The organism is Kitasatospora sp. NPDC088391 (assembly GCF_044753345.1).
In the GTDB taxonomy this organism is placed as follows: Bacteria; Actinomycetota; Actinomycetes; order Streptomycetales; family Streptomycetaceae; genus Kitasatospora.
On the sequence record NZ_JBIVNB010000020.1, the window covers coordinates 1 to 57671 of the forward strand.

A 57671-nucleotide genomic window follows, 5' to 3' on the forward strand; every position below is an offset into this window, starting at 1 on the left:
GCTGTTGAGTTCTCAAGGAACGGACGCTTCCTTCGGACCGCATTCCTGCGGACCCTCCGGGCGCTTCGTTCTTTCGTGTTTCAAGCTTATCAGATGTTTTCCGCTCCGTTTTCCGGAGTTTTTGTTTGCCATCTGATTTGGCTTTTGCCTTTCGGCGCCCCCGAACTCTATCAGAGTTTCTCGGCCTGTTTTCCCCGCCCCGATTCGAACGAATTCGATTTCCGGAGCGAAGCCGCACGACCGTGGGGCAACTCGGAGAACGTTACGCACCGAGCTGCCCCAGGTCAAATCGGGTGTGCGGTCCGTCAGACCTCGACGACGACCGGGAGGATCATCGGGCGGCGACGGTAGTTGTCCGCGACCCACTTGCCGACGGTGCGGCGGACCAGCTGCTGCACCTGGCGGACGTCCAGGACGCCTTCGCCGGCGGAACGGCTGAGGGCTTCGGCCAGCTTTCCGGCGATGGACGCGAAGGCCGCGTCGTCGATGCCGGAGCCGCGGGCCTGGAAGGTCGGGCCGTTGACGATCTTGCCGTTGGTGGAGTCGACCACCACGAAGACCGAGATGAAGCCCTCTTCGCCGAGGATGCGGCGGTCCTTGAGCGAGGACTCGGTGATGTCGCCGACCGAGGAGCCGTCCACGTAGACGTAGCCGGCCTGGACCTTGCCGACGATCCGGGCGACGCCCTTCTCCAGGTCGACGCAGACGCCGTCCTCGGCGATGACCACGCGGTTGCGCGGGATGCCGGTGGCGATGCCGAGGTCGGCGGCGGCCCGCAGGTGGCGCCATTCGCCGTGGACCGGCATCAGGTTCTTCGGCTTGCAGATGTTGAAGAAGTACAGCAGTTCGCCGGCCGAGGCGTGGCCGGAGACGTGCACCTTGGCGTTGCCCTTGTGGACGACCTTGGCGCCCCAGCGGGTGAGGCCGTTGATGACGCGGTAGACGGCGTTCTCGTTGCCGGGGATCAGCGAGGAGGCGAGGACGACGGTGTCGCCCTCGACGATGCGGATCTGGTGGTCGCGGTTGGCCATCCGGGAGAGCGCGGCCATCGGCTCGCCCTGGGAGCCGGTGCAGATCAGCACCACCTCCTTGTCGGGCAGGTCGTCGAGGGTCTTGACGTCGACGATCAGGTTGCCGGGGACCTTCAGGTAGCCGAGGTCGCGGGCGATGCCCATGTTGCGGACCATCGAGCGGCCGACGAAGGCGACCTTGCGCTTGTACTCGTGCGCGGCGTCCAGGACCTGCTGGATGCGGTGCACGTGGCTGGCGAAGGAGGCGACGATGATGCGCTTGTCCGCGTTGGCGAAGACGTTGCGCAGGGCCGCGGAGATGTCGCGCTCGTGCGGGATGAAGCCGGGGACCTCGGCGTTGGTGGAGTCCACCAGGAGGAGGTCCATGCCCTCCTCCGCCAGCTTGGCGAAGGCGGGGAGGTCGGTGAGCCGGCCGTCCAGCGGGAGCTGGTCCATCTTGAAGTCGCCGGTGGCGACGACCATGCCCGCGGGGGTGCGGACGGCGACCGCGAGGGCGTCCGGGATGGAGTGGTTGACCGCGATGAACTGGCAGTCGAAGGGGCCGATCCGCTCGCGGTCGCCCTCCGTGACCTCCAGGACGTACGGGCGGATGCGGTGCTCGGCGAGCTTGGCCTCGATCAGGGCGAGGGTGAGCTTGGAGCCGATCAGCGGGATGTCCGGGTTCTCCCGCAGGAGGTAGGGGACGGCGCCGATGTGGTCCTCGTGACCGTGGGTCAGGACGATGCCGTCGACCTTGTCGAGGCGGTCCCGGATGTAGCTGAAGTCGGGGAGGATCAGGTCGATGCCGGGCTGCTCGTCCTCGGGGAAGAGCACGCCGCAGTCGACGATCAGGATCCGGTCGCCGTACTCCAGGACGGTCATGTTGCGGCCGATCTCGCCGAGACCGCCGAGCGGGGTGATGCGGAGGGCGCCCTCCTTGAGAGCGGGGGGAGCGCCGAGTTCGGGGTGCGGGTGGCTCAAAAGACTCTCCTCACGACGCACGCCATATGCCCGGGGGGTTCCTCCCCCGGTGACATATGGCGTGCGTCCATCGTGGTTACCTACTGCCGTGTGCCGCGCGCCTTCGGTCCCGGTCCAGCGGCGGACCCGGTCGGGTCCGGCGAGCCGGGGGCGCGCACGTCTGCGTGTTGTCTACAGGTGTACCCCGCCGGCGGCGAGATCCTCCCTCAAGCGGGCGATCTCCTCGTCCGTGGCGGGGACCAGGGGGAGGCGGAGCGGGCCCGCCGGGTGTCCCTGCAGGTTCAGCGCCGCCTTGGAGAGGATCACTCCCTGGGTGCGGAACATACCGGTGTAGACCGGCAGCAGGGACTGGTGGACGGCGAGCGCCTTGGCGGTGTCGCCGGCCGTGAAGGCTTCGATCATGGTGCGCATCCCGGCAGCGGCGACGTGGCCGACCACGCTGACCACGCCGACGGCTCCGACCGAGAGCAGCGGCAGGGTCAGCACGTCGTCGCCGGAGTACCAGGCGAGGCCGGAGCGGGCGATGGCGTGCGCGGCCGCGGCGACGTCGCCGCGGGCGTCCTTGTTGGCGACGATCCGGGGGTGCTCGCCGAGGCGGACCAGAGTGTCGAGGTCGAGCGCGACGCCGGCCCGGCCGGGGATGTCGTACAGCATGACCGGCAGGTCGGTGGCGTCGGCGATGGCGACGGTGTGCCGGTACAGGCCCTCCTGCGGGGGCTTGCTGTAGTAGGGGGTGACGGCGAGCAGGCCGTGCGCGCCGGCGGCCAGGGCCTGGCGGGCGAGTTCGACGCTGTGGTGGGTGTCGTTGGTGCCGACGCCGGTGACGACGTGGGCGCGGTCTCCGACCGCCTCGATCACGGCCCGGACCAGCTGGGCCTTCTCCGCGTCGGTGGTGGTGGGCGATTCGCCGGTGGTGCCGTTGAGCACCAGGCCGTCGTTGCCGGAGTCCACCAGGTGGGCGGCGAGGCGCTGGGCGCCGTCGAGGTCGAGCGCGCCCTCGGGGGTGAACGGGGTGACCATCGCGGTCAGGACCCGGCCGAAGGGCGTCTGCGGTGTGGAGGTCGGAGCCATGGGTCCAAAACTACTCGTAGGGCGGTGGTCGGTAGCGACGCAGGTCCAGGGTTTGGACAGTTCGGACCGCCGGGACCGGGGCCGGACATGGGATTCCGGTGCTGCGCGCTCGGGGGTTCACGCAGCACCGGAATCCGTGTCCTGAGCGTATGGAGCGGCCGAGAAAGCCGCAATCCAGACATGCCGGGCGGTCCGGCCATCTGCTCGTCGGCGCAGGTCAGCGGGCGCCGGGACGGCCCCGGTGGCGGGCCGCACGGGTGAGGCCCGCCACCGGGGCCGGCCCGGCGGCCGACGGGGCGTCAGACCTTGCGCCAGCCCGGGACCCAGGCGCCGTCCTCGACGGTGTAGTCGCCGAACAGCGACGGGGCCTCCTTGACCATCAGCTCGCCGATCAGGCCGAACAGCAGCCGGATCTCCTCCTCGGCGCCCGGCGCGGTGCGGTTCTCGATGACGTGCCGCAGGGTGCGGACGTTCGCCGTCCAGACCAGGCCGGTGGCCAGGCCCTCGGGGGCGAAGCGGCGCATGAAGGAGGTCTTCTCCTTCTTCTCGTGGAACGGGACGCCCTCCTCGTCCAGCCCGAAGTGCTCGGCCATCCAGTGCTGGAAGCCCTCGATCTCCTTCATCAGGCCGGTGGCCCGGGACATCAGCTCCTCGTCCTGCTTCGCCCACTCCGGGAACCAGAACGGGATGTCGTCGAGGCGGACGAAGCGCAGCGACTCCTGGGAGACCGCGACGCCGGCCCGGTGCCGGACCAGCTCGTGGGTGACCACCCGGCTGACGTTGTGCAGGACGAAGGTGAAGGAGACGTGCTCCAGCACCGAGCCGTGCGCGCTGGCCAGGATGTTCTTCAGGTAGACGTCCTGGTCGGTGCGGACCTTGGTGACGTTCGGGTTCAGGCCGGGCTTCCAGGAGCGGTAGCAGATCCGGCCGGCGAACTCGGCGAGGTTCTGGGCGTCGTCCAGGTCGCCCCGGTCGACCCGCTCCAGCCAGCTCTCGCCGCCGACGTCCTGGAGGTACGCGGCGACCTCGTCGTAGTCGAGCTCGGGGCGGGCGATGAGGTGGACCTGGGGCTCTACTGCGCGCATGGGAGAACGTCCTGGGGGTTTGGGAGGAGATCCGGGCCAGTTTACGGGCGGGCTGCTGGAGCCCCGGCATCGTGGAGCTTGATGGCGTGCTGCATGGCCTTCCGGGCCCGCGGGACGTCGCCGGCGTCCGCGTACGCCACCGCCAGGCGGAAGAAGTTCCGCCAGTCGGCGGGGTCGGCCTCGGCCTCGGCCTTGCGGCGGGCGAACACCGCGTCGGCCGAGGCCCGGTCGATCCGCCCGCCGGTGGTGCGCCGCAGTTCGTCGACCGGCAGCCCGCCCTCGGCCTCCAGTTCGCGGCCGAGCCGCTCGCTGGCCCGGCCGAAGCGGACGGTCTGGCGCAGGAACCAGACGCCGATCAGCGGGATGACGAAGGCGCAGGCGCCGATGCCGATGCCCAGCGGCTTGCCGGTGGCGACGAGTTGGACGCCCTCCAGCACGCAGATCAGGGAGACCAGCAGCAGGACGGCGGAGAGGACGAAGAAGCCGGTGCGGGAGGTCATGTCACAGGTCCAGGAAGTGTTCCAGGCCGAAGGTGAGGCCCGGGTGGTCGGCGATCTTCCGCACGCCGAGCAGGATGCCGGGCATGAAGCTGCTGTGGTGCAGTGAGTCGTGACGGATCGTCAGGGTCTCGCCGGTGTCGCCGAACATCACCTGCTGGTGGGCCAGCAGGCCGCGCAGCCGCACCGCGTGCACGGGGACGCCGTCCACGTCGGCGCCGCGGGCGCCGGGCAGGCCGTGGGTGGTCGGGTCGTGCTGCGGGGGCAGCCCGGCCTCGGCGCGGGCGGCGGCGATCAGCTGGGCGGTGCGGGTGGCGGTGCCGGAGGGGGCGTCGGCCTTGTTGTCGTGGTGCAGTTCGAGCACCTCGACGGACTCGAAGTACCGGGCGGCGGTCTGGGCGAACTTCATGCCGAGGATCGCGCCGATGGAGAAGTTCGGGGCGATCAGCAGGCCCAGTCCGGGCGCGGCGGCGAGCAGTCCGCGGACGGTGGCGAGCCGGTCCTCGGTCCAGCCGGTGGTGCCGGTGACCACGTGGACGCCGTGGGTGAGGCAGTGGTCGAGGTTGCCCATCACCGCGTCGGGGTGGGTGAGTTCGACCGCGACGTCCACCCGGTCGGCGGTGAGGTCGGTGAGGTCGGAGCCGCGGCCGAGGGCGGCCACCAGCTCCAGGTCGTCGGCGGCCTCGACGGCCTTGACGGCCTCGGAGCCGATCCGGCCCCTGGCGCCGATCACGGCGACGCGCAGCGTCATGTCAGTTCTCCTCTCGGCCGGTCGTCAGACCAGCAGGTCGGCGAGCTTGGCGGCCCGCCGGTCGGTGATCGGTCCGATCAGGGCGAGCGAGGGCCGGTGCGCGCCCAGCACGTCGCGGGCGACGGCGTGCACGTCGTCCAGGGTCACCTCGGCGATCTTCCGGAGCATCTCGTCCACCGACAGGTGGTGCCCGTAGGAGAGTTCGGCCTTGCCGATCCGGTTCATCAGGGAGCCGGTGTCCTCCATGCCGAGCACGGTGGAGCCGGAGATCTGGCCGATCGCGCGGCGCAGCTCCTCCTCGGTGATGCCCTCCGCGACGACCTTGGCGAGTTCGGCGCGGCAGATCCTCAGCACTTCCTCGACTCGCTTGGGCTGGCAGCCGGCGTAGATGCCGAACAGGCCGGTGTCGGCGTAGGAGGAGGAGTAGGAGTACACCGAGTAGGCGAGGCCGCGCTTCTCCCGGACCTCCTGGAACAGCCGGGAGCTCATGCCGCCGCCGAGGGCGGCGTTGAGCACGCCGAGGGCCCAGCGGCGCTCGTCGTGCCGGGGCACGCCGGGGACGCCGAGGACCAGGTGGGCCTGTTCGGTGGGGCGGTTGAGGACGGCGGCCCGGCCGGCGGTGCGGACGGCCTTGACGCCGCGGCGGACCTCGGCGGGGTGGCCCTTGGACTTGGCCAGGACGGGCGCGAAGGCCCGTTCGACCAGCTTGACCACCTTGCCGTGGTCGAGGTTGCCGGCCGCGGCGACCACCAGGTTCTCCGGCTTGTAGCGGCGCTGGTAGAAGCCGGCGATCTGCTCGCGGGTGAGCGCGCCGACGGTCTGCTGGGTGCCCAGGATGGGGCGGCCGAGCGGGGTCTGCCCGAAGATCACCTCGGCGAACAGGTCGTGCACCACGTCGCCCGGGTCGTCCTCGGCCATCGCCATCTCCTCGAGGATGACGCCGCGTTCGGACTCGACGTCCTCGGGGCGGATCAGCGAGCCGGTCAGCATGTCGCAGACCACGTCGATGGCGAGCGGCAGGTCGGTGTCCAGGACCCGCGCGTAGTAGCAGGTGTTCTCCTTGGCGGTGAAGGCGTTCATCTCGCCGCCGACCGCGTCCAGCGCGGCGGAGATCTCCAGGGCGTCGCGCCGGGCGGTGCCCTTGAAGAGCAGGTGCTCCAGGTAGTGGGTGGCCCCGTTGAGGACCGGGGTCTCGTCCCGGGAGCCGACGCCGACCCAGATCCCGAAGGTGGCGCTGCGCACCGTCGGGAGGGTCTCGGTGACGACCCGCAGGCCGCCGGGCAGGACCGTGCGGCGGACGGTGCCCGCGCCGCCTTCGCCGCCCTTGAGCAGGGTCCGGGTGGTGCCGGGGCGCTGCTTCGCCGCCGAGGCCTGGGCCACGGGTGTTCCTTCCAGCTACCGCTCCACTGTGTGAGCGTCATGAACAGGGTGCGGCCCGCACGCGCCGGGTGGGGCGTGCGGGCCGCGGGGTGCTAACGGGGTGTCACTCGGAGGCGGCGGCCTCGCCGCCCTCCTCGCCCTCGACGACCGGGATCAGCGAGAGCTTGCCGCGCGGGTCGATCTCGGCGATCTCGACCTGCACCTTGGCGCCGATGGCGAGGACGTCCTCGACGTTCTCGACGCGCTTGCCGCCGGCCAGCTTGCGGATCTGCGAGATGTGCAGCAGACCGTCCTTGCCCGGCATGAGCGAGACGAAGGCGCCGAAGGTGGTGGTCTTCACCACGGTGCCCAGGTAGCGCTCGCCGACCTCCGGCATGGTCGGGTTGGCGATCTGGTTGATCGTCGAGCGCGCGGCCTCGGCGGCCGAGCCGACGGAGGCACCGATGTAGATGGTGCCGTCGTCCTCGATGGTGATCTCGGCGCCGGTGTCCTCCTGGATCTGGTTGATCATCTTGCCCTTGGGGCCGATGACCTCGCCGATCTTGTCCACCGGGATCTTGATGGTGATGATCCGCGGCGCGTTCGGGGACATCTCGTCCGGCGCGTCGATGGCCTCGTTCATCACGTCGAGGATGTGCAGGCGGGCGTCCTTGGCCTGCTTCAGCGCGGCGGCCAGCACCGAGGCGGGGATGCCGTCGAGCTTGGTGTCGAGCTGCAGCGCGGTGATGAAGTTGCGGGTGCCGGCGACCTTGAAGTCCATGTCGCCGTACGCGTCCTCGGCGCCGAGGATGTCGGTGAGCGTCACGTAGTGGGTCTCGCCGTCGATCTCCTGCGAGATCAGGCCCATCGCGATGCCGGCGACGGGGGCCTTCAGCGGCACACCGGCGTTCAGCAGCGACATGGTGGAGGCGCAGACCGAGCCCATCGAGGTGGAGCCGTTGGAGCCCAGCGCCTCGGAGACCTGGCGGATCGCGTAGGGGAACTCCTCGCGGGTCGGCAGGACCGGGAGGATGGCCCGCTCGGCGAGGGCGCCGTGGCCGATCTCGCGGCGCTTGGGCGAGCCCACCCGGCCGGTCTCGCCGACCGAGTACGGCGGGAAGTTGTAGTTGTGCATGTAGCGGCGACGGGTCTCCGGGGAGAGCGTGTCGAGCTGCTGCTCCATGCGCAGCATGTTCAGCGTGGTGACGCCCAGGATCTGGGTCTCGCCGCGCTCGAACAGGGCCGAGCCGTGCACCCGCGGGATGGCCTCGACCTCGGCGGCCAGGGTGCGGATGTCGGTGACGCCGCGGCCGTCGATGCGGACCTTGTCCTTGATGACGCGCTCGCGGACGATCTTCTTGGTCAGCGCGTTGTAGGCGGCGCTGATCTCCTTCTCGCGGCCCTCGAACTCCGGGAGCAGCTTGTCGGCGGCGACGCCCTTGATCCGGTCCAGCTCGTTCTGGCGCTCCTGCTTGCCGGCGATGGTGAGCGCCTTGGCGAGCTCGTCCTTGACGGCGGAGGTCAGCGCGGCCAGCACGTCGTCCTGGTACTCCAGGAAGCGCGGGAACTCGCCGGTCGGCTTGGCGGCCTGCTTGGCGAGCTGGGCCTGGGCGGCGCACAGCACCTTGATGAACGGCTTGGCGGCCTCGAGGCCGGCCGCGACGACCTCCTCGGTCGGCGCCTCGGCGCCGCCCTCGACCAGCTGGATGGTCTTGGTGGTGGCCTCGGCCTCGACCATCATGATCGCGACGTCGCCGTCGGGCAGCGCCCGGCCGGCCACGACCATGTCGAAGACGGCGTCCTCGAGCTCGCTGTGGGTCGGGAACGCCACCCACTGGCCGTTGATCAGCGCGACGCGGACGCCGCCGATCGGGCCGGAGAACGGCAGGCCGGCCAGCTGGGTCGAGGCGGAGGCCGCGTTGATGGCCACCACGTCGTACAGGTGGTCGGGGTTGAGCGCCATGACCGTGACGACGACCTGGATCTCGTTGCGCAGGCCCTTGACGAAGGACGGGCGCAGCGGGCGGTCGATCAGGCGACAGGTCAGGATCGCGTCCTCGGAGGGGCGGCCCTCGCGACGGAAGAACGAGCCGGGGATGCGGCCGGCGGCGTACATCCGCTCCTCGACGTCCACCGTGAGGGGGAAGAAGTCGAAGTGCTCCTTGGGCTGCTTCGAGGCGCTGGTGGCCGACAGCACCATGGTGTCGTCGTCCAGGTAGGCCACGGCGGAGCCGGCGGCCTGACGGGCCAGGCGGCCGGTCTCGAAACGGATGGTGCGGGTACCGAAGCTGCCGTTGTCGATGACGGCCTCGGCGTAGAAAACGTTCTCTTCCACCTGGAAGATCTCCTCTTTCGTACGTCTCCCCAGGAGCGTCCCTGCGCTTGCCTGCCGTGGCCCGGGCAGCTGGGCCGGTCTTCGATCGAAGCCCCCGGGGCGGCCCCTTCGCGGGGTTCCCGGCGGCCACTACCGAGGACCGGCGCCTTTCGGCGCGCGGCGGTCGGCGTCTGGACGCTCCTGCGGGGTGCGGGCGGCTTCCGTTTGAAGCCTGGTTCGGCCCGCTGGGGCGGACATGCCCCCCACTTTACAAATTCACACCCTACCGAGCGCGGCTTTGCGCGGACGGTTTCCCCGCGGGGTGCGGTCGCGGGTGGCGCCGAAAGCGCCGAGGGGCGGCTCCCCGGTGCGGGGAGCCGCCCCTGGGAGCGGTGTCAGCGGGCGCGACCGGCGGCACCGCGGCGGATGCCGAGGCGGTCCACCAGGGTGCGGAAGCGCTCGATGTCCTTCTTGGCCAGGTACTGCAGCAGACGGCGGCGCTGGCCGACCAGGATGAGCAGGCCACGGCGCGAGTGGTGGTCGTGCTTGTGGAACTTGAGGTGCTCGGTCAGGTCCGAGATGCGGCGGGAGAGCATGGCGACCTGGACCTCGGGAGAGCCGGTGTCGCCCTCCTTCTGGCCGTACTCGGCGATGATCTGCTTCTTGACGTCGGCGGCGAGGGCCACTGGCATCTCCTTGGGTGGGCCGAGCGATCCTGGTCGGAGGCACAGGGTCTGACAAGACTCGGACGGATCAACGATACCAGCGCGGCCCAGTGGGCCGCGCCGGACTTTCCCGCGGGGTCAGCCGGTGGCGCCGCGGATCACGTTGTAGATGTTGAGGACGGCCAGCGCCAGCGGCACCAGGGCGATCAGCATCAGGCTGTCGACCATGTCCAGGATGCGGCCCCAGAACGGGGACACCCCGGAGCGCGGGACGATCAGCGCGATCGCGGTCATCACCGCGGCGCCCGCGGCGATGGACGCGGCCAGCCAGACGGTGCGCAGGTCGCCGCCGCCGTTGCCGCCGCCGGTGAGCTGCGCGAGCGCCAGGTGCAGCGGGGTGTGCAGGGCGAGGCCGAGGATCAGCAGCGACAGCCCGGCCAGGCCGGCGATGGTGAGCGAGAAGACCTGGGCGGTGTAGCGGAACAGCCGGGCCCGCAGCATCGTCGAGATGCCGAGGACCAGGGCGAGCAGTTCGGCCCAGCTGCGGTCGCTGAAGCCGAGCACGGCGCAGGCGCCGACGATGGTGGCGGCGGCGCCGCCGACCAGGCCGACCAGCACCTCGTGGCCGCGGCGGGCCTGGGCGGCGATCCGCTCGTACTGGACGGTCTCGGCGCCGGCGGACTCCTCGCCGTAGGCGGTGCCGCGGGTGCGGGTCTGGCCGGGGGCGCTGAAGCCGACGGGCAGGCGGGCGAAGCGGGCCGACAGGGCGGGCAGGAAGCCGACCGCGGCGACCGCGGCGACGCCGGTGACGGCGGCGATGTCGGTGATCGCGGTGCCGGACATCAGCACCGCGGCGAAGGTGGCCAGGGTGCCGGCGGCGGCCAGGAAGGCGGCGGCGACGAACACCGAGTCCTTCTCCGGCAGCAGGCCGACCAGCAGCACCGAGACCACCAGGACGGCGACGCAGCCGACCAGGAACTGGATCCGGCCGGGGCCGTCGCCGGCGTTCGGCACGTCGAGCGCGCCGGAGCCGGCCAGCATGGCGTGCGGCAGCGCGCCGAGGCCGAGGGCGAGCCCGGCGCCGTGGTCGTCGTAGACCCGGGCCCGGACGGCGGCGAAGGTCACCAGGGCGACGGCGGTGACGCCGGCCAGGATGCCCGGCAGGCCGAACATGTTGTGCCGCAGGTCGGAGAACCAGAGCGCGAAGGCGAGCAGGGCGAGCAGCACCGTGCCCGCGATCAGGCCGAAGGCCCGCATCAGGTCGGGGCTCCAGAACCGGCGGTCGGCCGCGACCGCGGAGGCGATGGCGTCGGCGACGTCGTCGTAGACGGCCGGCGGCAGCGACTCCGCGAACGGGCGCAGGCTCAGCAGGTCGCCGTCGCGGACCTGCTGGGCGGCGAGCGGCAGCCCGCTGTCGAGCACGGTGCCGTCCCGGCGGACCAGGTGGAACCCGGTGGGGGTCCCGTCGACCTGGGTCTGTCCGGAGAGCCTCAGCACCTCCGGGTAGATGTCCGCGAGCGGGACGTCCTCCGGCAGGGCTACGTCGATCCGGCTGTCCGGTGCCACCACGGTGACCCGGCAGAAACCGGTCGTTGCGTTGTTGCTCACCGGCCCTCTCCCCCTCGTTGGCTGTGTCGGCAAGTCTGCTGGCCATCGGTCGATCGGTACCGGAACTGTCACGGTCCGAGCGAGAGTTGGCGCGGCGACACCCTACCCCCCGGTGCGACGGGCCGGTGCGGCGGGTGGCCTGCGGCCGTCCGGGCGTGGTGGTGCCGCGAAGGCGGTCGGGGGGTCGTGTGTTGACGCGCGGTCAGCGGCGGGCGGCTCGTGCACCCCGTGGACGAACCGCTTGGCGTGCCCAGTAGGATCGGCCCCTGCGCACGGCGTACGGGGGCGGCGGTCGAAGACGCGGCAGCCCCGCGCGCCTGCGGTTCGGCGGAGCGGGGGCGGCGTCACACGGGGCGCCCTCACCGTACGTATCCAGATGCGTGAGGGCGAATTGTGAGCGAGCCATGGGGGTGCCCCCGATCAAGTGCCCGGGGAGGGCGCGCCGTTGAGGACGGGCGGGCGCGGACCGCGGCCGTCCGCGGGGGCGGGGTGATCGTGTGAGCACGGTGACGGTCAAGCGTCCGCCGCGGGCGTTCCCGCCTCCGGTGCCGGAGGAGCCGGTCGAGCTGGTTCCGCCGCCGGAGCTGCCGCGCGGCGGCGGCGAGGACTGGATGATGTCGCTGCTGCCGCTGCTCGGCATGGGCGGTTCGGCGGCGTTCTTCTTCTCGCCCGGTGCGCAGGGCCCGATGAAGATGATGGGCGTCCTGATGGTCGCCTCGACCGCCGCGATGGCGGTCGCGCAGATCGTCAAGGCGCGCAAGGGCGGTTCCGCGGCGACCTCGGACGAGCGCCGGGACTACCTGAAGTACCTGCAGCAGAAGCGCCGCGAGGTCCGGCGGACCGCCGAGCGGCAGCGCGGGGCGCTGCTGTTCACCCACCCGGAGCCGGACCAGCTGTGGTCGATCGTGGCGGAGGGCCGGCGGCTGTGGGAGCGCCGGCCGACCGATCCGGACTTCGCGCAGATCCGGGTCGGTCTGGGTCCGCTGCAGCTGTCGACGCCGCTGGTGGCGCCGCAGACCGCGCCGATGGACGAGTTGGAGCCGCTCGCCGCGGAGGCGATGGGCACCTTCATCAAGACCCACGGCACCCTGCAGGACCTGCCGCTGGCGGTGTCGCTGCGCGCCTTCTACCACATCACGGTCTGCGGCGACCCGGACTCGGTGTACGGCAACGTCCGGGCGATGGTGGCCCAGTTGGCGACCCTGCACTCCCCCGAGGACCTGATGATCGGGGTGGCCGCCGCGCCGGGCGCGGTGGAGGAGTGGGAGTGGGCGAAGTGGCTGCCGCACACCCAGCACCGCAAGGAGAACGACGGGGCCGGTTCGCGCCGCCTGATCGCCTCCGGGCTGGGTGAGTTGGAGGAGCTGCTGGCCAACGAGCTGGCCGGCCGCAAGGGCTTCTCCCGGGACAGCACGCCGACCCCGGACCAGCCGCACCTGGTGGTCATCATGGACGGCGCCTCGGTGCCGGTCGACTCGGTGATCGCGGGTGCGGAGGGCGTCCAGGGCGTCACCGTGATCGAGGTCGTCCCGGGTGACCTGGACGAGCCGAACGGCCACCTGGTGATCACCGTCGGCAAGCACGAGCTGATGCTGGAGGCGGCGTCCGGGGCGAGCTACCCGGGGCGGCCGGACACCCTGTCGGGCTGGCAGTCCGAGGCGCTGGCGCGGCAGTTGGCGCCGTTCCGGGCGTCCGCGGGCGGCGACGACAGCGACCCGTCGCTGGTGTCGATGGACTTCACCGAGATGATGCACACCGGTGACGCGGGCTCCTTCGACCCGGCCCGGCACTGGCGGCCGAAGCCGATCCGGGAGAAGCTGCGCGTCCCGCTGGGCGTCGGTACCAACGGCGAGTACGTCTGGCTGGACCTCAAGGAGGCCTCGCTGGAGGGCATGGGCCCGCACGGCATGTGCGTCGGCGCGACCGGTTCCGGCAAGTCCGAGGTGCTGCGCACCATCGTGCTGGCGCTGGCGGTCACCCACTCCTCCGAGGTGCTGAACCTGGTCCTCGCGGACTTCAAGGGTGGTGCGACCTTCGCCGGCATGTCGGAGATGCCGCACACCGCGGCCGTGATCACCAACCTCGAGGGCGAAGCGACCCTGATCGACCGCATGCGCGACGCGATCGAGGGCGAGATGAACCGCCGTCAGGAGCTGCTGCGCGCGGCGGGCAACTACGCGAACATCAACGAGTACGAGCGGGCCCGGGCGGCCGGCGCGCCGCTCGACCCGCTGCCCTCGCTGCTGATGATCATCGACGAGTTCTCCGAACTCCTCACCGCGAAGCCGGACTTCATCGAGCTGTTCATCCAGATCGGCCGGATCGGCCGTTCGCTCGGTATGCACATGCTGCTGGCCTCGCAGCGACTGGAGGAGGGCAAGCTCCGCGGTCTGGACACCTTCCTCTCCTACCGCCTGGGTCTGCGCACCTTCTCGGCCGCCGAGTCGCGGGCCGCGATCGGCGTGCCGGACGCCTACCACCTGCCGCCGATCCCCGGCGTGGGCTACCTGAAGTTCGGCTCGGACGTGATGGAGCGCTTCCGCGCCGCCTACGTCTCCGGCAAGTACCGGGCCCCGGGCGCGCAGCGCGCGGTCGGCGGCCGGGTGGTCACCGCCCAGCCGGTGCTGTTCACCGCCGCCGAGGTCGAGGTGGTCGAGCCCGAGGTGGAGATCCTGCCCGAGCTGCCCGCCGAGGACGAGGTCGACGAGGCGCTGCTGGAGACCATGCTCGACGTCTTCGTGCAGCGGATGATCGGCCAGGGCCCGCCGGCCCACCAGGTGTGGCTGCCGCCGCTGGACGCGCCGCCGTCCGTGGACACCCTGCTGGAGCCGCTGCTGCCGAGCCAGGACCGCGGTCTGACCCCGGCCTCGATCCGGCAGGGCAACCTGATCGTCCCGGTCGGCATCGTCGACAAGCCGCGCGACCAGCGCCGCGACGTGATGTACCTGGACTACTCCGGCGCGGCCGGCCACGGCATGATCGTCGGTGGTCCGCGGTCGGGCAAGTCCACCATGGTGCGCACCATCGTGGCGGGCTTCTCGGTCACCCACACCCCGGTCGAGACGCAGTTCTACCTGCTCGACTTCGGCGGCGGCGGCTTCGGCTCGCTGGCCGACCTGCCGCACGTCGGCGGGGTCGCGGGCCGACTGGACGTCGAGAAGGTCCGCCGGATGCTCAGCGAGGTGCACGGCGTGCTCAACCGCCGTGAGGAGCTGTTCCGGGTCCAGGGCATCGACACCATCACCACGTACCGCTCGCGCCGCGCGGCCGGGCAGCTGCCGGACGAGCAGTTCGGCGACGTGTTCCTGTTCGTCGACGGCTGGATGACCTTCAAGCAGGAGTTCGAGGTCCTGGAGCCGGTCATCGCGGACATCGCGCAGCGCGGTCTGAACTACGGCGTGCACGTGATCATCACGGCGGCCCGGTACGCGGAGGTCCGCCCCGCGCTGAAGGACCAGCTGCAGAACCGGGTCGAGCTGAAGCTCGGTGACTCGATGGAGTCCGAGATCGCCCGCAAGGTCGCGGCGAACGTCCCGGCGATCCCGGGCCGCGGTCTGACCCACGACCAGCTGCACTTCCTGTCCGGCCTGCCCCGGATCGACGGCTCCAGCGAGACCGAGGACCTGGTCGACGGCGTCGCCGACCTGGTCGCCCAGGTCAACGCCGCCTGGACCGGCCCGCGCGCCCCGCAGGTGCGCATGCTGCCCGCGGTGCTGGACGGGAACTCGCTGCCCAAGGGCTTCGAGCACCCGGAGCTGGGCGTGGCGTTCGGCATCGACGAGGTCGAGCTGGCGCCGGTGTTCGTCAACTTCGAGAGCGACCCGCTGTTCGTCGTCTTCGGCGAGAGCGAGTCCGGCAAGTCGGCGATGCTGCGGATGCTGATCAAGCAGATCACCGAGCGGTACACCCCGGACCAGGCGGGCATCGTGGTCGGCGACTTCCGCCGTTCGCTGCTCGGCGTGGTGCCGCCGGAGTACCTGGTGGAGTACGCGGCCGCCGCGCCCGCCATGTCGGCGATCGTGGAGATGCTGCGCGGGGCCTGCGGGCGCCGCCTGCCCGGCCCGGACGTCACGCCGGAGCAGCTGCGCAACCGCAGCTGGTACACCGGCAAGGACATGTTCGTGATCGTGGACGACTACGAGCTGGTCGCCACCCAGTCGGGCAACCCGATGGCGCCGCTGGCGGAGTTCCTGCCGTTCGCGCGCGACATCGGCCTGCGCCTGATCATCGCCCGCAACGCGGGCGGCGCCGGCCGCTCGCTGTTCGAGCCGGTGATGCAGCGGATGCGCGAGCTGGGCGGCCAGGGCCTGCTGCTCTCCGGCGACAAGGGCGAGGGCGCGCTGCTCGGCACCGTCAAGCCGGCGCCGCAGCCGCCGGGCCGCGGTGTGTTCGTCTCCCGCCGCAACCAGGCGGGCCAGACGGTCCAGACCGGTTGGCTGCCGACGCAGATGTGACCGGACGCCGTTCACGGACGGTGACCGCGAGGGCCGGGTTCCGCTGGAACCCGGCCCTCGCGGCATTCCGGGGAGTGGACCGTGCCATACCGTTATCTTGCAATTTTCCGGGTCGGGCTGCGGTTCCCGTCGCCGTTCGGCGGACCGGGGGGCGTTTTCGGCCCGCCCGCCCGGCCCGGCGACACTCCTTGGAATCGGAGTCGCGCAGATCACTTCACCTTCGATTCAAACGCAGTTCACCCGAGTTGACACGATGGAAACATGTGCTCGTCGCTGTCCGCAGCTGGATTCCGCAGGCCGGGGGCCCTTATGACAACGGAATCCGCAGCCCAGGCCGCGTTGACTGGACCAATTCACCCAGGCAACCTGGCGACCCGGGAGCGAAGCAGAACCTGACCGCGAGACAGTGCTTCGGAGGCGATACCGCTCCCCTCCCCAACACCGCCGCTCAGTGGATCGGATTCCCCATGACCGACACGCTCCCCCCGCAGGCAGCCTCACCCGTCCCGGGCGCAGCCGCGGACAGTCCGAAGAAGCTCGCCCGCTCGCTGGGCGTGGTGGGCGGCACGCTGCTCACGCTCTCCTGCGTGACCCCGGCCTCCTCGCTCTTCGTGATCGTCCCGGACCTGTTCGCGGACCTCGGCACCTACACCCTGATGGCCATCGCCATCGGCTCGGTGATCTGCATCGCGGTGGCGTTCTGCTACTCGGAGCTCGGCACCCTGGTCCCCTCCGCGGGCGGCGAGTACGCCATGGTCGGCACCCTGGCGGGCAAGTTCGCGGGCTGGCTGGTGTTCATCCAGTCGCTGATCGTCGTGATGATCGTGCCCTCACTGATCGCCATGGGCACCGCCGACTACCTGGAACCGATCATCCACGTCGACCCGCGGATCGCGGGCGCCGTCGTGATGCTGGCCGCGACCGTGGCCGGCCTGCTGGACCTGCGGGCCAACGCCTGGATCACCGGCGTCTTCCTGGTGCTGGAGGTCATCGCCTGCGCCGTGGTGTCCTTCCTCGGCTTCTCGCACGGCGAGCGGGGCGCGAGCAGCCTGCTGCACGGCACCGTGGCCGACGCCTCCGGCAGCGTCTCCGGGGTGGGCTTCGCGGCGATCCTGGCCGCGATGGGCACCGCGCTCTTCGTCACCCAGGGCTTCTCCACCGCCATCTACCTCTCCGAGGAGCTGGAGAACCCGCGCAAGAACGTGGCCCGCACCGTGCTGTGGACGCTGGGCCTGTCCTGCGCGATCATCCTGATCCCGGTCGCCGCGATCACCCTGGGCGCCCCGGACCTGCAGACGCTGTCCGCCGGCAACATCTCCGAGCTGGTGATCGGCTGGAGCAACACCGGCGTCGGCACCTTCATCAGCCTGTGCATCGCGCTGGCCATCATCAACGCCGGCATCGTCATGGTGATCCAGAACTCCCGGGTGCTGTTCGCCTCCGGCCGTGACAAGGCGTGGCCGGAGCCGGTCAACCGGGCCTTCGGCACCCTGAACAAGTTCAGCGCCCCGTGGATCTCCACCCTGGCGGTCGGCATCCCCGGCGCCGCGCTCTGCTTCGTCGGCCAGGACCTGCTGACCAACATCACCGGTGTCGCGGTCGCCGCGCTGTACCTGCTGGTCGCCGTCGGCGCGCTGTTCTCCCGCCGCAACCACCACAAGGACGCCCCGGCCTGGCGCCAGCCGCTCTGGCCGGTGCTGCCGATCCTGGTGATCGTGGCGCTCGGCTACACCCTGACCCAGCTGGACGGCGTCGCGCTGCTGTGGACGCTGGGCATCACCGTCGCCGCCAGCCTGTACTGGGTGTTCTACCTGCGCCCCCGGCAGGAGAGCCGCTGGATCATCACCCTCCCCGAGGACGAGCGCGTCTGACCCCCGCGGGCCGCTCCCCGTCGGCCCCGTCCGGTCCCCGGGACCGGACGGGGCCGACCCCTTTTCCGGGACCGGCCCCTCCGTCCGCCGCGCGCGTCCGCGGGCTCAGTCCTCGGCGCGGCCGCCGCGGCGGCGGCCCAGGTCGCGGGCGACGATCGCGCCGCCGGCCAGCCCGGCCACCAGCAGGGCGCCCGCGCCGAGCACGAAGGTGCCGGTGCGGCGGTCCCGGTCGGCCTGGGTCTCGGCCAGGCCGAGCGGCTGGGCGACGATCGGCGCGGCGTCCAGCTTGGTCGGGGCGTCCGGGTGCGGGGACTCCGAGGGGCCGGGCACCGTGGTGTACTCGACGGCCTTCACCGGGTCGACCACGCCCCAGCCGATGTACTTGTTGCGGCCGTGCTCGGTGCGCTGCGCGGTCTGCTCGATCACAGTGCGGATCTGCTGCGGCTTCCAGTCCGGGTGCATGCCCACCAGGATCGCGGCCAGCCCGGCGACGTAGGGCGAGGAGAAGCTGGTGCCGTTGTCGGTGCACTGGCCGTGGCCGGGCACCGTGGAGAGCATGTCGACGCCGGGCGCGACCACGTCGACGAAGTCGCCGTACTGGGAGAACGCGGCCCGCTCGTTGTTGCGGTCGGAGGCCCCGACGGCGAGCACCGTGTCGTACTGGGCCGGGTAGGTGGGCCCCTCCTGGCCGTCGTTGCCCGAGGAGGCCACCACCACGACGCCGCGCTTCTCGGCCGTGTCCAGCGCCTTCGCCAGGTCCGACTCGCCCTGGAACAGCGTGGAGTCGGCCGGCCGGTTGGGGTCGATGTCGACCCGGACGTCCTGCGAGATGTTGATGACCTTGGCGCCCCGGTTGACCGCCTCGTTGATGGCCTGCACCAGGGTCGGCACGCTGCCGTGGCCCTCGGCGTCGTTCTGCCGGATGGAGAGGATCGTGGCGTCCTTGGCGAGGCCGACGAAGCCGACGCCGTTCATCGGGGCGGCCCCGATGATGCCGGCCACCTTGGTGCCGTGGCCGACCTTGTCGGTGAAGCTGTTGCCCTCGGGGCGCTGGGTGCCGGCCGGGGTGCTCGCGGCCAGCAGGTCCGGGCCCTCCAGGACCTTGCCCGGCCCGGCGAGCTGCGGGTTGGCGTTGTCCACGCCGGTGTCGATGACCGCGACCGTGACGCCCTTGCCGCTGTGCTCGTTCTTGTCGCCCCACAGCTCGTTCAGGAAGACCCGCTGCAGCGCCCACGGCTTGGCCGGGACGTCGGGCGCGTTCGGGATGGGGCAGTCGCCGGCCGCGGCGATGATCACCGGCGGCCGCCGGGCACCGTCCCCGGCCGCGGGCGTGGGGTCGGCCACGGCCGGCGCGGCGGAGACCGTGCCGACCACTCCGAGTACCAGCAGCACCGCGCCGGCCCGGCGCAACGATCCTGACGACACCTGACGTCCACCCCTCACTGCTTCACCCCGTAGTACGGCGCGCGTACCCCGTCGCCGCGCGCGAAGGGCGGGCGCCCCTTGGGACGCCCGCCCTTGTCAGAACGCTTGTGCTGCCGACTTCCCGTCAGGGAAGGTCAGGCCCAGAGGTTGGCGTTCTTGCTCTCGGTCTGCTGGTAGCTCTGCGCGGCGTTGTCCAGCGCGGAGGCAATCTGGCCGAGGACCTGCTGCAGGTCGGCGGCCTTGTTGTCCCACTCCTGCTGGCGGGCCTGGTAGCCCTGCTGCGCAGCACCCTCCCAGGTCGAGGCGATCTTCTGCACGCCCGACTTGAGGTCGTCCAGCTGGTTCTGGATGCGCGAGGCGGTCTGCCGCACCTCGGTGCTGGCGTTCTGGATGGTGTTGAAATTGACGAGAATGCCGGCCATGTGGTCTCTCCCCTTCGATGGATGCATGGCGCGCCTCCCCCGGAGACGCGGAATGGCGAAGCGCCCGACTGGCGTCAGGCGATGCCGCCGACAGCGGCGCGCTGCTCGTCTTCGGTCATCGAGTAGAGCTTGGTGGTCGCCTCGATCGCCTGACGGATCTCGTCGAGGACGCGGTTGAGCGCGTTGGCGTCCTCGTTGAAGCGCTCCTGCATCTGCTTGTACGCGTTCGCAGCCTCGCCGCTCCAACCGCTGGAGATGTCGGAGACCAGGTTGTTCAGGCGACCGATCTCGCCCTGCACCTGCTGGTTCACCTCACCGATGCGGTTCGCGAAGGCGATCATTTCTTCTGCGGTCGTCGTGAACTGACCTGCCATGATCCACCGTCCCCCATGAGACAGACTACGTCCGCACGTCCCTGTGGCGAACGTGCGTACGGGCACCACGGTGTGGTGCTCCCAAGCACTGTAACGGCCAAGTGCGGTACGCCCAACACCGGGTAGCGGGTAGTTACCAGACCATGACACGGGAGTCCCGCACCCGGCGTTGACGATCCGTCAGGCGTTCTGGGCCTGAAGTGCGGTGTTGGTGTTGAGGACCGGTCCGGCGGGCACCAGCTTCGACCAGGCGGCGGGCACCATGGGCGGATTGACGTTCTTGAAGCCGAGGCGCGCCTGGGCGGCGTTCTTGGTGTCGCCGCCGCCCTGCCCGTTCTGCTGCGGCGCGGGCGTGCCGCCGTTCGCGCCGTCGTCGTTGGCGGGCAGCGAGTAGCGCAGGCCCGCGTCGGTGATCAGGAAGTCGCTGCCGGAGCCGGCCTGGCCGTCGACGCTCGCCACGTCGCCGTCGACGGCGCGGTACAGCAGGCCGTGACCGGGTGTCACGTGGGCGCTGACCGAGCCCGCGGTGACCGCCGCCGGGTACTCGGTGCTCGCCCAGACGGTGCGCTTGAGCTGGCCGTTGTCGAAGCCGTTGAAGGTCGAGCAGATCACCGTGCGACCGGCCTTGTCGCTGCTCAGGTTGACCGCCGGGGAGATCTGCTTCGGCAGGTCCTTGGCCTCGTCGATCAGCTGGGTGCTGATCCGGTTCTGGAGCTTGTCGATGTCGCTGGCGCCGATCTCGGTGATCACCGGGGTCTCGGAGCCGTACGCGCCCTGGTTCTTCGGGTCCAGCCGCATCAGGTCCGCCTGGAACTGGGTGATCTTGTACAACTGCTGGGCGCCGACCGCGTAGTAGACGTCCTGGAACTTCACCAGTCGGCCGACCTTGCGCAGCGCCTTGTTCGACAGCTCCAGCTGGGAGTCGGCGGTGGTCCCGGCGGTCTTCACGCTGTCCACCCGCGGGAAGACCACCGGCTCGCCGTTGGCGAGGGTGGCCAGCCACTCGGCGGTGACCTGCTGCGGCTTGCCGTCCCCGAACAGCGCGCGCGGCAGGGCCTTGTGGTCGTCGTCCGAGGTATCCAGGCGGCCGACGGCGTGCTTCACGCCCTGGCCGTCGATCAGGAACATCGAGCCGTCCTTGGTGCCGTGCGGCGGCTCCTGGACGAACAGCGACTTGCCGTCGCCGATCACCCGGTCCGGCGAGGCCAGCGTCTTGACGTCGGCCCCGGCGGCGACGAACACCGACTGGTTGACCGTCGACTGCAGGTTGTCCTTGCCCATCTTGTCGCAGACCGACCACACCTTGGCGGCGCCCGCGTCGTCCGCCTTGGGCAGCTTGTCCGGCGCGTACGGGATGCCGATGGTGGCGCCGCGCCGCGGGTACTTGTCGAGCACGTCGTCGGCGACGGTCTGCACGGTGGCGCCCTCGGAGAGCACCAGCCGGGCCGAGGACATGTTCAGCACCTGGTGCAGCGTGGGCTGCCCGGTCTTGCTGTCCGGCAGGACCACGTAGCGGGTGGTCGAGGACTTGCCCTGGATGATGAACTTGCCGTTGTCCCAGTTCGGCGGCGCGGCCGGCTTGATGACGCCCCACATGCCGAAGCCGGCCACGATCACCGCGCCGACCACGAAGCTCGGCAGCACCGCACGGATCGGACGGGGCGCGTCCTCGTCGTTCCCGCCGCCGCCCGGCTGCAGGAAGGCCCCCACCATCCGCTTCCGGGCGAAGGTGTAGGCGTTCAGCTCGTCCCGGCGTGATGCCATGCTCGTCCCCGTCTCCCCTGTGTGACCCGACCTGCGGGTGTCAACGCGCTTGCTCCGTGCGTGAGTCTGCCACCCGGCGGTCGACCGGCACCGGTGACCCTCGTACGATGCGGCAGCAGACGGTGAGTACGGTAACGGGTAGGCTCCGACGGTCCGCCATCCGGGCCGTCGGCACCGGAACGGGGGAACCGCCGGACCGGCCCCCTCGCCCGGGGGCGCCGACGGGGATCTGACGGGACTTCTGAAGCAGAGAGGGCAATTCGGGGGATGCCAAGCCAGTCCGCTCCAGCACGACGCTCCACCTCGCACGGCCGGAGGCCGGACGGCCCGGGCGGACACCGGGCCCGCGGCGCGGCGCCCGCCGCCCCGGTCGGCCCGGTCGGGGTCCGGATGCTGCCCAGGCCCGGGCTGCTGGCCCGCCGCCTGGAGCTCAAGCAAATCGTCCAACTCGAGGTCGCCGCCGCCCTGGTGGCGGTGGGCTGGACCATCGACCCGATGATGGCGGGGATCTTCGCGGTGCCCGCGGTGGTCCTCCTGGTGATCGCGCTGCTGCGCCTCGGCGGCCGCACCACGGGTGAGGCCATGACGGTCCGCAGCGCCTACAACTCCCGCCGCCGGGAGGCCAAGTACAACGTCCCGCCGCCCGGCACCGACCCGGCGCTGGCGCCGGTGCTGGAGCTGGAGCCGGCCCTGCGGACCTGCACCCACGCGATCGAGACCGACCTCGGCGACGGCCGCCCGCTGCGCCGCGAGACCGGCATGGTCGGCGACGGCACCTTCTTCACCTCGGTGCTGCTGGTGCAGTCCAAGGACCAGCCGCTGCGCCCCGGCCGGGGCGCCTCCGGCCTGCCGCTGGACCTGATCTGCTCGATCCTCCAGGTCGACGACATCGGTCTGGAGTCGGTACAGCTGATCCAGCACACCCAGCCCGCGCCCGCCCCGCACCTGCCCGAGCACTCGCTCGCGGCCCGCGCCTACCAGCAGGCCCCGGGCGGCGTCAGCACCCCGGCGCTGCGGCTGACCTGGGTCGCCCTGAAGCTCGACCCGGAGCGCGCGGCGACCGCCGTGCTGGCCCGCGGCGGCGGCGAGGAGGGCGCCCGCAAGGCGCTGCAGCGGGTCACCGACCAGCTCGCCGGGCGGCTGAACAGCGCCGGCTTCACCGCGACCGTCCTGGACGAGCGGGAGCTGATCGCGGCGCTGGCCATCTCGGTGTGCGCCAACCCGGTGGCGGTGGCGGGCCGGCAGGGCTCCGGCGGCGGGGTCGGCGTCGCGCGCCGGGCCCAGGAGTCGGCGAAGTTCTGCCGGATCGACGACCGCTGGCACACCACGTACTGGATCTCCAAGTGGCCGACGCTGTCCCGGCCGGGCGCGGGTGACGGCCGGATCGCCGCCCCCGAGCTGGTCAACCAGCTCACCGGCACCCCGGCGTTCGCCTCCACCTTCACCGTCACCGCGACCCGGGCGATGGGCGGCTCGGTGGCGCTCAGCGGCCACCTGCGGCTGACCGGGCGCAGCGAGAGCGAGGTGGGCCAGGTGGGCCGCCTGGTGGAGTCCCGGGCGCAGCACGTCGGCACCTCCCTGACCCGCCTCGACCTGGAGCACGCCCCCGGCCTGCTCGCCACGCTGCCCCTGGGAGGGACGTCCTGATGGCCTATCAGACCTACTCCGGCCAGGCGCCGCAGTCCGTCGAGCAGCGCCAGGTGCGGGTCCGTCCCGGTTTCGGCCTGCGCGGGCCGCGGCGCGAGAAGCACGTCCTGACGGTGGACGAGCTGTCCGCGCTGTCCTTCCCGGTCGGCGACGACGGCGTGGTGGTCGGTGTCGACCAGCAGCAGCAGCCCACCGTGATGGGCCTGTTCCGGCCCGTCCCGTACGAGGTGGCGCTGGTCGGCGGCATGTGGACGGCGCAGCTGATCGCGCTGCGGGCGGCCGCGACCGGGGCCCGGATCGCGGTGGAGACCGGCCGTCCGCAGGCGTGGGCGCCGATGGCGCAGGCGGCGGGCGGCGGGCAGCCGTGCGTGACGGTCCACCAGGTGGGCCGGCTGGGCGCGCAGGGCGCCTCGGTGGCGTCACCCGTCCTGGTGGTTCGTGACCTGGGTGCGCGGCCCTCGCGCAGCCGGCTGTCGGCGGCGCCGTGGCAGACCACGCTGACGGTGCTGCCGTACCTGGGCCCGAACGCGTCCCGGGTGCTGAACGCCGCCGACCTGGTGGGCCTGCAGCGGATCTCGCCGCAGGAGTCCGAGGTGGTGGGCCGGATGCTGTCGCTCGGCCCCCGCGACGTCACCACGCTGCCGACGCTGCCGGACAACGTCACGCTGTGGGCGACCCGGATGCGCCGCCAGTACGTGCTGACCAACCCGGGCGAGGCCGAGACCCAGGTGCTGGGCATCCCGCGCCGGATGGACTGACCGCGGACCGGCCGGGCCGCGGGCCGCTGGGGGCGGCCGGGGATCTTCCCGGCCGCCCCCTGTCGGCCTGCGGCCCGGGAACCGCCTTCAACCCGCGGTTGCTTACCGCCTAGTCTTAATGCTCGACGGCAAGCGCCGAAGCAGCTTCGGCGAGAACGAGGGAGCCCCCAGTGAGCAGCGATCGGGACGGCGTCTACGTCGGCGACAACGCGGCCGAGGACGACGATGACTGGTCCGACGCCCCGGACTACACCCCGCCGTCCTGGTACACCCAGAGCGCCGCTCCGGCCGCGCCGACCGCTGCCGCGCAGCCACCGGTCGCCCAGCCCCCGGTGGCCCAGCAGCCGCCCGTGCAGGCCCAGCCCCCGGTGCAGCCGCAGCCGGCCGTGCCGGAGCAGCAGGCCGCGCAGCCGCCGGTGCAGACCCAGGCCGCGCCGCCCGTCGCCCAGCCCCCCGTCGCCCAGCCGCCCGCCGAGCCGACGACCGCGCAGCCCCCCGTGCAGGCCCAGCCGCCGGTGCAGCCGCAGCCGGAGCAGCAGGTCGCGCAGCCGCCGGTGCAGACCCAGGCCGCGCCGCCGGTCGCGCAGCCCCCCGTCGAGCCGACGACCGCGCAGCCGCCCGTGCAGGCCCAGCCCCCGGTGCAGCCGCAGCCGCCGGTGGTCCAGCAGCCCCCCGTGCAGGCCCAGCCGCCGGTGCAGACCCAGGCCGCGCCGCCGCAGTACCCGCAGCAGGGCGGCTACCCGCAGCAGGGGCAGCCGCAGCAGCAGCCGTACCCCCCGCAGTACCCGCAGCAGGGCGGCTACCCCCAGCAGGGGCAGCCCCAGCAGCAGCCGTACCCGCAGCAGGGCCAGCAGCCGCCGCCGCAGTGGCCGGTGGACCCGCGGGCGGGCGGCTGGCCGCAGGCCGGTCCGCACAACGCCCCGCAGGCGCCGGCGCAGTTCCAGCAGCCCGGCCCGCAGGCGGCGGCGCACGGGGCGGCGCTGGGCTACACGGCGGCGGTGGAGCTGTCCTCGGACCGGCTGCTGCGCGGCCAGCCGAAGGCGCAGAAGCAGTCCCGGTTCCAGTTCGGCGGCAAGTCGGCGCAGGCCGACAAGCAGCAGAAGCTGGAGCTGATCCGGCACCCGGTGATGACCTGCTACCGGATCGCGGTGATCAGCCTCAAGGGCGGCGTGGGCAAGACCACGACCACCACCTCGCTGGGCGCGACGCTGGCCAGCGAGCGGCAGGACAAGGTCATCGCGATCGACGCCAACCCGGACGCGGGCACCCTGGGTCGCCGGATCAAGCGGCAGACCGGGGCGACCATCCGCGACCTGGTGACGGCGATCCCGCACGTCCGCAGCTACATGGACGTCCGCCAGTTCACCTCGCAGGACCCGAACTCGGGCCTGGAGATCGTCGCGAACGACGTCGACCCGGCGGTCTCCACCACCTTCGACGACTCGGACTACCGCCAGGTCATCCAGGTACTCGGTCAGCACTACCCGATCATCCTGACCGACTCCGGCACCGGCCTGCTGTACTCGGCGATGCGCGGCGTGCTGGACCTCGCGGACCAGCTGATCGTGGTGGCCACGCCGAGCGTGGACGGCGCGTCCAGTGCCTCGACCACGCTGGACTGGCTGTCCGCGCACGGGTACGCGGACCTGGTGCAGCGGTCGATCACGGTGGTCTCCGGGGTGCGCGAGACCAGCAAGATGATCAAGGTCGAGGACATCGTGGCGCACTTCCAGACCCGCTGCCGCGGCGTCGTGGTGGTGCCGTTCGACGAGTCGCTGGCGGCCGGCGCCGAGGTCAACCTGCAGATGATGCGCCCGAAGGTCCGGGACGCCTACTTCGAGCTGGCGGCGCTGGTCGGCGAGGACATCGCCCGGGCCCAGCAGGGCAACTGGCAGCAGCAGCAGGGCGGTTGGCAGCAGCAACAGGGCGGCCAGACCTGGCAGGGCCAGCAGCAGGGGGTTCCGCCGGAGCAGCAGGGCTACCCGCAGCAGGGCGGCTACCCCCAGCAGGGGGGCTACCCGCAGCAGGGCCAGCCCTGGCAGCAGCCGCCGTACCCGCAGCAGGGCGGCTACCCGCAGCAGGGCCAGCCGCAGCCCGGTTACGGCTACCCGCCGCCGCACGAGGCGCCGCCGCCCGGCTACGGCTACCCGCCCCACCAGGGCTGAGCACGCGCCGACCGGCCCCCCGCGGAAGAGCTTCCGCGGGGGGCCGGCGCGTTCCGGCGGGGCCGGTCGGGCGCGGGCGGTCGGGCTTGGGGGTCAGTCGCGGGCGGTGAGGTCCCGGGCGCGCTTGACGTCCTCGGCCATCCGCTCCAGCAGGGCCTCGATGGAGTCGAACTTCTCCATGCCGCGCAGCCAGGCCAGGAAGTCCACGGCGACGTGCTGCCCGTACAGGTCGAGGCCGACCCGGTCGATGGCGTAGGCCTCGACGGTGCGGTGGGTGCCGTCGAAGGTCGGGTTGGTGCCGACCGAGATCGCGGCGGGCATGGTCTCGCCGTCGGCGGTCAGCCAGCCCGCGTACACGCCGTCCGCGGGGATCGCCGAGTGCGGGACGGTATCCACGTTGGCGGTGGGGTAACCGAGTTCGCGGCCGCGCTGGGCGCCGCGGACGACCTCGCCCTCGACCCGGTGCGGCCGACCGAGGATCTCGGCGACGCCCGCCATGTCCCCCTCGGCGACCAGCCGCCGGCACAGCGTGGACGAGAACGGCTCGCCGCCGCCCGCGGTGCCGCGCACCTGCAGGTCGACCACCTCGACGGTGAAGTCGTCGGCCGCGCCGAGTTCGGCGAGCAGCGCGACGTCGCCCGCCGCCCGGTGCCCGAAGCGGAAGTTGGGGCCCTCGACCACAGCCTTCGCGCGCAGCGCGTCGATCAGCACGGAGCGGACGAAGAACTCCGGCGACTCCTGCGAGAATTCGGCCGTGAACGGCAGCACCAGGACGGCGTCCACGCCGAGGTGGTCGATCAGCTCGGCCCGCCGCGGCTGCGGGGCGAGCAGCGGCGGGTGGCTGCCGGGGCGGACCACCTCGCTCGGGTGCGGGTCGAAGGTGACGACGACCGACTTCGCCCCCAACTCCCCGGCCAGCTCCACCACCCGGTTGACGATCAACTGGTGTCCGCGGTGGACCCCGTCGAACGATCCGATGGTGACGACGCTGCGCCCCCAGTCCCCGGGGATCTCCTCCAGGCCGTGCCAGCGCTGCACCTGACCGCTCCTTGTTCCTACGGTGTGCACACCCGTGCACTCGAAAGACCGAAACCGAACCCCTATAGCGTGCCATGCGACCGGCCCTGCCCAGGTACCGGAAGGCCCCCGGTGTGACCGGTCGGACGGCCGCCGGGCCGGTCGACCTGTCGCTCCGCCTCCGCCGCGGCGTACTGCGGATCGCGTCCCGCCGAGGTCAGCGCCCGCATCCGGGCCAGCCGGGGCCCCTCGGGGAGCGGCGGGGCGTCCTCGGGCCAGGCCGCCAGCAGCCGGGCGAAACCCGCCCAGCGGCCCGCGCAGCGCACCAGGACGGCGTCCGCGCCGGGCCAGTGCCCGGCCACCCGGGCCAGCAGCAGGCGCACCCGCCGCTCCGGGTGCCCGGCGTGCCGGGCCGCCAGCGCCTCGACCACCGCGGCCAGCACCCCGGGGTCCCGCTCGACGGCCAGCAGGGCGTCCAGCAGGGCCTCCCGGCTCTCCCCGGGCGAGGCCAGCACCGGCGCCAGGACGGCCCGGGCGGCGGGGTCGGCGGCCAGCACCGCGGGCAGCAGCGGACGGCCGTCCCCGCCCGCGTCCAGCAGCGCGTCCAGGTGGGCGGCCACCGGGGCGGCCGCCTCCGGCCGCTCCCGCAGCAGGTCGGCGGCGAGCAGCGTCCCGGCCCGCGCCACCGCCGGGTCGGCGGCCCCGGCCAGCACCCGCAGGCCCTCCTCGAACCGGGCGCCGGGGGCCCGCAGCCGCTCCCGGACCTCGGCCAGCACCGGTGCCGGGTGCACGTCCAGCAGGCCCGCCAGCACCTCGGCGGTCAGGAACGGGTCGCCCGCCCGGTAGGCGGCCAGCGCCGGCGCCAGGTGGTCGGCGCCGTCCCGGGGGTCGCGCACCAGCACCGCCAGCGCGGCGCCGTGCAGGGCCGGTTCCTCCTCCCGGGCCAGCAGCGTCCGGGCGGCCAGCCGCAGCAGCCGGGCGCCCGACCCGCCGGCGTGCGGGGCGGCCCGCAGGGCGTGCACGGCGGCGGCGACGTGCCGCTCCGGGCGCGGGTCGTGGCTCCACCGGTCCACCGCCCGGCAGAGCGCGGACGGCTCGTCCGCGGCGAGGCGGCCGAGCAGCGCGTCGGCGCGCGGGTGGGCGGCGGCCACCAGGGCCTCCGTCAGGCCGTCCAGGGCCAGCGCCCGGTGCGCGTACAGCAGTTCGTCGGCGAGGTCGGCGGCGCCGTCCCCGGCCTCGTACCAGGCGCACAGCAGCGGCAGCACGGTGTGCGGGTCCGCCGTCAGCAGGTCCGCGGCGGCGCGGTGGAGCACCGCGAGCCGGTCGGCCGGGCCGCTGCCGGCCGCCAGCCGTCCCAGCAGGGCGGCCCGTTCGGCGGTCGGCAGCGGCAGGCCGGTCCAGAACTCCGGGCCGAACCGCTCGTCCCGGCCGGCCCGCCGCGCGAGCAGTTCCAGCACCTCCCGGTGCGCCGCCGGGTCCGGGCTGCCCGCGAGGCCCTCGGCGAGCAGCCGGCCCGCCCACCAGTCGGCCTCGCTGCCGCGTTCGGCGCGCTCCAGTGCCGCCCGGGCCCGCTCCAGCAGGCCGTCCAGCGCGGCCGCCCCGCGCACCTCCCCGAGCCGCCGCAGGGCCCCGACCACCACCCCGGCCCGGCCCCGGCCGACCCCGCCGACGGCCTCCCCGCCCGGCCGGGGCACCGGCCCGGGCACCCGGCCCGCGCGCCGCTCCGCCAGCACCACCACTCCGCCCGGCCCCGCGGGGCGCGCCCGGGCCGGTCCGCCGCCCGGCTCCCCCGCGGCCGGTTCACCACCGCCCGGCCCGGCGCACACCCGGCAGGCGGCGCCGCCGTCCTGACGGCCCGTCACCCCGGTGTCCGCCGCGACGCCCTCCCGGTCCGCCGCCCCGTCCGCCCCGCCGCCGCACGCCCGGCAGCCGCCCCCGTCCTCCCGCGGCCCCGCCCCGTCGCCGTCCTGACGGTCCGTCGCTTCGACGTCCTCCTTCGGGCCGCCCTCCCCCGGGCCGTCCTCCTCCAGCAGCAGGCGCAGTGCCGCGTCGAGGTCGAGGTGCAGGCTCTGCAGCCACTCGCCCCACTCCTCGTGGCCGGCCCGGTGGCCGGTGCCCGCCGGGACGAGCAGGCGCTCCTCGCGGACCGCCCGGGCCCAGCCGCCCGCCGCCGGGAAGAGCCGGTCGAAGTCGGCGGCGGGCAGTGCCCCGTCCCCGGCGCCGAGCATCAGCCGGGCGGCCTCGTGCAGCCGCCCCGCGGCGACCGCGGCGAGCCGGCGGACCTGCCGGGCGTCCTCGGGGGGCGGGACGGGGTCGCCGCGGCGGTGGCGGCGCGGCCCGCCGGGGGCGGCGGCGATCCGGCGGGCGACGGTGAGGCAGGCCAGGTCGAGCCAGCCGTCGAAGAGTTCGGCGCGGCTGCCGACGGGGCCGTGCACGCCTGCGGTGCGCAGGTCGCCGGCCAGCCGGAGGGCGAGCGGGTGGCCGCGGTCGGCGGTGCCGAGGAAGGTCTCGGGGAGGCCGTAGCGGCGCCCGGCCCGGGCGGCCGCGTCGTCGGTGAGCGGGCCGAGCCACAGGGCCCGGGCGGCGGCCCGCCAGGGGCCGAGCTGGTCCCAGCCGTCGGGGCGGCAGGCGACCAGGGCCCGGACCCGGTTGCCGCGCAGCCAGTCCAGCCCGCCGGCCAGCCAGCGCGCGGAGAGCATCAGCGGCGCCTCCTCGGGGGCGTCCAGGACGAGCAGCAGCGGGCGCCCGGCGTCGGCGCACAGCGCGGCCAGTTCGCCGGGGTCGGCCTCGGGGACGCCGAGGGCCCGGGCGGCCTCGGCGAGGCGGCGGCGCAGCGGGTCGCCGAGGCTGCGGTCGCCGGCGGCGAGGTCGGCGCCGCGCAGCCAGAGGGTGGGCAGCGGGTGTTCGGCGGCGGCCCGGCGGACGGCGAGCGCGGCGAGTTCGGTGGTGCGGCCGCTGCCGGTGCCGCCGAGCAGCACGGTGAGGGTGTCGCCGGGTTCCTCGCCGCTGAGCCCGTCGGGGCGGTCGACCCGGTCGGCGGCCAGGTCGGCGACCCGGCCCGGCCCGGCGGTGGCGGCGTCCAGCTGGGCCTCGGCCAGGCGCAGCGCGCCGCCCAGGTTGAGCGCCCGGCCGAAGGCGGGGACGTCGGCGGCGTTGCGGGCGAGCAGCCCGCCGAGCGGGTCGGTGTCGGGCGGCGGGTCGTCGGCGGTCAGCGGGACGGCTGCGACGCCCGCGCCGGGGACGGCGCGCACCCGGGGCGCGATCACGGCGAGCACCGCGCCGGTGGCGGGGTCGAGGACGGGGGCGCCGGCGGTCGGGGTGGCGGCGAGGTCGAGCACCAGGACGCCGGGGACGGTGCGCACCCGCGCGCCGTCCGCGCAGCGCCCGCTCTCCCGGCCGACGGGGCCGCCCCGGACCAGGACGGGAGTGCCGTCCTCCCAGCGCTGGTGCGGCACCACCACGGGGCCGCCGACGGGGCCGCGGCCGATCGCCAGCGCCGGGCCGGGGACGCCGCCGACGGCGGCGGTGCGCAGCAGTGCGAGGCCGCGCGCGGGGAGCAGGTCGACGCTCTCGGGGCCGAGCACCCGGGACTGCCCGCCGGGGGTGTGCAGCACCAGCCGGGGCAGTCCGGCCACCGCCTCGTGCGCGGTGACCACCGTGCCGTGCCGGTCGGCGACGAAGCCCAGGCCGCACAGCCGGCCCTGCGCGTCCCTGATCCGCAGCAGCGCCGGTGCCGGATGCCCCGCACCGACGGCGCCCGTGTCCTCGCCCATCTGGCCAGTCCTCCCGCCGGGCCGCGGCCCCTGGCCCGCCCGGGGCCGGGGTACGGCCGCCGTACACGCCGCGGTCAGCTTGCCCCCCACCAGCCCCACGGCACCCCGTGCGCCCCTCTCACCACACCGCTTCACTCCGCGCGCCCCCTCCGGGGCCCGCGCGCGGGCGGAGCGGAGCGGGCCCCGAGCGCCGCCGCCGGGCATCCACGCCGGGCGGCGACGGGGCGGCGGGAGGCAGCAGGGGCGACGGGGGCGGCAGTCCGACGGCCCGTCAGTTCCCGGGCGCGGGCGCGGCGGTGCGGGTGAAGCGGGCGGCGACGGCGGTGACGGCGCGGCGGGGCAGCAGGCGCGGGGAGGCGGCGGTGAGCCGGTTGAGCAGGCCGTCGACGGCGCTGGGGCGGCCCTTGGCGAGGGCGGCGAGCGCGGTGGCGACCACCTGTTCGGGGGTGCGCTTGGCGCCGGGGCCGGTGACCTCGCCGCCCATCACCTCGAAGAACGGGGTGTCGGTGGCGCCGGGGCAGATCGCCAGCGCCCGCACGCCGGTGCCCTTCAGTTCGTGGGCGAGCGCCTCGGTGAAGGACAGCACGTACGCCTTGGTGGCCCCGTAGACGGCCATGCCGGGCAGCGGCTGGAACGAGGCGGTGCTGGCGACGTTGACCACCGCGCCGCGGCCGCGGGCGACCATGCCGGGCAGCAGGCGGGTGGTGAGTTCGGTGAGGGTCAGGCAGTTCAGCCGGACCTGGGCGGCGACCCGGTCGGGGTCGGCGGCTGCCAGCGGCCCGTGCATGCCGAAGCCGGCGTTGTTGACCAGCACGTCGGGCTCCAGGCCCTGCTCGGCGAGCCGCCGCCGGAGCACGGCGGGGGCGTCGTCGGCGGCCAGGTCCTGGACGAGCACCGCGGCCCGGACGCCGTGCGCGGCGGTCAGTTCGGCGGCGAGGTCGGCGAGCCGCCGCTCGCTGCGGGCGACCAGCACCAGGTCGGCCCCGCGGGCGGCGAGTTCGCGGGCGAAGGCGGCGCCGATGCCGGTGGAGGCGCCGGTGATCAGGGCGGTGCTGCGGGTGAAATCCATCGGGGCTCCCAGGGCGGCGGCGGGCGTGCGCGACCCCCGCATGTTGACGGTGACAACAACTCGAATGTAGTCGCTGCCCACAAAGTGGTCAACGTCAACATTCGCCTATCATGAGCCCATGCGAACGGGCCGCTACCACCACGGGGACCTCCGCGCCGCACTGCTGGCCCAGGCCGAGAAGGCCCTCCAGGAGCACGGGGCGGACGCGCTCTCGCTGCGCGAACTGGCCCGCGACCTGGACGTCAGCCACGCCGCGCCCAGCCGCCACTTCCGCGACAAGCGGGCCCTGCTGGACGCGCTCGCACTGACCGGCATCCAGCGCGTCGCGGCCGCCGCCCGGACCCGCCTCGCCACCGCGGGGTCCGGCTTCGACGCCCGGCTGCGCGCCTTCGCCCGCGCCTACGTGGACTTCGCCGCCGAGCGCCCCGCCCTGCTGGAGCTGACCTTCATCCGCAAGCACGACCCCGCCGTGACGGACGAGCTGCGCACCGCCTGGCAGCCACTGGAGGACGAGGTCGCCCAGGTGGTCGCCCAGGGGCAGCGGGAGGGGCTGGTCCGCCCCGGCGACACCGGGCGGATCTTCCAGCTCCTCTTCACCGCCGTCCACGGCGTCGCCGCCCGCGCCGCCACCGGTACCCTGACCGGCCCCGCCCTCGACCAGGTCCTCGACGACGTCCTCGACCACGTCCTGCGCGGCCTCGCCCCCGCCCCGGGCGACACCCCGCTCACCCCGTCGGCCGTCCCGCCCTGCTGACTCCGCCGACCCTCCGGCGCCCCCGTCCCCGGACAACCTGACGGCCCGTCACCCGGGCCCCGTACCGTGCAGCCATGACTCCCCCGCCCCCGGCCCTCCTCCGGCCTGCCCCGCTCCGCGCGCCCGCCCCGTCCGGCTCCCCGCTCGACCCCACCTCCGGCTCCCCCGCGGGCTCCCCTTCCGCCGCCCCGCCGGAGGCCGCCGGGTCGACCCGCGACCGGGTCGTCGCGGCCGCCACCGCCGAGTTCGCCCGGCACGGGATCGCCGGGGCCCGGGTCGACCGGATCGCCAAGGCCGCCCGCACCAGCAAGGAGCGGGTGTACGCCCACTTCGCCGGCAAGGAGGAGCTGTACCGGCTGGTCTGCGCCCAGGAGCTCGCCGCGGTCGCCCGGGCCGCCCGGCTGGACCCGGCCGACCTGCCCGCCTACGCCGGCCGGCTGCACGACCACTTCACCGCCCACCCGGAGCGCCTGCGTCTGGTCCGCTGGGGGCAGTTGGAGCTCGGCACGGACGGCTCGCCACCCGACGCGGCCCTGCGCCGCGCCACCGCCCGGCGGCTGACCCGGCTGCGCGCCGCCCAGGCCGCGGGGCTGCTCGACCCCGGCTGGGACCCGCAGGACGTCCTGGTCTTCGTCGACCGCCTCGCCACCGCCTGGGCCGACCGCCCCGACCGGCTGCCGACCGCCCCCGGGGAGCGCGCCGCCTTCCTCGCCGCCCGCCGCGCCGCCGTGGTCGCCGCCGTCGAACGCCTCTTCCCGGCCGCCCGCGCGCCCGACGGGAGCCGCCCCACCGCGCTGTCCTGACCGCCGCGGCACCGGCCCACACCCCGGCACCGGCCCGCCCCCGGGAAACCCGCTCGCCCCGGCCGCCCCGCCGGGGCACCATGCCGGGTATGGAGATCAGCCTGGAGCCCTGGTCCGACGCCCACCTCGACCTGCTGCGGCGCATCAACACCCCGCTGATGCGCCGTCACGTCGGCGGCCCGGAGACCCCGGAGCAGCTGCTGGTCCGCCACCGCCGCTACCTCGGGCTCCCGTCCCGGGGCGGCGTGATGTTCGCGGTGCTGGTCGACGGGGCGCCCGCGGGCTCGATCGCCCGCCACCGCCGGGAGTGGCGGGGCGCGGAGATCCACGAGACCGGCTGGAACGTGCTGCCGGAGTTCCAGGGCCGCGGCGTGGCGGTGGCCGCGGGGCGGGCCCTGCTCGCCGAGCTGCGCGCCGCGGTCGCCGCCGACCCGGCCGCGCCGGGCGTGCTGCACGCCTTCCCGGCGGTCGACAACGCGCCCTCCAACGCGCTCTGCGCCCGCCTGGGCTTCACCGGCACCGGCCCGTGCGCCTTCGAGTACCCGCAGGGCTCCGGCCGCTTCCTGCACAGCAACGACTGGCGCCTGGCCGTGCGTTGAGCACCGACGGCCGACGCCGCACCGCCGGCGCCGTACCGCCCGACGCCCCGTCAGCCGACGAAGACCGCCACCGACCGGGCCAGCCCGCCGCGCTCCTCGACCAGTGCCAGGAACCGCCCGTCCGGGCCGAAGACCGCGATCGGCCCGTCCGCGTCCAGCCCGGGCGCGGGCAGCCGCATGCCGTTGGAGAGCAGCCGGGCCTGTTCGGCGTCCACGTCCCAGCGCGGGAAGGCGGCGGCCGCGGCCTCGGCGATCGGCAGCACCTCCAGCTTCTCCTCCAGCTGCTCCAGGGTGTGCGCCGACTCGACGGAGTACGGCCCGACCCTGGTGCGCCGCAGCATCGTCAGGTGGCCGCCGACGCCGAGCGCCGCGCCCAGGTCGCGGGCCAGCGCCCGGATGTAGGTGCCGGAGGAGCACTCGACGGTGACGTCCAGGTCGAGCACCGGCGTGCCGTCCTCGGCGACCGCGGGGCGGACCTCGTGCACCGTGAAGGAGTGCACCGTGGTGGGCCGGGCGGCGAGCTCGAACTCCTCGCCCTCGCGCACCCGCGCGTACGAGCGCTTCCCGTCGATCTTGATCGCGCTGACCTTGGACGGCACCTGCATGATCTCGCCGGTGAGCCGGGCGACCTCCGCGTCGACCGCCTCCCGGGCCACCCCGTCGGCCGGGACGGAGGCGGTGACCTCGCCCTCCCGGTCGTCGGTGATCGTGGTCTGCCCGAGCCGGATCGTCGCCTCGTAGGTCTTGGCGGTGAGCATCAGGTGCCCGAGCAGCCGGGTGGCCCGCTCGACGCCGATCACCAGCACGCCGGTGGCCATCGGGTCCAGGGTCCCGGCGTGCCCGACCTTCCGGGTGCCGGCCAGCCACCGGAGCTTGGCGACCACCCCGTGCGAGGTGATGCCCTCCGGCTTGTCGACGATCACCAGCCCGTCGGGGCCCGTCCCTTTACGCTTCATCGCTTCATCATCGTTTCAAGTCCGCGCGCGCCAGCGCGCCGCCGCTGCCGCACGCACCACCGCGGCCGCGGCCCGTCCACCGAACCGGACGAGCCTAGCGCGCGCTCTCCTCCGCCAGCGCCACCCGGAACCGCTCCACGGTGGCCTCCACGGCCTCCCGGGCGCTGAACCCGGCCGCGTACACGTGCCCGCCGCCGCCCATCCGGGCGCACACCGCGGCCACGTCGACCGCGCCCCGGGAGCGGCAGGAGCCGCGCAGCGTGCCGTCCGGGTCCTGCTTGAGCACCAGCGCGACGTCCGCCTCGGCGGGCTTGCGCAGCACGTCGATCAGGCCCTCGATCTCCTCGACGGTGACGCCGAACAGCGCCAGGTCCTGGTACGGCACCCAGGTCCACACCAGCCCGTGCCCGCCGGCCTCCCCGGGCTCGAACGCGGCCCGCTCCAGCGCCCCGGCCAGCACCTTCAGGTAGCCGAACGAGGTGGTGTCCCAGAGCTGGCGGGAGATCAGGTCGTGCCGGATGCCGGTGGCCAGCATCCGCCCGGCCATCTCGTGCGTGGCGGGCGTGGTGGCCCGGTACTTGAACGAGCCGGTGTCGGTGGCGATGCCGGTGTACAGGCAGGTCGCGATCGCCTGGTCCAGCGGCACCCGCAGCCGCCGCAGCAGCTCGTCCACCAGCACGGCGGTGGCGGGCGCGGACGGGTCGATCAGCCGGACGGTGCCGAAGCCCGGGTTGGAGGCGTGGTGGTCGAGGACCACCAGCTCCTCGGCGGCGAACGCCTTGTCCCGGAGCAGTCCGAGCCGGTCCTCGGAGGCGGCGTCGAAGGCCAGCACCAGGGCGGGCCGGTCCGGCACCGCGGCGGCGGGCACGATCAGCTCCTGCCCGGGCAGGAAGGACAGCGACTCCGGGATCACCTGCGGGTCGTCGCCGAACGACACCCGCACCCGCTTGCCCAGGCCGCGCAGCGCCAGCCCGGCGGCCAGCGCCGAGCCGAGCGCGTCGCCGTCGGGGGCGATGTGGCAGATCAGGTCGATCGGGTCGCAGCCCGCGACCAGTTCCACGGCCCGGGCCCACTGCGCCTCGAACGGGCCGCCCGCCGACTCCGCGCCGGAGTCGCCCGACGACCCGCTGCGCGGGCCCGGAAGCACCGCGAGGGCGGTCTCCACCTCAACGGTGGAAACCGCCCCCGCGGCACCGGACTCGGCCGGCTCCCCGGCCATCGTCACTCGTCCTCGTCGTCGTCGCGCGCCGCCTTGTAGGGGTCGGCGTCACCGGCGTACGCGGCCCCGGCGGCGGCCGTGCGGACCGCGGCGTCGGAGAGCCGCGCCTTGTCCAGCAGGTCGTCGATGTTCCGGGCGTTGTCCGGCAGTGCGTCGGCCACGAAGGTCAGGGTCGGCGTGAACCGGACCCCGGTCTGCTTGCCGACCTCGGAGCGCAGGATGCCCTTGGCGCTCTCCAGCGCGGCCGCGCTGGACTCGCGCTCCGCCTCGTCACCGTAGACGGTGTAGAAGACGGTGGCCTCGCGCAGGTCGCCCGTCACCCGGGCGTCGGTGATGGTGACGTACCCGAGTCGCGGGTCCTTGATCCGGCGCTGCAGGGTCTCCGCCACGACCACCTGGATGCGGTCGGCGAGCTTGCGCGCCCTAGCGGTGTCGGTCACGTTGCCTCCTCGTGCAATGGGCGCGTACCCGGGTCATGACCACTCCCGGAGGGGCCCTCTCCCCAACGTACCCGCCCGCGCCCAGCCTTGTGGGCGCTCTCGGTCCGGTGCGGGTGTGACAGTGGTGACTCCCGCAGGTCATTCGTCGTCGTCGTGGTGGTGGCGCCTCCGGACGGAGAGCAGCATCACCTCGGGGCGGCCGGCGACCAGCCGCTCGCAGCTGTCCAGGATCTCGTTGACGTACCCGGCGTCGCCGGACACCACCGCACAGCCGATCTCGGCCCTGCGGTGCAGATCCTGGTTCCCTACCTCGGCAGCGCACACGCTGTACTTGCGCTGCAGTTCGGCCACGATGGGCCGCACGATCGACCGCTTCTCCTTGAGCGAGTGCACGTCGCCGAGGAGCAGGTCGAAGGTGAGTGTTCCTACGAACATGTGGGACAGGCCTGGGCCGGCCTGGGAGCCTCGAAGGGTTTCCGACAGGCCCCGACCCTAACAAGCGCGGCCGGGGCCGGTCGACGGGATAAACACCCGCCGACCGGCCCCGGTCAGGCCCCCGTTACGAGCGGGGCTTCTCCCGCATCTCGTAGGTCTCGATGACGTCCTCGACCTTGATGTCGTTGAACGAACCGAGCGTGACACCGGCCTCGAAGCCCTCGCGGACCTCGGTGGCGTCGTCCTTGAAGCGGCGCAGGCCCTCGATGTTGAGGTTCTCCGCCACGACCTTGCCGTCGCGCAGCAGGCGCGCCTTGGTGTTGCGGCGGATGATGCCCTCGCGGACGAGGACACCCGCGATGTTGCCGAACTTGGAGGAGCGGAACACCTCGCGGATCTCCGCGGAGCCGAGGCGCACCTCCTCGTACTCGGGCTTGAGCAGGCCCTTGAGCGCCGCCTCGATCTCCTCGATCGCCTGGTAGATGACCGAGTAGTAGCGGATGTCGACGCCCTCGCGCTCGGCCGCGGTGCGCGCACGGCCCTCGGCGCGCACGTTGAAGCCGATGATGATGGCGTCCGAGCCCATCGCCAGGTCCACGTCGGACTCGGTGATGGCACCCACACCGCGGTGCAGGACCCGCAGCTCGACCTCTTCGCCCACGTCCAGCTTGACGAGGGCGTCCTCGAGGGCTTCGACGGAACCGGAGACGTCACCCTTGATGATGAGGTTGAGCTTCTCGATGTTGCCGGCGGCCAGCGCGGCCTCGAAGCCCTCCAGCGACACGCGGACGCGGCGCTGGGCCATCGAGGCGTTGCGGTCGCGGGCGGCGCGCTTCTCGGCGATCTGGCGGGCGGTGCGGTCCTCGTCGACGACGATGAAGCTGTCGCCGGCGCGGGGCACCGAGGTCAGACCGAGCAGCAGCACCGGACGGGACGGGCCGGCCTCGGTGAGGCTGTTGCCGTTCTCGTCCAGCATCGCGCGGACGCGGCCGTAGGAGTCGCCGACCACGATCGAGTCGCCGACCCGCAGGGTGCCGCGCTGGACGAGCAGCGTCGCCATGGCGCCGCGGCCCTTGTCCAGGTGGGCCTCGATCGCGATGCCCTGCGCGTCCTGCTCCGGGTTGGCCCGGAGGTCGAGCGAGGCGTCCGCGGTCAGGACCACGGCCTCCAGCAGTTCCTCGATGTTGAGGCCCTGGCGGGCGGAGATGTCGACGAACATGGTGTCGCCGCCGTACTCCTCGGCCACCAGACCGAACTCGGTCAGCTGGCCGCGGACCTTGGTCGGGTCGGCGCCCTCGACGTCGATCTTGTTGACCGCGACCACGATCGGCACGCCGGCGGCCTTGGCGTGGTTCAACGCCTCGACCGTCTGCGGCATGACGCCGTCGTTGGCCGCGACCACCAGGATCGCGATGTCGGTGGACTTGGCACCACGGGCACGCATGGCGGAGAACGCCTCGTGACCCGGGGTGTCGAGGAAGGTGATCGGGCGCTGCTCGCCGTTCACCTCGGTGACCACCTGGTAGGCACCGATGTGCTGGGTGATGCCGCCGGCCTCGCCCGCGACCACGTTGGTCTTGCGGATCGCGTCGAGCAGGCGGGTCTTGCCGTGGTCGACGTGACCCATGACGGTGACCACCGGCGGACGCGCGGCGAGCATCTCCTCGTCGCCCTCGTCGACACCGAAGTCGATGTCGAACGACTCCAGCAGCTCGCGGTCCTCGTCGTCCCGGCTGACGATCTCCAGCACGAAGCCCATCTCGTCGGCCAGCAGCTGCAGCGTGGCGTCGGAGACCGACTGGGTGGCGGTGACCATCTCACCGAGGTTGAACATCACCGAGACGAGCGCCGCCGGGTTGGCGTTGATCTTCTCCGCGAAGTCCGTCAGCGAAGCGCCGCGCGAGAGGCGAACGGTCGAACCGTTGCCGCGCGGCAGCATCACGCCGCCGACGGACGGGGCCTGCATGGCCTCGTACTCCTGGCGCTTCGCGCGCTTCGACTTGCGACCGCGGGCCGGACGGCCACCGGGGCCGCGACCGAACGCGCCCTGCGTGCCACCACGGGCACCCGGGCCGCCGGGACGACCGCCGAAGCCACCGGGACGGGCACCGCCGCCACCGAAGCCGCCACCGCCGCCACCGGCGCCGCCACCCGGACGGGGGCCGCCGAAGCCGCCGCCGGCCGGACGCGAGCCCGGACCGGCCGGACGGCCCTGGAAGCCGGGACGGGCACCGCCCGGAGCACCCGGACGCGCACCGGGGCCACCCGGACGCGCACCGGCACCCGGACCCGGGCGCGGGCCCGGACGCTGCGGCATCATGCCGGGGTTCGGACGGGGCATCCCGGACGGGCTCGGCGCACCGGGGCGCGGAGCGGCCGGACGGGGCATCCCGTCGGGACGCGGCGCACCGGCGCCCGGGCCACCGGGACGCGGGGCGCCACCGGGACGGGGACCGCGCTCACCGGCGGGCGCACCGCCCGGACGCGGCGCACCGGCGCCCGGACCACCCGGACGCGGGGCGTTGCCGCCGGGACGGGGACCGCGCTCACCGGAACCCGGCGCACCGGCCGGACGGGGACCGCGCTCGCCACCGGGACGGGGGCCGCGGTCACCCGCGGGCGCACCACCCGGACGCGGGGAGGACGGCCGGGCCATGCCCGACGCGCCGCCCGAGGTGAAGGGGTTGTTGCCCGGACGCGGACCGGCCGGACGCGGGCCCGGACGGGCCGCGGGGTTGGCCGGGGCCGGCCGCGGGGCGGCCGGACGCGCCGGAGCCTCGCCGGCCGGGGCCGGGGAGGAGAACTCCGCCGCCGGCGCCGGAGCGGCCGGGGCGGGCGCCGCCGGGCGCGGAGCCGGGGCGGGCGCACCCGCGGGCTTCGGCGCGGCGGGCGCGGGGGTGGGACGGGGGCCCGGCGCCGCCGCAGCGGGACGCGGGCCGGGGGTGGGGGCACCCGGCTTGGGTGCGGCCGAACCGGCACCGCCGGACGGCTGGGGCGCCGCGGGCTTCCGCGGGCCAGGCTTCGCGGAGGACGCGCCGCCGGACGGCGGGGTCGCTCCCAAAGCGTCAGTCAGCTTGCGCACGACCGGCGCCTCGATCGTCGAGGACGCCGAACGCACGAACTCGCCCAGCTCGGTGAGCTTGGCCATGACGGCCTTGCTCTCCAGACCCAGCTCCTTGGCGAGCTCGTATACCCGGACCTTAGCCACTTCGCTCCTGTCTATGCGTCCGGGGTATTCGTCCGCCGGACTGCCGTTACTTCATGGGCGTACTCATCGCGTACTCATCGAGTGCTCATCGCAATCTCGACCTACTTCCATCTCGCGAGGTACCTGACTGGGGCGCACGGCGGCGTACCTCCGCCGTGCACTGGTGCGTGTTGCCGGGCGCGGTGCCCGTCAGCGGACCGACTGCCCGTCGGCCGGCGCCACTCCTGCCCCGACGTGCTCCCGCAGGGCGCCGGGGTCGAGCGTGCCCTGGACCCGGAGGGCCCTCGGGAACGCCCGGCGGCGGACCGCGAGGTCGAGGCAGGCCGGATCGGGGTGGAGATACGCGCCCCGGCCCGGCCGTGTGCCGCGGGGATCGGGGACGCACTCGCCCTCGCCCGCCACGACACGCAGCAGCTCGTGCTTGGCCGCTCGCTTGCGGCAGCCCACGCAGGTGCGTTCAGGGCGTGCGCGGACATGCGTCCGGCCAGACACGTTCAAGTCTACCCCTCCGAAGGGACTCGCCGCCGCCGAGTAGATCTCCGGAGGCTCATGACAACACTTGCTACCGGGCGGCCGATTCCTCGACCGGGGCCTCGGTGTCCGGACGGATGTCGATCCGCCAGCCGGTCAGCCGGGCCGCGAGGCGGGCGTTCTGGCCCTCCTTGCCGATCGCCAGCGACAGCTGGTAGTCCGGCACGATCACCCGGGCCGAGCGCTGGGCCAGGTCGACGATCTCCACCTTCGTCACCCGCGCGGGCGACAGCGCGGCGGCGACCATCTCCGCCGGGTCCTCCGACCAGTCGACGATGTCGATCTTCTCGCCGTGCAGCTCGGACATCACGGTGCGCACCCGCATGCCGTTCGGGCCGATGCAGGCGCCCTTGGCGTTCAGGCCCTGGCGGCGCGACCAGACCGCGATCTTGGTGCGGTGGCCGGCCTCGCGGGCGATCGCGGCGATCTCCACCGAGCCGTCCGCGATCTCCGGGACCTCCAGCGCGAACAGGCGCTTCACCAGGTTCGGGTGGGTCCGCGACAGGGTGACCGACGGGCCGCGCACACCGCGCCGCACGCCGACCACGTAGCACTTCAGCCGGGTGCCGTGCGCGTACACCTCCCCGGGGACCTGCTCCTGCGGGGGCAGGATGGCCTCCAGCTTGCCGATGTCGACCAGCACGCTCTTCGGGTCGTTGCCCTGCTGGACGACACCGGTGACGATGTCGCCCTCCTTGCCCGCGTACTCGCCGAAGGTCTGGTCGTCCGCGGCGTCCCGCAGGCGCTGCAGGATGACCTGCTTGGCGGTGGAGGCGGCGATCCGGCCGAAGCCCGACGGGGTGTCGTCGAACTCCTTCGGCTCGACGCCCTCCTCCAGCTCGGAGGCGTCCTCCAGGGCCCAGACCGTCACGTGGCCGGTCTTGCGGTTCAGCTCCACCCGCGCCCGGCGGCGCGAGCCCTCGGTGCGGTGGTACGCGATGAGGAGGGCCGACTCGATCGACTCGACCAGCAGGTCGAACGGCACGCCCTTCTCGGTGACCAGCCCGCGCAGGGCACTCATGTCGATGTCCACGACTACGCCTCCTCTTCCTCTTCGTCCGTGTCCGCGATGTCGGCGGCGGCGTCGATGGTTTCCTCGTCCTTGCGGTTGAACTCGACCTGCACCCGGGCCCGCGCGATCTCCGCGAACTCCAGTCGGCGCTCCTTGGGGCGGCCGCGCCCCTTGACCGGCTGCACCTCGACCAGCGCGCCGTCCTCGTCGCTCTCCAGCACCCGCGCGGTCAGCTCCGCGCCGTCCACCAGCTTGATCGCCGCCAGTCGGCCGGTCGCCCGGCGCCAGTGCCGCGGCTCGTTCAGCGGGCGCTCGGCGCCCGGCGAACCGACCTCCAGCAGGTACGGGGCGGCGCCCATCAGGTCCGACTCGTCCAGCGCCTGGCCCACCAGGCGGGAGAAGTCGGCGATCGCGTCGAGGTCGACGCCCTCGTCGGAGTCCACGTCGATCTGCACCTGGCGGCGGCTGCCGGCCTGGGTCACCTTGACCTCTTCGAGGTCCAGCCCGGCTTCGGCGGCCAGCGGCTCCAACAACGCGCGCAGCCGGTCGGTGGGGGTGGTGCTCATCCGGGTGACTCCTCGGCCGCGTCTGCTGTTGTCGAAGGTGCTAACTCACCGCGAAGCCTATCGGGTCGGAGGCCGAACCACCGATTCCGACCCCGGCCCGGACCACCCCGCTGCGAGCAAGGTCACAACCGCCGGATACCGTCCGAGGTCCAGCAGCAGACCGTGCTGATCCGGTAAAGATTCCTCCCGACGGGGGCACACCGTCCCCACCGACCCCCACCGACCCCCACCGACCACGCTGGAGCACCGATGCCCGCGCCCACACGGCGGACCTTCCTGGCCCTCGGGGCGTTCGCCGGGCTGCTCCCGCTGGCCGCCTGCACCGGCGGTGGCGGCGACCGGCCGCCCCGCCCGCGGGAGCAGGACCCGGACACCGCGCTGAGGCTCCGTCAGCTCGCCGCCACCGACGCCCTGCTGGCCGACTACGACGCCGTCGCCGCGGCGGCGGGCCCCGCGGACGCGGCCCGGCTCACCGACCTGCGCGAGGACCTGGTCCAGCACCGCGAGGCGCTGGCCCGGACGCTGCCCCCGTCCGCCGCCCCGTCGGCCTCGGCTTCGGCCTCCGCCCCGGCCCCGGCGCGCGGTGTCGCCGAGCTGGCCGCCGCCGAACGGCGCACCGTCGGCCTGCGCCTCGCCGACCTGGCCGCCGCCTCCCCGGAGCTGGCCCGGACCCTCGCCGCGGTGGCCGCCTCCGGCGCGGCCCACACCGCCGCGCTCGGCGACACCGGGGCCTTCGACGCCGCGGCGCCCGCCCCGTCCGGCTCCGCGCCCGCCCCGTCCGGCTCCGGCTCCGGCTCCGCGCCCGCCCCGTCGGGGTCCGCGTCCGCCCCGTCGCCGGCGAGTGCCGACACCGCGGCGCTGCAGGCGGCGCTGGCCGCCGAGCACGCCGCCGTGTACGGGTACGGCGTGGTGGGTGCCTTCCTCCCGGTCGGGCCGCAGCGCGAGGACGGCCGCGCCGCGTACGCCGCCCACCAGGCCCGGCGCGACGGCTGGCAGCGCCTGCTGGCCGGCCGGGGCGCCTCCCCCGCCGCGGCGGCGGCCGGCTACCGGCTGCCGTTCCCGGTCAAGGACGCCGCCGGCGCGGCGCAGCTCGCCGCCCACCTGGAGATCCAGCTCACCGCCTCCTACGCCGACCTGGCCGCCACCGCCGCGTTCCGCGCCGAGGGTGCCGCCGCGCTCCGCGAGTGCGCGCTGCGCGCCGCCCACTGGGGCGCGGACCTGCCCGCCCTGCCGGGGATCACCGAGGCGGCGGGGTCGACGGGGCCGACGGGGAGCGCTGCGCCCTGAGCGCCCCGGCCGGTGCCCGATAATCGGTCCCATGTCGGCACAATCTGCGCAGTTCACCGTCCCCGGGCGGCTGGTCGGGTCGGTCCGGGCAGCGGCGGACCCCGCCGGGGAGGTCTGGCTGGCGGCGCTGCCCGGCCTGCTCGCCCGGCGGGTGGCCGACTGGGGGCTGGTGCCCGAACGGGTGCTGGAGCCGGGCGGGCGGGGCAGCGTACTGCTCTACGCGCACCGGGCGGCGGACCGCTCCCCCGTGGCGGTGAAGGCGGCCCGCCCCTCGGCGGAGGCCGCGGCGCTGCGGGCCTGGGCGGGGCGGGGCACGGTGCTGCTGCTGGACGAGGCGGACGGGGCGCTGCTGCTGGAGCGCCTGCACGGGGAGGTCCCGCTGCGTTCGCTGGCGGAGGCGAAGGCGATGCTGGAGGCGACCAGCCTGCTGCGCCGGCTGTGGGTGGCGGCCCCGGCGGGGCACGGTTTCGAGACCCTGCCGGAGCGGGCCGCCCGGATCGCCGCCCGGGTCGCGGAGCGCCGGGCGCTGCCCGCCGCCGCGGACGCCGCGCCGCTGGTGGACGAGGCGCTGGAGGCGGTGGCGCTGGCCGGGGACGGCGGCGACTGGCTGCTGCACGGGGCGTTCCACCACGGGCGGGTGCTGGCGGCGGAGCGGGCCCCGTGGCTGGCGGTCGGCCCGCGCCCGGTGGTCGGCGACCGGGCCTTCGACCTGGCCCGGCTGGTGCTGGACCGGGTGGACACGCTGGCGGCCTCGCCGGGGCCGCGCGGCGCGGCGCGGCGGCGGCTGCGGCAGCTCTCCGAGGCGGTGGAGCTGCCCGTCGAGCGGGTCCGGGCGTGGACGCTGCTGCGGGCGGTGGACGCCGCGCTGGGGGCGCTCGCGGCGGGGGACGCGGCGGGCGCGGAGCTCCGTCTGGAGTTCGCGTCCTGGCTGTGAGGCCGGGGTGCGGCACCGGGTGGGACGGCAGGTAGTAACGTCCCGCTTCATGGAGCAGCTCACCGGGGTGACGATCGAGGCCATCGACCTGGCGGCGTGGGCGCCGACCGTGCTGGAGGTGCAGGCGGTCGCGTTCGGGCTGGGGCCGCAGGAGGTGGCGGTGCGGCTGCCGATCGTGGGCCGGCACGCCCTGCAGCCGGGGGTGGTGGCGCTGGGGGCGATGGCGCAGGGCCGACTGGTGGGCTTCGGGTACGGGATGCCGAACCGGCGCGACCACTGGTGGTCGACGGTGATCGAGCCGTACCTGGCGGCGCGCGGCCACGAGGACTGGCTGGACGGGGTGTTCGCGGTGACGGAGCTGCACGTGCTGCCGGAGTTCCAGGGCCTGGGGGTGGGCACCCGGCTGATCCGCTCGCTGTGCGGGCGCTCGGGTCTTGACCGGTCGATCCTGTCGGCGATCGACGCGGAGACCCCGGCCCGCCGGCTGTACCGCTCGCTCGGCTACCGGGACCTGGCGCCGGCGGTGCGCTTCCCGAACACGGCGCGCCCGTACGCGGTGATGGGCGCGCACCTGCCGCTGCGCGACCCGGCGGGGTGCTGACGGGGCGTCAGAACAGCACGCTCATGAACGCGCCGACCTCGCGGAAGCCGACCCGGCGGTAGGCGGCGCGGGCCCGGAGGTTGAAGTCGTTGACGTACAGCGAGACCACGGGGGCGACCTCGGCGAGCGCGGTGTTGACCACGGCGGCCATGCCGGTCTCGGAGTGGCCGCGGCCGCGGTGCTCGGGGGCGACCCAGACGCCCTGGATCTGGCAGGCCCCGACGGTGACGGCGCCGATCTCGGCCTTGAAGACGACCTTGCCGTCCTCGTCGAAGCGGGCGAACGACCGTCCGGTGGAGACCAGTTCGGCGACCCTGGCCTGGTAGAGCAGTCCGCCGTCGCCGGCCAGCGGGGAGATGCCGACCTCCTCGGTGAACATGGCCACGCAGGCGGGCATCAGCGCCTCGATCTCGTTCCGCCGGACCCGGCGCACCAGCGGGTCGGCCTCGACCTCGGTGACGGGCACGGAGGTGGCCATCAGCGGCTGGTGGGCGCGGACGTCGCGGGCGGGGCCCCAGGAACGCTCCAGCAGGGCCCAGAGGGTGGCGGTGGCCTCGGCGGGGCCGACGATGGAGGAGCAACGGCGGCCCTGTCGGCGGGCCCGCTCGGCGAAGGCGCGGACGGCCTCGGGCCCGGCGCCGACGGGGACCAGGTTGGCGCCCGCGTAGCAGAGCGCGTCGAGCCGGCCCTCGGCGTCGTACCAGCCCCACATCTCGCCGCCGAGCCGCCACGGGTCGAGGCCGACGGCCTCCACCCGGGTGGCGACGAAGGCGTTGGCGACCGGGTCGCGGCGCAGGATCTCCAGCGCCGCGTCGAGGTCGGGGGTCTCCAGCACGCGGGTCGCGGCCAGGGCCCGGGCGACCTGGAAGGGGCCGGGCAGCGTCACGCCTCGGTCGAGCACGGGGGCACCTCTCGGACAGGCGGGGCCGCCGCGCAGGGCGGCCCCGCCGGGGGACTTCAGACCGTCACTCGGCGGCCACGACGACGGGGGCGCCGGATTCCACGCCCTCCTCCAGCATCTGCTCGGCCAGCTTCATGGCCTCCTCGATCAGGGTCTCGACGATCTTCGACTCGGGGACGGTCTTGATCACCTCGCCCTTGACGAAGATCTGGCCCTTGCCGTTGCCGGAGGCGACGCCGAGGTCGGCCTCGCGGGCCTCGCCGGGGCCGTTGACGACGCAGCCCATGACGGCGACCCGGAGCGGCACCTCCATGCCCTCCAGGCCGGCGGTGACCTCCTCTGCGAGCTTGTAGACGTCCACCTGGGCGCGGCCGCAGGACGGGCAGGAGACGATCTCCAGGCCGCGCTGGCGGAGGTTCAGCGACTCCAGGATCTGGATGCCGACCTTGATCTCCTCGGCCGGCGGGGCGGACAGCGAGACCCGGATGGTGTCGCCGATGCCCTCGGCGAGCAGCGCGCCGAACGCCACCGCGGACTTGATGGTGCCCTGGAAGGCGGGGCCGGCCTCGGTGACGCCGAGGTGCAGCGGGTAGTCGCAGGCGGCGGCGAGCTGGCGGTAGGCGTTGATCATCACGACCGGGTCGTTGTGCTTGACCGAGATCTTGATGTCGCGGAAGTCGTGCTCCTCGAACAGCGAGCACTCCCAGAGCGCGGACTCGACCAGCGCCTCGGGGGTGGCGCGGCCGTACTTCTCCAGCAGGCGCTTGTCGAGCGAGCCGGCGTTGACGCCGATCCGGATCGGGACGCCGGCGCCCTTGGCGGCCTTGGCGATCTCGCCGACCTTGTCGTCGAACGCCTTGATGTTGCCGGGGTTGACCCGGACGGCGGCGCAGCCGGCGTCGATCGCGGCGAACACGTACTTCGGCTGGAAGTGGATGTCGGCGATCACCGGGATCTGCGACTTCTTCGCGATGATCGGCAGCGCGTCGGCGTCGTCCTGGGAGGGGACGGCGACCCGGACGATCTGGCAGCCCGAGGCGGTCAGCTGGGCGATCTGCTGGAGCGTCGCGTTGATGTCGGAGGTGAGCGTGGTGGTCATCGACTGCACCGAGACGGGCGCGTCGCCGCCGACCGGCACGTTGCCGACCATGATCTGACGCGAGTGTCGGCGCTGGGCCAGCGGCTTCAGCGGCAGGGAAGGGATACCGAGCGAGATCGCGGTCATGTGTGCGGTGTTTCCTCTGGAGAGGTTCGGTGTGCCGGGCGGGCCTTGTCGGCTCGGGCGCCCGGCGTCCAACGGTACGGCACGGCCGGGTGGCGGAGCACACCCGGCCGAGGGTGGCGCGGCTCTAGTTGAGCCGTACCGGGTTCACGATGTCGGCGGCCATCACGAGGCCGGTGAAGCAGATGAAGATCCCGGCGACCACGTAGGCCAGCGGCATCAGCCGGGCCACGTCGAACGGACCGGGGTCGGGGCGGCGCAGCAGCTTGGCGAAGCCGCGGCGCAGCGACTCCCACAGGGCGCCGGCGATGTGGCCGCCGTCGAGCGGGAGCAGCGGGAGCATGTTGAACAGGAACAGCATCATGTTGATGCCGGCCAGCAGGCCGACGAAGAAGGACAGCTGCTGGGTGGCGGGCAGGTCCATCGCGAACACGTCGCCGCCGAGCCGGGCGGCGCCGACCATGCCGATCGGGCTGTCGGAGTCGCGCGGGGCGCCGTCGACCACGGCGTGCCAGAGGCCGGGGATCTTGCCGGGCAGCTTGGTCAGCGAGGTCACCGAGTCCCGGGCGGCGGTGGCCATCCGGTCGGCGCTCTCGCCGAAGGACATGTGGTGCACGCCCTGCAGCGGGGTGATGCCGAGGAAGCCGGCGGTGACGGTCCTGCCCTTGATCGCGTTGCCGTCGGCGTCCAGGGCCTGCAGGGTGTTGGACTTGATGTCGGCGTTCAGGACGGCCGTGCCGCCGTTGTCCTTGTGCCGGACCTCGATGGCGACGTTCTTCCCGGCCGAGTCCCGGATCAGGCCCTGCAGCTGCGCGTAGTCGCGGATCGGCACGCCGCCGAAGGCCAGCACGGTGTCACCGGCGCGCAGGCCGGCCAGGTTGGCCGGGGACTTCGGGGCGTCCGGCGCGCAGGTGTCGGTCTTGGTGCCGACCGGGACGACGCACTCGCTGACCTCCTGGACGGTGGGCACCGCCTGCTGGACGCCGATGCCCATGAACAGGGTGAAGAACAGGCCGATCGACAGGATCAGGTTCATCCCCGGGCCGGCGAACATCACGATGACGCGCTTCCACGGCTTGCGGGTGTAGAACAGCCGGTCCTCGTCGCCGGGCTGGAGCTCCTCGTACGAGGCCGAGCGGGCGTCCTCGATCATGGTGCGCCAGGGCGAGGAGGAGCGCTGGGTGATCCGGCCGTCCGCGCCGGGCGGGAACATCCCGATCATCCGGATGTAGCCGCCCAGCGGGATCGCCTTGAGGCCGTACTCGGTGTCGCCGCGCCGGGTCGACCAGACGGTCCGGCCGAAGCCGACCATGTACTGCGGGACCCGGATGCCGAACAGCTTCGCGGTGGAGAGGTGGCCGAGCTCGTGCCAGGCGATCGAGAACAGCAACCCGACCACGAAGAGCAGGATGCCCAGCACCTTCATCAGCATGTCCACCGCGTCGCCTCCGTCGTACTGCCTAGCCAGCTGCCAGTTCCCGCGCCCGGGCCCGCGCCCAGTGCTCGGCCTGGAGTACGTCCTCCACCGTGAGCGAAGTTCCCGGGTGCGGGGTGCCGTGTTCGGCGACCACCTTCGCCACAGTGTCCACGATTCCGGTGAAGGGCAGCGCGCCCTTCAGGAAAGCGTCCACACATTCCTCGTTGGCGGCGTTGAACACCGCGGGGGCGGTCCCGCCGAGCGTACCCACCTCGCGGGCCAGCTCGACGGCCGGGAAGGCGGCGTTGTCCAGCGGGAAGAACTCCCAGGTCGCGGCCTTGGTCCAGTCGCAGCCGGGGGCGGCGTCGGGCACCCGGTCCGGCCAGCCGAGGCCGAGCGCGATCGGCATCCGCATGTCCGGCGGGCTGGCCTGGGCCAGCGTGGAGCCGTCGGTGAATTCCACCATCGAATGAACGATCGACTGCGGATGGACCACCACCTCGATCCGGTCGAAGGGCACGTCGTACAGCAGGTGCGCCTCGATCACCTCCAGGCCCTTGTTCACCAGGGTCGCCGAGTTGATCGTCACCACCGGGCCCATCGCCCAGGTCGGGTGTGCCAGCGCGTCGGACGGGGTGACGCCCGCCAGCTGCTCCCGGGTGCGGTTGCGGAACGGGCCGCCGCTGGCGGTGACCACCAGCTTGCGGACCTCGGCCCGGGTGCCGCCGGCCAGCGCCTGGAACAACGCGGCGTGCTCGGAGTCGACCGGGACGATCTGGCCGGGCCGCGCGACGGCCTTCACCAGCGGGCCGCCGACGATCAGTGACTCCTTGTTGGCCAGCACCAGCACCCGGCCGGCCCGCAGCGCGGCCAGCGTCGGGGCCAGGCCGATCGAGCCGGTGATGCCGTTCAGCACCGAGTGGCAGGGCAGCGCGGCCGCCTCGGTCGCCGCGTCCGGGCCCACCAGGACCTCCGGGAGCGGGGCGCCCTGGGCCTTCGCCGCCAGCGCGGCGCGCAGCGGGGCCGCGGCGGCCGGGTCGGCCACCGCCACGGTGTGCACGCCGAGCGCGACGGCCTGCTCGGCGAGCAGCTCGACCCGCCCGCCGGCCGCCGACAGGGCCACCACCCGGAACCGGTCGGGGTTGCGGAGCACCACGTCGATGGCCTGGGTGCCGATCGAGCCGGTCGAGCCGAGGATCACCAGCTCCCGGGGTCCGTCGGGGTTCTCCACGGTCGGAGCGAAGCGCAGCTGCGGGTGGGCGAGCGAGTTCATGCCCCCATTGTGTCCTGCCGCCGGCCCTGCCCCGGACGGCGGCGGCGCCCGGCACGACGGCGCCCCGCCGCCGCGCCGGGCGCGGTGACGGGGCGTCAGGGGGCGTCGCGGGACGGCCCGGTCGGGGGACGCTCAGAGGTCGAGGCCGGTGAGCACCAGGACCTTCTCGAAGGTGAAGTCGTCCATCGCGTAGCGGACGCCCTCGCGGCCCACGCCGGAGTCCTTCACGCCGCCGTACGGCATCTGGTCGGCCCGGTAGGACGGGGCGTCGCCGATCACCACGCCGCCGACCTCCAGCTCGCGGTGGGCCCGGAACGCGGTCTGCACGTCGTGCGTGAACACGCCGGCCTGCAGGCCGAACGCTGAGTCGTTGACGGCCGCGAAGGCCTCCTCGGCGCCCTCGACCCGGTGCAGCGACAGCACGGGGCCGAACACCTCGGCGGTGGCCAGGATCGCGTCGGCCGGCAGGTCGGCCAGCACGGTCGGCGCGTAGGCGGCGCCGTCCCGGGTGCCGCCGGTGAGCACCTTCGCGCCCTTGTCCACGGCGTCCTGGACCCAGGACTCGACGCGCCTGGCGGCGTTCTCGTCCACCAGCGGGCCGACGTCGGTGGCCTCGTCGTACGGGTCGCCGGTGACCTGCTGCTCGACCTTGGCGACGACCTTCTCGACCAGGCGGTCGTACACGCTCGCGTCGGCGATCACCCGCTGCACCGAGATGCAGGACTGGCCGCCCTGGTAGTTGGCGAACAGGGCGATCCGGGTCGCCGCCCAGTCGAGGTCGGCCTCGGAGCTCCAGTCGGCCAGCACCACAGCCGCGGCGTTGCCGCCGAGCTCCAGGGTGACGTGCTTGCGCGGCACCGAGTCCATGATCTGGTAGCCGACCTTGTCCGAACCGGTGAACGAGATCACCGGCAGGCGCTTGTCCTGCACCAGGGCCGGCATCTTGGCGTTCTCCACCGGCAGCACGCTCCAGGCGCCGGCCGGCAGCTCGGTCTCGGCCAGGATCTCGCCCAGCAGCAGCGCCGCCAGCGGGGTCGCCGGGGCGGGCTTCAGGATGATCGGCGCGCCCACCGCGATCGCCGGGGCGACCTTGTGCGCCACCAGGTTCAGCGGGAAGTTGAACGGGGCGATGCCGAGCACCGCGCCGCGCGGGAAGCGCCGCACGATCGCGTAGCGGCCGGTGCCGCCCGGGTCGGTGTCCAGCCGCATCGTCTCGCCGTTGGTGCGGCGGGCCTCCTCGGCGGCCCAGCGGAACACCGACACGGCCCGGCCGACCTCGCCGCGCGCCCACTTGATCGGCTTGCCGTTCTCCGCGGTGATCAGCTTGGCGATCTCCTCGGTGCGCTCCGCGAGCCGCTTCGCCACGTGGTCCAGCGCCGCCGACCGGACGTGCGCCGGGGTCGCCGCGAACACCGGGACGGCGGCCGCGGCGGCCGCCACGGCCTCCTCCACCTGCGCGTCGGTCGGCACGCCGACCTTCGCCACCAGGCTGCCGTCGTGCGGGTGACGGACCTCGAACTCCGTCTCGCCGCTCGCCCGACGCCCGGCCAGCCAGAACTCATGAGTGGTGGTCACGGTCGCACCGGCCCCTTCCCTCGAAGACTTGTCGCCTTCACGGTAGGGCGGAACGGGGCCGTTCCCGATTGGACGGACGGGACGAAACCGGGGGTCCGTTTAGTACGCCGCGGACACGCCGGGCCTGTTCCTCGCCTGTTCCTCGCCTACTCCTCGCCGGAACGGAGCGCCAGCCACAGCTCCATCCGGACGTCGGTGTCGTCCAGCGAGCGGCCCAGCAGCTCCTCCACCCGGCGCATCCGGTAGCGCAGCGTGTGCCGGTGCACGCCCAGGTCGGCCGCGGCGGCGTCCCACTGGCCGTGCCGGGACAGCCAGGCCCGCAGCGAGGCCACCAGGTCGCCGCGCGCGGTGCGGTCGTGCTCGCGCAGCGGGCGCAGCAGGCCCTCGGCGAAGGCCGTGACCGCCTCCTCGCCGAGCAGCGGCAGCAGCGAGCCCGCGCCGACCTCCTCGTGGTCGACGGTGCGCCGGCCGCCCCGCTGGGCGACCGCGAGGGCCCGCTCGGCCTGGGCGTGCGCGGTGCCGGCGTCCTCCAGCGCGGCGGGGGCGGAGACCCCCAGCGCCAGGCCCTCGTGCTCCTCGACGGCGCCCAGGCAGGCCCGGTGCACCGAGCCGTTGTCCAGCGCCAGCACCATCAGGCGCGGCCCGTGCGGGCCGTCCTCGCGGGCCACCAGCAGCTTCTCGCCGACCTTGCCGCCGGCGTTCTCGGCCCGGTCGGCCAGCTCGCCGAGCGCCTCGGCCGCCTCCGGGCCCGGCGCGGCGGCCGCCACCAGCACCCGGACGGTGCCCTCGGGCAGCCCGCCGAACAGGCCCGCGGCGACCTGCCGGGCGGTGCCGACCTCGCCGGCCAGCACCATCCGCAGCAGCGCCGCGCCCATCTTCTCCTCGGCCTGCCGCAACTCCCGGGAGCGCTCCAGGGTCAGCGTCAGCAGCGCGACGGCGGCGTTCAGCACGTACCGCTCGGTCGGGGTGATCCGGTCCTCGGTGCCGACCGCCAGGAAGCCGCGCGGACGGCGGTCGGCGCCCAGCGACTGCACGACGACGTAGTCCTCGTCGGCAGTGTCGATGGTGCCGGCCCGGCCCTGCAGGGCGGCGCTGGACGGGGCGGGGCGGCGGCGCAGCCGGTCGACCTCGGCGGCCAGCCGGCCGGCCCGGCGGGCCGCCCAGTCCGGCGCGACCGCGGACAGCGCGCCGGAGCCGTCGTACAGCGCGGCCCAGCCGCCCAGGCGGGCTGCCAGCCGGCGGACGATCGCGGTGGTGCCGTCCTTGCCGAGCGCGGCCCGGGTCAGCTCCTCCTGCGCCTCGAAGCTGGTGGTGACGGCCTCGTACTGCTCGGCGGCCAGCGCCGCCGAGACCGCCTTGGAGATCGCGATGAACGGCGTCGCCTCCGGGACCCGCAGCAGCGGCAGGCCGCGCTGCGCGGCGGCGTCCACCAGGGCCTGCGGCACCTCGCTGTGCGAGAGGCCGACGCCGAGCCCGAGGCCGACCACGCCGGCGTCGGCCAGCCGGTGCACGTACGCCTGCAGGGCCTCGGCGCCGCTGCCGAGCTTGATGCCGGTGGTCAGCAGCAGCTCGCCGCCCTCCAGGAAGGGCGTGGGGTCGTCCAGTTCGCTGGTGTGCACCCAGCGGACGGGCCGTTCCAGGTGGTCCGCGCCGGCCAGGACCGTCAGGTGGAGCGCGGAGGTGCGGACGACGGAGGCGAGAGTGGGGGGCATGGCACCTTCGGTGGTTCGACCTGGCCGCGCCGTTGCGGCCGGGCGAGTGAGGGTTCTCCCCCCATTATGGACGCTCCGGACAAGCCGGAGCACCGAAATCCGCCGGTCCGTAGCTTCCGTGACCCAAAGATGATCCTCCGCGGTCTCCGGGGTCTCCGGGGTCTCCGGGGTCTCCGGGGTCTCTGCGGCCTCACAGCGCTGTCGGCGCCGTGTCAGTGCCTCAGGTCGACCAGCAGCGGCGGCACCTGCTCGCCGGTGACGGAGGTCAGCGAGACCACCGCGTGGCCGGACGGCAGGGCGTGCGCCAGGTCCGAGGGCGACCAGCGGTGCCGCTCGACGTCCCGGGTGGTGACCGACTCGGTCTGCGCGGTCGTCCCCGACAGCGCCTTGCGCAGCAGCCGGCCGGCCCGGCGGACCGTTCCGCCCGAGGTGTCCGGGGTGTGCGTCACCGCGGTCTCCCGGACCAGGTGGGTGCCCCAGGCCTCGGAGAACAGCTTGCCGTCCCAGGGCGCGATGCCCGGGAACGCCATCCGGTTGCCGACCGCGCCGAACAGCGGGGCGCGCAGCGCCTCGGGCAGGTCGGACAGCGTGCGCAGCACCAGCACCGTGCCCGCGTTGGCGCCGCGCAGCCGCTGGATGCCGCGGATCGCCTGCGCGTCCACCGCCGCCGTCGCGTCGTCCAGCACCAGGCCGGCGAACAGCTCCCGGTCCGTGCGGTCCGCCGCGGCCTGGACGAACTGGCCGAGCAGCAGCCGCGACAGCATCCGGGCGGCCTCCGGGTGGCTGCGCTCGGGCAGCTTCACCCGCACCCGCAGCGGGTGCTCCAGCGCCCGCATCGCGAACGCCGGCTTGGCGTCCGGGCCGCCGGAGAAGCCGGCGGCCAGCGCGGGCCGGTCCAGCAGCGCCAGCCGGTCGGCGAGCAGCGCGCCCGGGTCGTCGGCCCGGCCGTGCATCCGCTCCCGCTGCTGCAGGTCCGCCTCGAACTCGGCCCGCCGCCCGGCCTTCTGCAGGCGCTCGGCGAGCTCCGCCCAGCCGTCCCGGTCGCCCGCCAGCAGCGCCCGCAGCGCCCGCACCGCCGGGTAGCGGCCGTACCCGGCCCGGTACGGCCCGACCACCTGCTGCATCGCGGTCCGGGCGCTCTCCGCCCGCGGCGCCAGCTCGTCCGGCAGCAGCGCGTCCGTCAGCCGGGCCGCCGCCTCGTCCGGGTTCGGCGCCGCCCCGTACAGGTCCAGCCCGTACGGGGCGGACGGGTCGCCGGGGGCGATCACCACGTCGTACCAGTCGTCCGGCCCCAGGTCGGCGTCGGCCGCGCCCACCACCACCGCGCAGGCCGCGCCCGCCAGGGCCTGCAGGCAGAGCGCCTCGGCGACCGGGCGGGCCAGCGCGGCGGTCTTGCCGGTGCCCGCGGGGCCGACCGCCAGCAGCGAGGTGCCCAGCACCCGGGGGTCCAGCGCGAAGCCGGCGTTCCGGTGCGTCGCCGGGTTCTTCACCACGTCCTGCGCCGTCCCGAGCCGCACCTGGCGCACCATCAGGTCGTGCCGCCCGGCCCGGCCGCCGGGCAGGTCGCGCTGCTCGGACGGGTGCGCGCAGGCCGCCGGGCCGCGGCCGGCCAGCTGGGCCGTGAACTCCTGCCACGCCGCCGGGTCCGCGCCCACCGTCCGCCACGCCTGGTGCAGCCGCACGTAGTCCACGTCGCCGACCGGCTCGCCGCCCTCCAGCCGCCGCACCGCCTCTCCGGCGGGCCGCAGCTCCGCCCAGATGTCGACCACCGGCGCCGCCTCGGGCTCGGGCGGCACCTCGGTGACGGTCCGGGAGAGGACGGGGGCGATCCAGCGCCGCCACACCTCGGCCCAGCGGCCCATCCGGCCGAAGACCATCAGCACCAGGGCGAGCACCGCGACGTTCACGGCCGCCGCGATCAGCAGCGAGACGGCGAAGGAGCTGGTGACGGTGAGTCCGAGGGCGCTGAGCAGCCCCTGCAGCAGGGAGACGCCCTCCAGGTAGACGAAGAGCCCGACCGCCAGGTTGAGCACCGCCCGCAGCAGCAGCGGCCCCGCCGGGGTCTCGGCCGCCTCGGCCTTCCCGGCGTCGTACGGGGTGTGGTGCTGCCGGTAGACGCCGGGCGGGGCGTCCGGGCGGGGCGCGGTGGCCCAGGTGGGGAGGTGGAAGGGGGGTCGGGGCGGGGGGAGATGGGGTTGGGCGTGCCGGGTACGCGCGTCGTTCAGTTCCACTTGGGGCCCCTCCTACGTTGCCGGCGGTGCCATACCCGCATCGCCGTCCCACCGACACACCCGGGGTCAATCTAGTGGAGCGCGGAGTACCGGAGCCGGTCTTCGGCCACTGGCCGCGTCGGACAATTCGGACGGCCCAGCAGTACCGAGTGGCGCATGCCCGGCCGGAGCGGGCGGTCGTAGCCTGCGGGTACCGCGTCAAGAACTTGGAGAAGACATGAGCGCTGCTACTCCGCTCCCGCAGGAGCGCCGTCTGGTCACCGCGATCCCCGGCCCGAAGTCGCAGGAGCTGCAGTCCCGCAAGCTCGGCGCGGTGGCCGCGGGCGTGGGCACCACGCTGCCGGTGTACGTCTCGCGGGCCGGCGGCGGCGTGCTGGAGGACGTGGACGGCAACAGCCTGATCGACTTCGGCTCCGGCATCGCCGTGACGAACGTGGGCAACAGCGCCGCGGCCGTGGTGGCCAAGGCGACGGAGCAGCTGGCCGCGTTCACCCACACCTGTTTCATGGTGACCCCGTACGAGGGCTACGTGGCGGTGGCGGAGCAGCTGAACGAGCTGACCCCGGGCGACCACGACAAGCGCACCGCGCTGTTCAACTCGGGCGCCGAGGCGGTGGAGAACGCGGTGAAGATCGCCCGCGCCTACACCAAGCGCACCGCCGTGGTGGTGTTCGACCACGGCTACCACGGCCGCACCAACCTGACCATGGGCCTGACGGCGAAGAACATGCCGTACAAGCAGGGCTTCGGCCCGTTCGCGCCGGAGATCTACCGGGTGCCGGTGGCCTACCCGTACCGCTGGCTGACGGGCGCGGAGAACTGCGCCGCGGAGGCGGCCGCGCAGGCGATCGACGTGATCACCAAGCAGATCGGCGCGGAGAACGTCGCGGCGATCATCATCGAGCCGATCCAGGGCGAGGGCGGCTTCATCGAGCCGGCCAAGGGCTTCCTGCCCGCGATCGTGGAGTTCGCGAAGGCGAACGGCATCGTGTTCGTGGCGGACGAGATCCAGACCGGTTTCTGCCGGACCGGCCAGTGGTTCGCCTGCGACGACGAGGGCATCATCCCGGACCTGATCACCACCGCGAAGGGCATCGCCGGCGGTCTGCCGCTGGCGGCGGTGACCGGCCGGGCCGAGATCATGGACGCCGCGCACGCGGGCGGCCTGGGCGGCACCTACGGCGGCAACCCGGTGGCCTGCGCGGCCGCGCTGGGCGCGATCGAGACCATGAAGTCCGAGGACCTGAACGGCAAGGCGCGGCGGATCGGCGAGGTCATGCTGGGCCGGCTGCGCAAGCTGCAGGAGAAGTTCGCCCACTCCGACCGGGTGCGCATCGGCGAGGTTCGCGGCCGCGGCGCGATGGTCGCGGTGGAGCTGGTGAAGCCGGGCGGCAAGGAGCCGAACCCGGAGGTGACCGCGGCGATCGCCAAGGCCTGCCACGCCGAGGGCCTGGTGGTGCTGACCGCCGGCACCTACGGCAACGTGCTGCGCTTCCTGCCGCCGCTGGTGATGCCGGAGCACCTGCTGGCCGAGGGCCTGGACATCCTGGAGTCGGCCTTCGCGGCCGTCTGACGGAAGCCCCTCCCGGCAGTTCTGACGCTCCGTCAGGAGCGTGGCGCGGCATGGAATCCGGCGTCTGCACGTGCGGACGCCGGACCGCTGATGGAGGTTGCTCCGCCGGTGGTGAAGATGCTGTGCATGATGGCGGGTCTCCCGCCGCGCGCTCCGGCGTTGACGTACTGTCGTCACGGATGGACAGCGAACCGCAACCACTGCCCACTCCTGCGCCCGCCGTCGAGGCGGGCGAACCGGACCGATCGACCGGCCGTCCCGCCCACACCCCCCGGGCCGCACGGCGCGGCGATCGCCTTGGCCGCCCCGGAGCTCTCCCCCCTGCTCCGGGGCGGCCGACTT

At 73.9% G+C, this 57671-nt stretch carries 43 protein-coding genes; 12 read left to right on the top strand and 31 right to left on the bottom strand.

The features are described 5' to 3' along the window. Positions 1-305: 305 nt before the first annotated feature. From ACIQBJ_RS34505 to eccD, 9 genes are all read right to left on the bottom strand, one after another. On the bottom strand, positions 306-1991 hold the full coding sequence (locus tag ACIQBJ_RS34505) for a ribonuclease J (RefSeq protein ID WP_400718671.1): 1686 nt from the start codon (positions 1989-1991) through the stop codon (positions 306-308). Between the two features lie 171 nt (positions 1992-2162). After that, positions 2163-3062, bottom strand: a complete 900-nt coding sequence (dapA, locus tag ACIQBJ_RS34510) for a 4-hydroxy-tetrahydrodipicolinate synthase (protein ID WP_400718673.1) — start codon at positions 3060-3062, stop codon at positions 2163-2165. Between the two features lie 299 nt (positions 3063-3361). Then, positions 3362-4147, bottom strand: coding sequence for an FAD-dependent thymidylate synthase (gene thyX, locus ACIQBJ_RS34515; RefSeq protein WP_400718674.1), 786 nt, complete (start codon positions 4145-4147; stop codon positions 3362-3364). A gap of 41 nt (positions 4148-4188) precedes the next feature. After that, positions 4189-4647, bottom strand: coding sequence for a hypothetical protein (locus tag ACIQBJ_RS34520; protein ID WP_400718676.1), 459 nt, complete (start codon positions 4645-4647; stop codon positions 4189-4191). A gap of 1 nt (position 4648) precedes the next feature. Continuing rightward, complete coding sequence (gene dapB / locus ACIQBJ_RS34525; protein WP_400718677.1) at positions 4649-5395, bottom strand: 4-hydroxy-tetrahydrodipicolinate reductase; 747 nt, start codon at positions 5393-5395, stop codon at positions 4649-4651. 24 nt (positions 5396-5419) lie between these two features. After that, entirely contained in the window at positions 5420-6775 is a 1356-nt protein-coding gene (locus ACIQBJ_RS34530) for a M16 family metallopeptidase (protein ID WP_400718678.1), read from the bottom strand. A 103-nt stretch (positions 6776-6878) separates the two neighbouring features. Then, entirely contained in the window at positions 6879-9089 is a 2211-nt protein-coding gene (locus ACIQBJ_RS34535; RefSeq protein ID WP_400718679.1) for a polyribonucleotide nucleotidyltransferase, read from the bottom strand. A gap of 374 nt (positions 9090-9463) precedes the next feature. After that, on the bottom strand, positions 9464-9754 hold the full coding sequence (gene rpsO / locus ACIQBJ_RS34540; RefSeq protein WP_400718681.1) for a 30S ribosomal protein S15: 291 nt from the start codon (positions 9752-9754) through the stop codon (positions 9464-9466). 117 nt (positions 9755-9871) lie between these two features. Further along, complete coding sequence (gene eccD, locus ACIQBJ_RS34545) at positions 9872-11341, bottom strand: type VII secretion integral membrane protein EccD (protein ID WP_400718683.1); 1470 nt, start codon at positions 11339-11341, stop codon at positions 9872-9874. A gap of 497 nt (positions 11342-11838) precedes the next feature. Here eccD and eccCa point away from each other — a divergent pair, with 497 nt between their 5' ends. Together eccCa and ACIQBJ_RS34555 are read left to right on the top strand one after the other, a co-directional pair. Further along, positions 11839-15795, top strand: a complete 3957-nt coding sequence (eccCa, locus tag ACIQBJ_RS34550) for a type VII secretion protein EccCa (RefSeq protein WP_400718684.1) — start codon at positions 11839-11841, stop codon at positions 15793-15795. A gap of 467 nt (positions 15796-16262) precedes the next feature. After that, positions 16263-17666 (top strand): APC family permease, encoded by a 1404-nt coding sequence (locus tag ACIQBJ_RS34555; RefSeq protein ID WP_400718686.1) that lies wholly within the window; start codon positions 16263-16265, stop codon positions 17664-17666. A 105-nt stretch (positions 17667-17771) separates the two neighbouring features. Here ACIQBJ_RS34555 and mycP read toward each other — a convergent pair whose 3' ends face one another. The 4 genes from mycP to ACIQBJ_RS34575 form a co-directional block, all read right to left on the bottom strand. Continuing rightward, positions 17772-19091 (bottom strand): type VII secretion-associated serine protease mycosin, encoded by a 1320-nt coding sequence (mycP, locus tag ACIQBJ_RS34560; protein ID WP_400718687.1) that lies wholly within the window; start codon positions 19089-19091, stop codon positions 17772-17774. Between the two features lie 134 nt (positions 19092-19225). Continuing rightward, complete coding sequence (locus ACIQBJ_RS34565; protein ID WP_400718688.1) at positions 19226-19513, bottom strand: WXG100 family type VII secretion target; 288 nt, start codon at positions 19511-19513, stop codon at positions 19226-19228. Between the two features lie 74 nt (positions 19514-19587). Continuing rightward, complete coding sequence (locus ACIQBJ_RS34570) at positions 19588-19887, bottom strand: WXG100 family type VII secretion target (RefSeq protein WP_400718690.1); 300 nt, start codon at positions 19885-19887, stop codon at positions 19588-19590. A 180-nt stretch (positions 19888-20067) separates the two neighbouring features. After that, positions 20068-21651 carry a type VII secretion protein EccB gene (locus ACIQBJ_RS34575; protein WP_400718692.1) on the bottom strand — a complete coding sequence of 528 codons (1584 nt, stop codon included), beginning with the start codon at positions 21649-21651 and terminating at the stop codon, positions 20068-20070. A 267-nt stretch (positions 21652-21918) separates the two neighbouring features. On the opposite strand from ACIQBJ_RS34575, the gene eccE reads away from it, so the two are divergent. The 3 genes from eccE to ACIQBJ_RS34590 all read left to right on the top strand — a co-directional run bounded on the left by eccE (position 21919) and on the right by ACIQBJ_RS34590 (position 26221). After that, positions 21919-23298 (top strand): type VII secretion protein EccE, encoded by a 1380-nt coding sequence (gene eccE, locus ACIQBJ_RS34580; RefSeq protein ID WP_400718694.1) that lies wholly within the window; start codon positions 21919-21921, stop codon positions 23296-23298. Beyond that, positions 23298-24056, top strand: a complete 759-nt coding sequence (locus ACIQBJ_RS34585; RefSeq protein WP_400718696.1) for a hypothetical protein — start codon at positions 23298-23300, stop codon at positions 24054-24056. The genes eccE and ACIQBJ_RS34585 overlap by 1 nt, the downstream gene beginning before the upstream one ends. Before the next feature lie 170 nt (positions 24057-24226). Beyond that, a complete protein-coding gene (locus ACIQBJ_RS34590; RefSeq protein ID WP_400718697.1) occupies positions 24227-26221 on the top strand; it encodes an AAA family ATPase in 1995 nt (664 codons plus the stop codon). 93 nt (positions 26222-26314) lie between these two features. On the opposite strand, the gene ACIQBJ_RS34595 is transcribed toward ACIQBJ_RS34590, so the two are convergent. The 3 genes from ACIQBJ_RS34595 to ACIQBJ_RS34605 all read right to left on the bottom strand — a co-directional run bounded on the left by ACIQBJ_RS34595 (position 26315) and on the right by ACIQBJ_RS34605 (position 32080). After that, a complete protein-coding gene (locus ACIQBJ_RS34595) occupies positions 26315-27259 on the bottom strand; it encodes a bifunctional riboflavin kinase/FAD synthetase (protein WP_400718698.1) in 945 nt (314 codons plus the stop codon). 62 nt (positions 27260-27321) lie between these two features. Then, a complete protein-coding gene (locus ACIQBJ_RS34600; RefSeq protein WP_400718700.1) occupies positions 27322-31011 on the bottom strand; it encodes a serine protease in 3690 nt (1229 codons plus the stop codon). 271 nt (positions 31012-31282) lie between these two features. Next, positions 31283-32080: an SDR family NAD(P)-dependent oxidoreductase gene (locus ACIQBJ_RS34605; RefSeq protein WP_400718702.1), complete on the bottom strand. Its 798-nt coding sequence runs from the start codon at positions 32078-32080 to the stop codon at positions 31283-31285. A gap of 118 nt (positions 32081-32198) precedes the next feature. Here ACIQBJ_RS34605 and ACIQBJ_RS34610 point away from each other — a divergent pair, with 118 nt between their 5' ends. The 3 genes from ACIQBJ_RS34610 to ACIQBJ_RS34620 all read left to right on the top strand — a co-directional run bounded on the left by ACIQBJ_RS34610 (position 32199) and on the right by ACIQBJ_RS34620 (position 34236). Next, positions 32199-32834, top strand: a complete 636-nt coding sequence (locus ACIQBJ_RS34610) for a TetR/AcrR family transcriptional regulator (RefSeq protein WP_400718703.1) — start codon at positions 32199-32201, stop codon at positions 32832-32834. Between the two features lie 74 nt (positions 32835-32908). Continuing rightward, the gene (locus ACIQBJ_RS34615; RefSeq protein WP_400718704.1) at positions 32909-33637 is read left to right on the top strand and encodes a TetR family transcriptional regulator; all 729 of its coding nucleotides are present in this window, start codon (positions 32909-32911) and stop codon (positions 33635-33637) included. Positions 33638-33726: 89 nt separating this feature from the next. Then, a complete protein-coding gene (locus ACIQBJ_RS34620; RefSeq protein WP_400718705.1) occupies positions 33727-34236 on the top strand; it encodes a GNAT family N-acetyltransferase in 510 nt (169 codons plus the stop codon). A 50-nt stretch (positions 34237-34286) separates the two neighbouring features. Here ACIQBJ_RS34620 and truB read toward each other — a convergent pair whose 3' ends face one another. The 8 genes from truB to rimP all read right to left on the bottom strand — a co-directional run bounded on the left by truB (position 34287) and on the right by rimP (position 42603). Further along, positions 34287-35192 (bottom strand): tRNA pseudouridine(55) synthase TruB, encoded by a 906-nt coding sequence (gene truB, locus ACIQBJ_RS34625; protein WP_400718706.1) that lies wholly within the window; start codon positions 35190-35192, stop codon positions 34287-34289. Positions 35193-35286: 94 nt separating this feature from the next. After that, positions 35287-36411 (bottom strand): bifunctional oligoribonuclease/PAP phosphatase NrnA, encoded by a 1125-nt coding sequence (locus tag ACIQBJ_RS34630; protein WP_400718707.1) that lies wholly within the window; start codon positions 36409-36411, stop codon positions 35287-35289. Between the two features lie 2 nt (positions 36412-36413). Further along, on the bottom strand, positions 36414-36851 hold the full coding sequence (gene rbfA / locus ACIQBJ_RS34635) for a 30S ribosome-binding factor RbfA (RefSeq protein ID WP_400718708.1): 438 nt from the start codon (positions 36849-36851) through the stop codon (positions 36414-36416). Positions 36852-36989: 138 nt separating this feature from the next. Continuing rightward, on the bottom strand, positions 36990-37286 hold the full coding sequence (locus ACIQBJ_RS34640) for a DUF503 domain-containing protein (RefSeq protein WP_400718709.1): 297 nt from the start codon (positions 37284-37286) through the stop codon (positions 36990-36992). Positions 37287-37410: 124 nt separating this feature from the next. After that, the gene (infB, locus tag ACIQBJ_RS34645; RefSeq protein WP_400718711.1) at positions 37411-40494 is read right to left on the bottom strand and encodes a translation initiation factor IF-2; all 3084 of its coding nucleotides are present in this window, start codon (positions 40492-40494) and stop codon (positions 37411-37413) included. A 189-nt stretch (positions 40495-40683) separates the two neighbouring features. Continuing rightward, positions 40684-40986: a YlxR family protein gene (locus tag ACIQBJ_RS34650; RefSeq protein WP_400718745.1), complete on the bottom strand. Its 303-nt coding sequence runs from the start codon at positions 40984-40986 to the stop codon at positions 40684-40686. A gap of 70 nt (positions 40987-41056) precedes the next feature. After that, entirely contained in the window at positions 41057-42058 is a 1002-nt protein-coding gene (nusA, locus tag ACIQBJ_RS34655; protein WP_400718712.1) for a transcription termination factor NusA, read from the bottom strand. A gap of 2 nt (positions 42059-42060) precedes the next feature. Further along, entirely contained in the window at positions 42061-42603 is a 543-nt protein-coding gene (gene rimP / locus ACIQBJ_RS34660) for a ribosome maturation factor RimP (RefSeq protein WP_400718714.1), read from the bottom strand. Positions 42604-42852: 249 nt separating this feature from the next. On the opposite strand from rimP, the gene ACIQBJ_RS34665 reads away from it, so the two are divergent. From ACIQBJ_RS34665 to ACIQBJ_RS34675, 3 genes are read left to right on the top strand one after another with little or no spacing between them, the layout of a single operon-like run. Beyond that, positions 42853-43890, top strand: coding sequence for a ferritin-like domain-containing protein (locus tag ACIQBJ_RS34665; RefSeq protein ID WP_400718716.1), 1038 nt, complete (start codon positions 42853-42855; stop codon positions 43888-43890). A 31-nt stretch (positions 43891-43921) separates the two neighbouring features. Next, positions 43922-44824, top strand: coding sequence for an aminoglycoside phosphotransferase family protein (locus tag ACIQBJ_RS34670; protein WP_400718717.1), 903 nt, complete (start codon positions 43922-43924; stop codon positions 44822-44824). 49 nt (positions 44825-44873) lie between these two features. Further along, complete coding sequence (locus ACIQBJ_RS34675; protein ID WP_400718718.1) at positions 44874-45425, top strand: GNAT family N-acetyltransferase; 552 nt, start codon at positions 44874-44876, stop codon at positions 45423-45425. A gap of 7 nt (positions 45426-45432) precedes the next feature. Here the strand turns inward: ACIQBJ_RS34675 and ACIQBJ_RS34680 are convergent, their stop codons facing one another. The 7 genes from ACIQBJ_RS34680 to ACIQBJ_RS34710 form a co-directional block, all read right to left on the bottom strand. Further along, positions 45433-46275, bottom strand: a complete 843-nt coding sequence (locus ACIQBJ_RS34680; RefSeq protein WP_400718746.1) for a GNAT family N-acetyltransferase — start codon at positions 46273-46275, stop codon at positions 45433-45435. A gap of 115 nt (positions 46276-46390) precedes the next feature. Continuing rightward, positions 46391-47551: a flavodoxin-dependent (E)-4-hydroxy-3-methylbut-2-enyl-diphosphate synthase gene (gene ispG, locus ACIQBJ_RS34685; RefSeq protein ID WP_400718719.1), complete on the bottom strand. Its 1161-nt coding sequence runs from the start codon at positions 47549-47551 to the stop codon at positions 46391-46393. A gap of 124 nt (positions 47552-47675) precedes the next feature. Beyond that, positions 47676-48986: a M50 family metallopeptidase gene (locus ACIQBJ_RS34690; protein WP_400718721.1), complete on the bottom strand. Its 1311-nt coding sequence runs from the start codon at positions 48984-48986 to the stop codon at positions 47676-47678. Positions 48987-49008: 22 nt separating this feature from the next. After that, positions 49009-50238 (bottom strand): 1-deoxy-D-xylulose-5-phosphate reductoisomerase, encoded by a 1230-nt coding sequence (gene dxr, locus ACIQBJ_RS34695; RefSeq protein WP_400718722.1) that lies wholly within the window; start codon positions 50236-50238, stop codon positions 49009-49011. A 132-nt stretch (positions 50239-50370) separates the two neighbouring features. Then, on the bottom strand, positions 50371-51813 hold the full coding sequence (locus ACIQBJ_RS34700) for an aldehyde dehydrogenase family protein (protein ID WP_400718724.1): 1443 nt from the start codon (positions 51811-51813) through the stop codon (positions 50371-50373). Positions 51814-51959: 146 nt separating this feature from the next. Then, positions 51960-53525 carry a PucR family transcriptional regulator gene (locus ACIQBJ_RS34705; RefSeq protein ID WP_400718725.1) on the bottom strand — a complete coding sequence of 522 codons (1566 nt, stop codon included), beginning with the start codon at positions 53523-53525 and terminating at the stop codon, positions 51960-51962. Positions 53526-53737: 212 nt separating this feature from the next. Continuing rightward, entirely contained in the window at positions 53738-55756 is a 2019-nt protein-coding gene (locus tag ACIQBJ_RS34710) for an ATP-binding protein (protein WP_400718726.1), read from the bottom strand. Between the two features lie 217 nt (positions 55757-55973). Here ACIQBJ_RS34710 and gabT point away from each other — a divergent pair, with 217 nt between their 5' ends. After that, positions 55974-57329 carry a 4-aminobutyrate--2-oxoglutarate transaminase gene (gene gabT / locus ACIQBJ_RS34715; protein ID WP_400718728.1) on the top strand — a complete coding sequence of 452 codons (1356 nt, stop codon included), beginning with the start codon at positions 55974-55976 and terminating at the stop codon, positions 57327-57329. Positions 57330-57671: the final 342 nt, after the last annotated feature.

Coding starts and splice junctions, on each gene's coding strand:
- truB (WP_400718706.1), bottom strand. CDS start 35,192: ATGAAGCGTAAAGGGACGGGCCCCGACGGGCTGGTGATCGTCGACAAG.
- dxr (WP_400718722.1), bottom strand. CDS start 50,238: ATGAACTCGCTCGCCCACCCGCAGCTGCGCTTCGCTCCGACCGTGGAG.
- ACIQBJ_RS34675 (WP_400718718.1), top strand. CDS start 44,874: ATGGAGCAGCTCACCGGGGTGACGATCGAGGCCATCGACCTGGCGGCG.
- eccE (WP_400718694.1), top strand. CDS start 21,919: ATGCCAAGCCAGTCCGCTCCAGCACGACGCTCCACCTCGCACGGCCGG.
- ACIQBJ_RS34585 (WP_400718696.1), top strand. CDS start 23,298: ATGGCCTATCAGACCTACTCCGGCCAGGCGCCGCAGTCCGTCGAGCAG.
- gabT (WP_400718728.1), top strand. CDS start 55,974: ATGAGCGCTGCTACTCCGCTCCCGCAGGAGCGCCGTCTGGTCACCGCG.
- ACIQBJ_RS34520 (WP_400718676.1), bottom strand. CDS start 4,647: ATGACCTCCCGCACCGGCTTCTTCGTCCTCTCCGCCGTCCTGCTGCTG.
- ACIQBJ_RS34575 (WP_400718692.1), bottom strand. CDS start 21,651: ATGGCATCACGCCGGGACGAGCTGAACGCCTACACCTTCGCCCGGAAG.
- thyX (WP_400718674.1), bottom strand. CDS start 4,147: ATGCGCGCAGTAGAGCCCCAGGTCCACCTCATCGCCCGCCCCGAGCTC.
- ACIQBJ_RS34610 (WP_400718703.1), top strand. CDS start 32,199: ATGCGAACGGGCCGCTACCACCACGGGGACCTCCGCGCCGCACTGCTG.
- dapA (WP_400718673.1), bottom strand. CDS start 3,062: ATGGCTCCGACCTCCACACCGCAGACGCCCTTCGGCCGGGTCCTGACC.
- ACIQBJ_RS34615 (WP_400718704.1), top strand. CDS start 32,909: ATGACTCCCCCGCCCCCGGCCCTCCTCCGGCCTGCCCCGCTCCGCGCG.
- ACIQBJ_RS34555 (WP_400718686.1), top strand. CDS start 16,263: ATGACCGACACGCTCCCCCCGCAGGCAGCCTCACCCGTCCCGGGCGCA.
- ACIQBJ_RS34665 (WP_400718716.1), top strand. CDS start 42,853: ATGCCCGCGCCCACACGGCGGACCTTCCTGGCCCTCGGGGCGTTCGCC.
- ACIQBJ_RS34570 (WP_400718690.1), bottom strand. CDS start 19,887: ATGGCAGGTCAGTTCACGACGACCGCAGAAGAAATGATCGCCTTCGCG.
- ispG (WP_400718719.1), bottom strand. CDS start 47,551: ATGACCGCGATCTCGCTCGGTATCCCTTCCCTGCCGCTGAAGCCGCTG.
- ACIQBJ_RS34670 (WP_400718717.1), top strand. CDS start 43,922: ATGTCGGCACAATCTGCGCAGTTCACCGTCCCCGGGCGGCTGGTCGGG.
- ACIQBJ_RS34630 (WP_400718707.1), bottom strand. CDS start 36,411: ATGGCCGGGGAGCCGGCCGAGTCCGGTGCCGCGGGGGCGGTTTCCACC.
- rimP (WP_400718714.1), bottom strand. CDS start 42,603: ATGAGCACCACCCCCACCGACCGGCTGCGCGCGTTGTTGGAGCCGCTG.
- ACIQBJ_RS34565 (WP_400718688.1), bottom strand. CDS start 19,513: ATGGCCGGCATTCTCGTCAATTTCAACACCATCCAGAACGCCAGCACC.
- dapB (WP_400718677.1), bottom strand. CDS start 5,395: ATGACGCTGCGCGTCGCCGTGATCGGCGCCAGGGGCCGGATCGGCTCC.
- ACIQBJ_RS34605 (WP_400718702.1), bottom strand. CDS start 32,080: ATGGATTTCACCCGCAGCACCGCCCTGATCACCGGCGCCTCCACCGGC.
- ACIQBJ_RS34705 (WP_400718725.1), bottom strand. CDS start 53,525: ATGCCCCCCACTCTCGCCTCCGTCGTCCGCACCTCCGCGCTCCACCTG.
- ACIQBJ_RS34600 (WP_400718700.1), bottom strand. CDS start 31,011: ATGGGCGAGGACACGGGCGCCGTCGGTGCGGGGCATCCGGCACCGGCG.
- ACIQBJ_RS34640 (WP_400718709.1), bottom strand. CDS start 37,286: ATGTTCGTAGGAACACTCACCTTCGACCTGCTCCTCGGCGACGTGCAC.
- ACIQBJ_RS34620 (WP_400718705.1), top strand. CDS start 33,727: ATGGAGATCAGCCTGGAGCCCTGGTCCGACGCCCACCTCGACCTGCTG.